Consider the following 57,018-nt stretch of genomic DNA (forward strand, 5'->3'; position numbering starts at 1 on the left):
GTCGTGGAGCTACATCACCAACTGGCCGCCCCGGCCGGACGGTTTGATCGAGCCGCGGACGGTCTTGGGGACAGGGAACAGCGCGGCGGCCCGGAGGTCGGCCACCGTGACCTGCGAACCCGAGCAGATCTCGCCGAGAAGGGCGTCCTGTGCGGGTTCGAGCCGTACGAGGAGCCCGAGGACGTGCAACAGGTCGAGAAGGTCGTTGTTGAACTCGGAAGTCCAGTGCTCTGCGTTGATCAGATCCAGCCGCGACGCGGCTTTCCGTCGCCTGGGGTGCCGTAGCCGGTATCCGACCCACTTCTTCACCACGCGCATGCCGCCGACGTTGTACGCCCATACGGACGCGGGGACCGGTGCGACCCGCCCTTCGTCCCCGACGAGCAGCGTCCAGGTTTGCTCGTCGTATCCGACGCCGTCCGGCATGCAGTCGGCCCGATAGGGGATGGCGCGTTCGATCCGGGGTCTTTCGGCATCCGGAAGACGGGGGGCTCGAAGGGGGCGCTCCTCTGTCTCGTCGGCGAAGCGGGTGCCGCGCGTGTGCAGCCAGACGACCGTCCGGCCCAACTCGACCGCGCGACCCCAGAGCGTGGCGTCGCGGGTGAGCGGGATGCGCAGCCCCGGGTTGACGAGCTGCTCGCTGAAGCGGCGCGTGTAGCCCGAGTGCGCCGCGACCGCGGCGATGTAGGCGAAAACGTCCTCGTCGGTGACTGTGATCTCGAAGATGTCGGACAGGTACAGCGACAGACCGGGCGTCACGTTGGCCGTCCGCTCGACGTCCCGATACAGGGGAAGCACGCGACCGCCGTGATGGCCTTGGAAGTGGTGCATGTCCGGCACAAGCGCGGTAAAGGTCAGCGCGACGCCTTCACTCAAGACATTGGTGTGCTGCTCGCTGGCGTAGACCTGCTCATCGCTGGAGACGCGCCACAGATCCGGGCTGGCGAAATCGACCACTCTCGGATCAAGGAGGAGGTATTGCCGGTCGAAACTACGGTAGGCGAAGGGCACGACGTTTGGACGCCGCGTGGTCTCTTGCCTGAGTGATACGCCCGGGTGCGGCTGGTTGGGAATTGGCGCCGGCATGGTGTCCAGATCGCGGTCCCTAGTCACCTTCATCAGGTCCGTTCGATCCTCCGGCCGGCTGTTAACGAGTGTGGTCCAGCGCCGCTCCAGCACTTCGGCGGAGGGAGCAATTACCCATGTCCGCTTTGTTCTGACACCGGGTGTCTGCCAGGGCAGCAGTTCGGCGAGCGATGGGGCAGTGTGCCAGCCGGTGGCGGAGGTGGGGCGGAACTCGGCCTTCCACTCGTCTGGGCACAGCTCCCAGCCCTCGGTGTCCGGTTCCAGGGATTCCAAAGCTGTGAGCTTCTGCTCTTGGATGCCGGTGACGTTGCGGTAGTGGATCCGGGCCGGGGTTCGCGGGTCGGCGTCGGCATACCTCACGAAAACGGCGATGGCCAGCGGCTGCTGGACCTTCGGGAACAGCCGGGTCGGTACGGGCGGTTGATGCCCTTCCGGGGAGACGTCGATGATCCAGCCCTCGTCCGCGACCTTGCGGAGGTGGCTTCGCATCCCCGCGAAGGCGGCACCGGACAGGTAGGAAGACGGGGTGATGAAGGCGATGAGACCGGCGGGGTCGTCCGGATGGGCCTCGAACGCCTTCCAGATGGCCCACCTCCAGTAGAAGACCCATGTCGCAGCCAGCTTGTAGTCGAGTTTGCCACGCTGCCGGAACTCGTCCAGGGACGGACGGGTGGTGAGGCTGTCGGGTCTTCCCGGGTCGCGCCTGTCCTCGACCCAAGGGGCGGGGTCGCGCGTGTGCGCCCGGTCGAGGTAGGGCGGATTGCCGACGATGGCCATCACGGGGAGGTCTCGCTTGACCTTGTTGGCGCCTTCGCGCTGTTTCTGCAGCTCGGCGTACATCTGCCCGAAGGCGATCTCCTGCTTGTCCGGGTCGTCGAACGTGTCGGCGAGGAAGCGCATCTCCTGCGGCGGGACGTCCGCGCCGTACTCGCGGAGCAGATCGTGGAGCCGGAGTTCGGCGACGGCATAAGGGGTGACCTGGCGCTCGAAGCCGATCAACCGTTTCTGGAAGAGGTCACGAAGGCGCTGCTCCGTCGCGTCGCCCTGCGCCTCCACAACCGTCCTGACCACCGCTCTGACGATCTCGACGAGAAACGTCCCCGTGCCCATCGCGGGGTCGACCACGATGACGTCGTCCGAGGCATACCCCTCAGGGCGCTCCAGCTTCTTCTTCAGGACGAGATCGGTGAAGCTGACCATCGCGGCGGCAAGACGGTCGGGCGTGTAGTAAGAGCCGCTGAGGCGTCGGAGTTTTGCGTCATATTCGCTCAAAAACACTTCGTACAGGAGTGCGTGAGCATTGATATCGGCGTGGTCGAATCGGCCCCAGTCGACAGCGCCGATGACTCTTCTGAGAGTCTCCACCACCATAAGGTTGTCGGCGGCCGCCGGATCGGAGAGGACACCGAGGGCTTTGCCGATCAGGGCGTGCCGCTTGCCCAGTTGCCGTCCGATGGACGGCAGATCGTTTCCCTCGAACGACACGCCGGCGGCGCGCGCCAGCAGTAGCGCGAAGGTGATCGTCTGGGCGTACGAGTCGGCGAAGTCGGCGGGCTCGGTCATTCGCGGGAACAGGATGCTCCGCCACTCTTCCGCCAGTGTGGTGAACGGTCTGTCGTTCTTCAGCCGTTCGTGTTCGAGTACCTCCAGCACCTCTTCGCGCAGGTAGCGGCACAAGCGGGCGGCGGTCCGGACCAGGGTGCGCAGGTCGTGCGGCGGATCGGGGGCCCAGGTCAGGAAGTCGTGCAGGACCCGCGCGAGTTCGGCGTCGGCGGGACGCAGCGCACGTCCCGCCCGATCGAGGGCCCCTTCCAGCCTGGCGACTGGGCCGACTCGGACGCCGTCGCGGTAGAGCGCGAAGCACTGCCCTGTGCTGAGAAGCACGTTCGGCAGGAGACTCAGTTTCTGCCATTGGAGGCGGTCGTGCGAACGTGCGGGCCAGTCCTTAGGACTGATGCTCTTCGAGGGTGCCTTCACCTCGATGTAGCCCACCCGTCCACCGGCCAGGTCGACGGCGAAGTCCGGACGGATCAACAGGTCGCTGAGGGAGACCTCTTTGTGCATGGTCACCGGCAACCCGAGAGCGTTTCCCGCTGCCCGGACGAGTTGCGCTACCGGGTCCTGGATCTGGTATTCCTCTCCGCCAAGTCCGGCTGCGAGAGGATGCTGCACCGCTGCGCCGAACGCGGAGACGGCGTTGGCCAGTGCGGCGGAAGAGTTCGGAGTCGGTGCGGCGGTGTCCACTGACAGGATACGGTTCGCGGCGGCATTGCCCATGCACCCTCCCGAGTACGCCTCCTTTCATAATCCACAGCAAGAGCGGGATGTCACCAGCCGTGACCACATTTCGCCGCAGAAAAGGCGGGCGTACGATCCCATGAATAACAACGTTCTCATTTGTTTCTCGGGTGACATTTGCGGGCTGCAGACGATCGTCGTGGACGGTCGGGTCGAGTTCGCCGTTCGCAGGCTGACCGAGGCCGCGGCGGCGCAGGCCGGGGCGCGCAGCGCGCCCGGGTGGGCTCCATCCAACGGACGGCATGCTCACGGCGATACGGCGTGGCGCCGTCTCGGTCACGGCGATCATGGCATTACGAGCACCGAGCACGTCATCGACGGCGGGTGGATCGCCGACTGACAACCGGCCCGAAGCATGGGCTCTTGCCATGCGTGTTCTCGTTGCACGATCCGCGTTCAGTGCCACCTGAGCAATCTCAGTGTGCTCCGGCCGATGAGTTTGCCGGTTGCTCGCAGTCTTCCCCTGTGGCAGACCCGCCTCTGCGGGGGAGCGGGAACCCATGCACTCCGATGTATTGGAGGAGATGAGGGCCAGGATGCGCAACCCGATTCGGCTGTACATGTCGATGTCGCTCGACGGCTTCATCGCGGGACCGGACGATCGGCCGGGCCAGGAGCTGGGACGCGACGGCGGACGTCTGTTCAACTGGCTCGACGATCGGGAATCCGACGGCCCGAACGGACAGGTTTACCGCGAAGCGCTGGCGACCGGCGCGGTGATCTCCGGCCGGCGGACGTTCGAACTCGCCGGGCGCTGGCAGGGCGACCACCACGGCGGCGTGCCGATCTTCGTCCTCACCCACCACGTGGACGACGGCGACGTGCCGCCCGGCCACGCGCGGTTCGTCACCGATGTCGAGAACTGCGCCCGCCGGGCCCGGGTGGCCGCCGGGGACCTCCCGGTCATGGTCCACGGGGCGGGCGCGGCCCAGGCCCTGCTGCGAGCGGGGCAGATCGACGAGATGGAGATCCATTTGGTTCAGGTGCTCCTCGGGGACGGCCGGCGGCTGTTCGACCATCTCGGTGGGGAGCACATCGAACTCGATCTCGTCCGCCGGCTGGAGGGGCGAGACGTCACGCACCTGCGCTACCGCGTGCTCCACTCCGGCCGGGAGGCCGCATGAAGACGCTCTTCCTCTCCTACCGTGTCACCGACCTGGACCACTCGCTGCGTTTCTACACCGCCCTGGGGTACCTCGAGATGGGCAGGGTCGAGGGCGGCGACGGCACCCGCCTCGCGATCCTCAAGTTCCCCGGCGAACCGGCGGCCTCGCTCGAACTGGTCCACCGCCCGAGCGGCGGACGCGTCGACGTGGGCAGCGGTTTCGACCACCTCGCGATCCAGGTGGACACGCTGACCACCACCTTGGAGATGCTGACCGGCCGCGGCCTGGAGCCGGAACCGGTCCAGTATCCGGGCGGCCCGGACGGGCCGAGAACCTCGTGGCTCACCGACCCGGACGGCTACCGGATCGAGTTGGTGCAGTGGCCGCCCGGGCACCCCGACGGCATCACCGAGGCGGACTTCTCCTGAAGCGATAGGTGCGGCATCACCACCAGTTCGAGGGGCTCGCCCGCGCCTATCGGGCAGGCGGCGGCCTGCTCTGCACCAACACGTAGTCCGTCGGACGCGCGCTACGGGACGTTCGGGGGTTCGGCTAGGGAGAGGGTGTTGCCGTCGGGGTCTTGGACGGTGGTGTGGCGGACGCCGTTGGCGTAGGTCTCGACGGGGGTGTGGGGGGTGCCGTGGGGTTCGAGGCGGGCGAGGATGGTGTCGAGGTCGGGGACGCCGAGGGTGACGACGGCCTGGCCGATTCGGTCGGGGCGGGGTTCGACGGCGATCCAGGCGTTCTCGCCGACCTGCCACAGGTGTTCGTCGCCGACGGTCTCGTCCGCGGGGCGGCCGAAGAGTGCGCCGAACCACTGCAATGCCCTCGGCAGGTCGCTCACCGGCATAACGCTGTACAAGTCCACCGAAGTAATCCTCTCGGTCGTTTCGGAAGTCGGACCGCTGCCGTGACCGGAACTCATCGGTGGTGTCGGAACGCAAATAGGGCGCGCACCGATTTACGGTGTGCGCCCTGGTGGTTGCGGGTGCGCCGTCAGGGACTTGAACCCCGAACCCGCGGATTAAGAGTCCGCTGCTCTGCCAATTGAGCTAACGGCGCCCGTCGTTCGGGGCTCCGGCCGTGGCCGGTGTCCCTGGCGACAGGAAGAACAGTATCAGCCCCTGCGGACCAGTGCGAATCGGTTTCAGTCCTTGGCCGGCATGACGCTCATCATGCCGCGCCAGAGGGCGATCGCGGTGGCGCGGGAGCTGACGCCGAGCTTGGCGTAGATGCGGTTGACGTGGTTCTTGATCGTCTTCTCGCTGAGGAAGAGCTGGCGGGCGATCTCGCCGTTGGAGCGGCCGGTGGCGATGAGGTCCATGACCTCGGCCTCGCGGGCGGAGAGGCCGAGGGAGACGCGGGAGGCGTCGCGGACGCCGCGGATCAGGTCCTGCGGGGTGAAGGCGCCGGGGACCAGGTGGCCGCAGGCGCCGTCCCGGACGGCGGACGCGGCGGCGTCGTCGCCGGGTGCGGCGAGGACGAACACGCGGGCGGTGCGGGCGAGGGCGGACGAGAGGCGGGCCGCGGCGGCGTCCACGAGGACGATGTCGGGGCGGAGGCGTTCGGCGAGGGCGAGGGCGGCGGACCCGGTGGCGGCGTCGGCGACGACGGAGAGTTCGTCGCTGGACTCCAGCAGGGCGATCACGTCGGCGCGCGCCCGGGCGTCGCCGTCCACCACGAGCACGCGCAGGGGGGCCGTTTCATCGACACTCATCCGTTGCCCTTGGGGTGTCGTTGACAGGTATAAGGACGGAGCATAACCGGCCGGTGATCCATAGTCGATGGACGCGGGCGGCGCCGCCGCCCGGGCCGGGCCGGAAACACCGCATGATTCTTGCGGCGGACGGTGAACCGAGTGGATCATTTACGGCGTCTGATCGGGGACGAGTCCGTCGACAGAGGAGCCGCACATGGTCGCTCATCACGAGGGGAACGTCTCCTTCGAGCAGCTCATCGCCGGTGATCTCGCCAGGACGATCACCGCCGTGCCGCAGTCGCTGGACAACCAGTGGCTGGACGACGAGTTGCTCGCCGCGGCGCTGCGGGCCGGGCGGGTCACCGAGGCGATCGGCGCCGAGCAGCAGCGCCGGGCGCGGCGCGAGTACCTGCGGGCGCTGCTGAACGCCGAGAAGGTCATCGTCAACCGGGCGTACCTGTACAACAGCCGGATCGTGTACCGGGACTTCGTCCGGGACGGCCTCGACCGGAAGGCGTTCCGCGCCCTCCTGGCCGACGGGACGATCATCCCGTACCTCATGGACGAGACGTCGCCCGTCCCGGGGACCGCCCCGGCGTTCGACGTGACGGACGGCTTCGAGGGGTGGCGGGCGATCGCGGAGACGACCCCCATGTCGTGCCTCCGCCTCGCCTGGGACGACGCGACGTACTCGGAGCTCGTCCTCCAGATGAGCGACGGCTTCGAGAACTTCCTCACCCGGCTCGGCAAGTTCCGCGCGCCCGCGCTGCGGCGCGACCTCGGGCTGGGCGAGGAGGAGGCCGACGCGGTGTGCGATCACCTCAAGAAGGTGGCCGCGTGGGCGTTCGAGCGCACGAACAGCGGGATCCCGGTGACCCGGCAGATGCTCTACGAGCGGTTCATCGTGGGGGAGGGCGGTAGCGTCACGGCCCGCGAGTACGACCGGAACCTGCCGCACGTCGCGCCGCTGAAGCAGCTGCTCGACCTGAAGTACAGCACGAACCTCGCCGACGCGATCGACGTCTACGCCATCACCCCCGGCGGGTCGCCGCGCCGCACGGCGCTGCAGGAAGGCCTCGCCGACCGGACGCGGGCCGGGCGGCGGGCACTCGCGGGGACCGACGCCGACCAGGTCGTCCGGATGCTCCGCAACCTGACGTTCGAGAACGTGCAGGGCCTGCTGGAGCGGGTGCCGAGCCTCGACCGGCTGACCCTGTCGGACATCCGGGAGGTGCGCGCGGAACGCGAGTGGCGCGTCTACCGCGACACGTTCGCCGGGCTGCTCGGCACGACGTCCGTGGAGGACCTCGCGGCCGAGGCGGGCGGCGCCGCCGCCGTCACCGGCGCGTACGTCGCGATGCTGGAGAAGGCCGAGGAGATCCACGCCGCGAACTGGCAGGACGGCGTCGGGCGGAGGTTCCGGGGGCTGGCGGAGCTGGCCATCGACATCGGCGCGGTGACGATCAACGTGGTGTACATGAACGATCACTCGATCGGGTACGAGGTCATCGGCGACGCCGCGGGGATGGCGCTCGGCCGGGCCGCGCGCGTCACCGTCCGGCTCGGGCTCGGGCGGCTGCTGGAGTCCCGGGCCCGCTACCGCATCGAGAACACCGCGCAGATCCTGGACATGCGAATGGACGACCCCGCCCGCGAGGCACAGAAGATCATCGACTATCTCGCGGCCCACGGCACCCGGCTTTCTCCGGCGCAGAACGGTGCCGACCAGTCGGGCGAGGCCGAATGAGCGACGATCCGGCGGCCGCGTACGAACGGCTCCGGCGGGAGCGGCCGGAGGCGTTCGCCGAACCGGACGGCGCGCCCGTGCGGCTGCTGCCGTCCGCGCCGTCCGGCGGCGGCCCGTACGGCGTCCGCTACCGGGACCCCTACATCACCGTCGTGCGCGACCCGGTGGAGTTCCCGGACGGCTCCGTCGGCGGCCACGTCCGCATCCTGCCGACGGCGGGCGGGGCGGGCGCCGCCGTCCTTCCCGTGTGCGGCGACCGGGTCGTCCTGATCCGGCACTTCCGCCACTCGACCCGGCGGTGGCACTGGGAGATTCCCCGGGGCTTCGCCGACCCGGGCGAGTCCGCGGCGGACACGGCGCTGCGCGAGCTCCGCGAGGAGATCGGCGTCACCGCGCGGGACCTGACGCCGCTGGGGCGGATTCACGCCGACACCGGGATCACGGGCGGCGCCGCCGACCTCTTCTGGGCCCGCGTCGACCCGCCCCGCCGCGTCGCCGCCGACGAGGGCATCGAGGGCGTCGCCCTCTTCGACACCCGCGACCTCGACGACCTGCAGGACGGCGGCGAACTGACCGACTCCTTCACCCTGGCCGCGCTGCTCGGCGCCCGGCGCCGGTCGCTGCCCCCGTTCGTCCGTCCGTGACGGTCATTCCCGGCGGCGGCGTTCGAGGGACTCGAGGCCGGCGATGAGCACGTCGAGGCCGAAGGCGTACTCGCCGTCGACGCCCTCGGGGTCGTCCGGGCGCGCGGGGGCGTCGGCGATGTAGCCCCCGGCGGCCATGACCTCGGCGAGGTGCGGGAATCGGTCGGGGGTGATGGCGCGGCGCAGCATCTCCACCCCTTCCGGCGTGGCGACGACCTCGCCCTCGGCCTCGAGGGACCGCTCCAGCTCCACCATCGAGGCGACGTGCTGGGAGATGAGGAGGATGGCGGCGATCTTCTCGCCGTCGGACAGGTCGAGGCCCGCCATCGCGGCCAGCCCGAGGTCGGCGGTGCGGACCGTCCGCGGCATGAGGACGGCCGCCTGCCCGCGCGGGAGTTCGAGCGCCCAGGGGTGGGCGCGGTAGGCGTCCCGGATCAGGTCCGCCCACGCCCGCAGGGCGTCGCGCCAGTCGTCCGGTAGCTCGACCTTCTCGGGGACGGTCACCGCGGCGTCCTGCATGAGGCGCAGGAGTTCGTCCTTGCTGGACACGTACCGGTAGAGCGACATGGTGGTGAAGTCGAGCGACTTCGCCACCGCCTGCATGGTCACGGCCCCGAGCCCGTCCGCGTCGGCGATCTCGATCGCGGCGGCCACGATCCGCTCGTGCGTCAGCCCCCGGCTCGGGCCGCGCTGCGGGACGTCCTGCACGCCCCAGGCGATCGCGAGGGCGCGCGGCAGGCCGGTCTCGGTCGTCTCTCCCATGGTCCCGATGCTCTCACTTCAGGCACTGTGTATGTCATAAACGGTGTACGTCATAAACGGTGTATGCCATACTCAGTGTATGCGATACACAGAACACCTCGTCGAGCTCGACGGGCTCACCAAGGGTTTCGGGAAGCACGAGGTCCTCCGGGGCCTCGACCTGCGGCTCCCGCCGGGCGTCCACGCGCTCCTCGGCCCCAACGGCGCGGGCAAGACCACGCTGGTCAACATCCTGTCCACGCTGACGCCCTTCGACTCCGGCGCCGCCCGCGTGCTCGGCCTGGACGTCCGCCGGGACAAGAAGGAACTCCAGCGCCTCATCTCGCTGACCGGCCAGTACGCCGCCGTGGACGCCCAGCTCAGCGGCATCGAGAACCTGCTCATGATGGGGCGGCTCTTCGGCCTCTCCCGCCGCGCCGCCGCCGCCCGCGCCGCCGACCTGCTCGACCGCTTCGACCTGGCGAAGGCGGCCGGCAGGCGCGTCGCCACCTACTCCGGCGGCATGCGCCGCAAGCTCGACATCGCGGTGAGCCTCATCGCCCACCCGAGACTGATCTTCCTCGACGAGCCCACCACCGGCCTGGACACCCGCAGCCGGCGGGCGCTGTGGGACGAGATCGCCGCCCTCGCCGCCGGCGGCACGTCGATCTTCCTCACCACCCAGTACCTCGAAGAGGCCGACGTCCTCGCCGAGCGGATCCTCGTCCTGAACGGCGGCCGCATCGTCGCCGACGGCACCGCGTCCCAGCTCAAGGAACGCGTCGGCGGCTCGACCATCCAGCTGCACGACGGCCACGGCCGCGTCATCGAGGAGATCCCCACCCGGGGCTCCGCCGCCGAGGTCTCCCGCCACCTCGCCGCCCTGGCCGCCGCACGTCCCGACGTCCAGGTCACCGTCCGCCGTCCCACGCTCGACGAGGTGTTCCTCCAGCTCACCGGAAAGAAGGCAGCATGACCGCCGCGCACGTCACCGCGCCGCCCGTCGCACCGGCCCGCGGCGCCGGCTTCCTCACCGGCCTGCACGTCTTCACCGTCCGCAGCCTCCGGCACTCCTTCCGGGACGGCGAGTCCCTGCTGATGGCCGTCATGCTGCCCGTCATGCTGATGCTCGTCTTCACCTACGTCCTCGGCGGCGCGATCGATGTCGGCGGGGGCGGCGGGCGCGAGGCCTACCTGGCGTTCGTCATGCCGGCGATCGCCCTGACCGCCGCGGGCTTCGGCGCGTCCTACACGTCCGTCGTGGTCAGCAACGACATGACCACCGGGTTCATGAACCGGCTGCGCACGATGCCGTTCCCGTCCGTGACCGTCCTGCTCGGCCACACGGCGTCCTCGATGGTGCGCAACATGCTGGCGACCACGGTGGTGATCCTCGTGGGCTTCGCCGTCGGCTTCCGCACCGACGCGAACGTCCCGCAGTTCCTCGGCGCCGTCGGCCTCATCGCCGTCTGGATCCTGATGATCACGTGCGTGTTCGCGATGCTCGGGATGGTGGCGGGCTCGGCCGAGGCCGCGAACGGCTACGGCTTCGGCCTGCTCTTCCTGCCCTACGTGTCGAGCGGCTTCGCGCGCGTCGAGACCATGCCGTCCTGGCTGCGTCCCATCGCCGAGCACCAGCCGATGACACCGATCATCGACGCCTCCCGCGCGCTGATGAACGGCCACGCCCCGGGCTCCGACGCCTGGATCGGCATCCTCTGGTGCACGATCCTGATGGCCCTCGCGATCTGGCTGACCGCCGTCGTCTTCCCCCGCAAGATCGCCCGCACCTGACCCGCCGCACACGCGAAAGCCCTGGCCACCGTCACGATGACCAGGGCTTCTGCCTGGGGTGAGTGAGGGGACTTGAACCCCCGACATCTTGGACCACAACCAAGTGCTCTGCCAGCTGAGCTACACCCACCGTGGCCGGAACGGGTCCGGCTCCCAGTAGTGTAGCGGGTCCGCGGGGGTGGGTCAGCCGGAGATCTCGGCGGCGAGGGCGCGGGCGGTGTCGGAGTCGGGGCCCGGCTGGGGGACGAAGACGGCGGCGCGGTAGTAGCGCAGCTCCTGGATGCTCTCGGTGATGTCGGCGAGGGCGCGGTGGCCGCCCTTCTTCTCCGGGCTGGCGAAGTAGGCGCGGGGGTACCAGCGCCGGGCCAGCTCCTTGATGGAGGAGACGTCGACCATGCGGTAGTGCAGGTGGGCGTCGAGGGCGGGCATGTCGCGGGCGAGGAACGACCGGTCGGTGGCGATCGAGTTGCCGCACAGGGGGGCCTTGTTGGCGTCCTTGACGTGGCCGCGGACGTAGTCGAGGACGGTTTTCTCCGCCTCGGCGAGCGTGACGCCGCCGGGGAGGACGTCGAGCAGGCCCGAGGTCGTGTGCATGTCGCGGACGATCTTGGTCATCTGGGTGACGGCCTCCGGCGGGGGCTTGATCACGATGTCGACGCCCTCGTCCAGGATGTTCAGATCGCTGTCGGTGACCAGCGCGGCTATCTCGATCAGGGCGTCCCGGCGCAGGTCGAGCCCCGTCATCTCACAGTCGATCCAGACAAGCCGCTCGTTCATGGCCTTCACCTTACGACCATGCGCGAGCACGCGGGGCATCGAGTGTCAGGACGCCGGACGGGACGTGATGTGCGGCGGGGGCTCGATGCCGGGGCGCAGCGTCGGGTCGGGGACCGGGGGCAGGAACGTCTGGCGGACGGGCACGACGCCGGCCCACGCGTCGAGGGCGAGGTCCTCGGGGTCGTCCCCCGGGGGCCCCTGCCGGATCTTGACGGACGCCTCGTCGAGGGGGAGGGCCAGGACGGTCGTGGCCGCGAGTTCCTTGCGGTTCGGGCGGCGGGCGGTGTCCCACTGGCCGGGGGCGAGGTGCTCGGTGATGGCGCGGAGGCCGGTGAGCTTGTCGTCGCCGGTGAGGACGGTCGGGGTGCCGTAGACGATCGCGCTGCGGTAGTTCAGCGAGTGGTGGAACAGGGAGCGGGCGACGACGATGCCGTCGAGGTGGGTGACGGTGACGCAGACGTCGCGGGACGGGCCGTGGCGGAGGCTCGCGGCGCCGGTGGAGCCGTGCAGGTAGAGGGTGTCGCCGAGGCGGCCGAAGCCGGTGGGGATGACGCGCGGGGAGCCGTCGATGACGACGCCGAGGTGGCAGATCAGCGCGGCGTCGAGGATCGCGTGGAGGTCGGCGCGGTCGGCGGACGAGCGTTCGGGCAGGCGGCCGAGGCGGGTGCGGGGCGTCGCGGAGAGCGGGTTCATGTGCGATTACGCTAGGTCGGCGGTGGCCTGGTCGGCAGGGCCACTTGAGGCCGATAAGGAGAGACCACTTTGCTGCCCCTCGTCGTCGACCGGGACGCGGACGAGTCCCTGCACGCGCAGCTCGCGGGACAGTTGCGGGGCGCGATGCGGGACGGGCGGCTGGCGGCGGGGGAGCGGCTGCCGGCGACGCGGGCGCTGGCGGCGCGGCTCGGGGTGAGCCGGACGGTGGTGACGGAGGCGTACGAGCAGCTGTACGCGGAGGGCTGGCTGGAGGGACGGCACGGGTCGGGCACCTACGTCGCGGAGGGGGTGACGGCCGATCCGGAGCCGGGCGCGGGGCGGGTGCCGGTCGCGGAGCCGGAGCCGGGGCGGGGGGTGATCGACCTGCGGCCGGGGCTGCCGTGGGTCGGCGCGCTGGACACGCCGGCGTGGCGGCGGGCGTGGCGGCTGGCGTCCGGGGTGACGCCGCGGCGGCGGCAGGACCCGCACGGGCTGCCGGGGCTGCGCGCGGCGCTGGCCGAGCACGTGCGCCGGAACCGCGGGGTGAGCTGCCAGGACGTCCTGGTCACGCGGGGCGCGACGAACGGGCTGGACCTGCTGGCGGCGACGGTGCTGCGGCCGGGCGACCGGGTGGGCGTGGAGGACCCCGGCTACCGGCGGGCGCGGGCGGTGCTGGCGGGGCGGGGCGCCGAGCCGGTGCCGTGCCCGGTGGACGAGCACGGGCTGGTCGTCGAGGCGCTGCCGGACGATCTGCGGCTGGTGTACACGACGCCGTCGCACCAGTTCCCGATGGGCGGGGTGCTGCCGGTGCCGCGGCGGCGGGCGCTGCTGGCGTGGGCGCGGCGGACGGGCGCGCTGATCGCCGAGGACGACTACGACGGCGAGTTCCGGTACGACGTCGCGCCGCTGCCCGCGCTGTACGGGCTCGACCCCGAGGTCGTGGTGTACCTGGGGACGACGTCGAAGATCCTCACGGTCGACATGGGGGTGGGGTGGCTCGTGGGGCGTCCCGACCTGGTCGCGGCGGTCGCGCGGCGGCGGGTGGAGCTGAACGACCGGACGGCCGTGGTGCCGCAGGAGGCGCTGCGGCTGCTGCTGGAGCGCGGGGACCTCGACCGGCACGTCCGCCGGATGAGCCGGGAGTACGCGCGGCGGCGGGCGGCGGTGGTGGGGGCGCTGGACGGGCTGCGGCTGCAGGGCGACACGGCGGGCCTGCACCTGGTGGTGGACGTCCCGGGGGATCCGGCGGACGTCGCGGCGCGGGCGGCGGCGCGGGGCGTGCTGGTGGACACGCTGGCGGAGCACTCCGCCGGGCCGCCGGCCGCGTCCGGGCTGGTGATCGGCTACGGGACGGCGGCGGGCCCGGCGGAGCTGCGGGCGGGCTGCGCGGTGATCCGCGGGCTCGCGGGTTAGGAGCGGGCGCCGACCGGGACGGGGTCACCGGCCGGCGGGCGTGCCGGGCCGGGCAGCGGCGCCGTGCGGGTCAGCAGGGACGGCTCGGGGATCGGCGCGCGCGGCCGGGGGATGGGCGCGACGGGCGTGTCCGGTCCGGTGATGCGGCGGATGTCGATGCCGCCCGGGTCGGGGCGTTCGGCGAGCGGGGTTTGCGAGGCGCCGAAGTGCCCGCCGCGGGCCCAGTCGCGGCGGCTGCGCTGCGAGTGGTACGACTGCGGGGACGGCAGCGGCGGGCCGGCGGGCCAGCGGCGGGCGATGTGCCAGGCGTCCAGCCAGCGCATGATGCCGTCGATGCCGGTGAGCAGCGAGCCGGTGAACGGGACGCGGGCCTGGCCGACGACCATGATCTGCAGGCAGGTGCGGCCCTCGCGGCACACGGGGGCGGCGAGCAGCCGGGCGGCGCGGGTGGCGGGGAGGAGCTGGACGACCTCGCCGGTGCCGGGATGCCAGACCAGGTGCGTCGGGCGGTCCTGTTTGGCGAGGTCGGCGGCCACGGAGCGGGCGGAGACGGAGCGGGGATCGTGGTCCCCGGTGAACCAGACGACCCGGGGCGCACCTCCCTGCATTCCTCCGCCGTCGTCTCGTACGGGCATGCGTGCGGCTCCCGGCAGCCATGCGTCTGCCACGGTGCGTCCCCCCAATCGGGCCGGGGTCGGCCCCGAATGGTCTAGTCCTATTCTCTTAGCCCAGCGAGACCGGAATGTCCAGCTTGCCGCCACGGGCCGGTGTCGGCGGCCGCGACGTCGCCCCGGGCGCCCACTTCGCCCAGGTCGTCGCCGCTCGCGCGGTCCCCCCGCGGTCCCGGAGCGCCCGGCGCGGTGCCGAACGGCCGGGCGAGATTCTCATGAACCGGTCCATGCGGGGGTGAATCCGGCGCAAGTCAACACTGGCACTTGACGCTCGGTAAATCAGTGTGACGCGACGGCCGGATGTGGCCGAATAATTACGGTGAGCAAGGACATCCGATCGCGGGCAAACCCCGCGGGGGTTTACCTTCCGAACCGAGTCGCGTTCTAATAGGGCGTCATGACCGTTGACGCAGACCTTCCGGCCGGGGTCCCCGGCATCGACGTCCCCCGCCTCGCGGCCTGGCTGGCCGGCGCGCTGCCCGGCGGCGGCCGGATCACCGCGATCGACCTCATCGCGGGCGGCCGCTCCAACCTCACCTACGGCATCACGCTGGACGGCGGCCCGGCCGGCGCCCGCCGCATCGTGCTGCGCCGCCCGCCGCTCGGGCACGTCCAGCCCACCGCGCACGACATGGCCCGCGAGTACCGGGTGCTGAGCGCGCTCGGCGGGAAGACGTCCGTCCCGGTGCCGAACACGCTGGCGTTCTGCGACGACGAGGACGTCATCGGCGCCCGCTTCTACCTCATGGACTTCGTCGACGGCCGGGTCCTGCGCACCCGCGAGGACGCCGCCGGGATGAGCCCCGAGCAGGCGCGCGGGCTCAGCGAGGCGCTCGTCCGGGCGCTCGCCGCGATCCACACCGTGGACGTCGACGCCGCGGGCCTCGCCGACTTCGGCCGTCCGAACGGCTACATGGCGCGGCAGCTCAAGCGGTGGGGCAAGCAGTGGGACGGCTCGCAGGAGGCGATCCGCGCCACCGGGGCCGTCCGCGACCTGCCCGAGTACGACCGGCTCGTCGCGCGGCTCGGCGAGCGGCTGCCCGCGGACGCCCCGGCCCGGCTCGTCCACGGCGACTTCCGGCTCGACAACGCGCTGGCCCGGCTGGAGCCCGAACCGGAGATCGCGGCGGTCGTCGACTGGGAGATGTCCACGCTCGGCGACCCGCTGTCGGACCTCGGCCTGACGCTCGTGTACTGGGCGGAGGCCGCCGACGCCGCGGACGAGCTGCTGCCCGTCGGCGCGACGATCACCGCGGCGCCCGGGTTCCTCACCCGCGCCGAGTTCGCCGCCCGGTACGCCGAGCTGACCGGGTTCGACGTCGCCGACCTCGACTACTACGTCGCGTTCGCGTGCTTCAAGCTCGCGGTCATCCTCGAGGGCATCCACGCCCGCTACCTGCAGAAGGCGACCGTCGGCGAGGGGTTCGACCGGATCGGGGACGCGGTGCCGGTGCTGCTGGCCCGCGCGCACCGGGTCCTCGACACCGGCGCGTTCTGACGTTCCGGCCGGGCGGGGCGGCGCCGGCGGGCGTCAGCAGTAGGACACCGAGGCGGATCCGCCGGAGGAGAAGGCGACCGATCCGGACTTCTGCCCCCAGCAGCCCCAGTCGTTGTCGGTTTGGCGAACGGTCACCGTGGCCTGCTCGCCTTCCGACAGCCGTCCGCTCCCGCCTGCGCTCAACCCCTCTGACGTGCCGGTGACGCGCCAGTTCACCGGGCCGCCCACGGCCGTGATCGTGACGGAGCAGGAGTCCTCGTCGCCCATCGCGCAGCCGTTGGCTTGAAGGCGACCGGGCTCGGGACGCTCCGGGCGGTCCGGCGTGGACGGCGGCGGGTCGTTGTCCGGACGCTCGGACGTCGGCGTTTGCGAGGGCGTCTCGGACGGCGACGGCGACTCCGACGGCGACGTCGACTCGGTCGGGGACGGCGACGAGCTCGTCGGCGACGGGTCGACCGGCTTCGACTCGGTCGGGATCGCCCCGCCGGACGCGTCGCTGATGCTCGGCTGGGCGCTGATCTCCGGCAGCGCCGACGAGCCGTCGTCCTCGCCGCCGAACGCGGTGAGCGCCCCGGCGAGCACCACGACCGCGGCGATCCCCGCGCCCGCCACCGCGTACACCGGCCCGCGCCTGCGCTGCGGCTTCTCCTTGGCGCGCGTGACCGTCGGCTCGTAGGGGAGCGGCCAGCCGTACTCGTCGAACGGCTCGGTCCACGCGGCGATCGCCCGCCGGTTCGCGGCCCGGTCCTCGGCGGTCGCGGCGGTCAGCACGTCCAGCCGCAGGTCGGGCGGGATCGCGGCGATCGGCAGCACCGCCAGCAGCCGGTCCGGCGGCGGCACCTGGAGCTCCCGCGACCCGCACGCCTGGCATTCCGCGACGTGCCGGACGAGCGCCGCCGCGGCCTGCGGCGGCAGCGGCCAGGCGTCGGCGAGCGCGGCGGCCGCCGGGCAGTCCCGGAGGTGGTGCTGCGCGATCAGCGCCGCCCGGACCCCGGCGCCGAGGTCCCGGCGCGTCTGCTCGACGAGCGGGTAGACGTCCTCCAGCGGCACGCCCAGGACGCCGCACAGGTCGACCTCGTCCAGCTCGTGCCGGACGTGCAGGTCGATCGTCTCGCGCTGCCGCCCGCTCAGCGACGCGAGCGCGCTGTGCGCGAGCTTGCGGCGCTCGTCGCGGCGCGCGATCTGCTCGGGGGACAGCCCGTCGTCGGCCTCCGGCGCCTCCTGCCCGGTGTGCCGGTTGGGGCTGTCGCGGCGGCGCATGCACTCCTTGCGGGCGATCGCGTACAGCCAGCCGCGCAGCCGCTCCGGCTCGGTCAGCCGGTCGGCGTGCTCGCGCGCGGCGATCACGCAGTTCCGCAGCGCCCCGGCCGCCTCCACGCGGTCGCGCAGGAGCCCGTGGCAGTAGTCGAAGAGGAACGGCGCGTAGGCGTCGTAGACCTCGGTCAGCGCGATGACGTCCCCGGCCCGCAGCGACTCCGTCAGCCGGACGGCGTCGTGCTGCCCGGACCTCGGCTCACCGGCCACGGATGTCCTCCTCGGTCGATTCCGGCGTGTGCGATCGTGCGCCCCCGGTGAGCGCCGACGTTCGTCGGGCCGCTCTGGTTGCCCGATCTTGCCACCAAATTTCGCGGATTTCTCCCCGATGACCGAATCTTTGTGACGGGCGAGGCACGCCCCGTGGCCGTTTCCGCGCCTTGATCAGGTACTACGCGCGCGAAAGTGATGTGGATCTCATGACCGGCCGGTCGCTAGTCGCCGTCCGCGCCGCCGCCCGGCCCGCCGCCGTCGCCGTCCCCGCCCGGGCACATCCAGGACACCTGGACCGACGCGCCGCCGGGGGAGAACGTTACCGCGCCCGTCCCCGATCCGGGCTCGGAGCAGGCCAGCGACACGCTCGCGGCGCCGGTGCCGCCGCTCGGCAGCGTGCCGCCGCCCGACGCGGACAGCGGGGACGACGCGCCGACCGACCAGCTCACGGCGCCGCCGACCGCGCGCACCGGGATCGAGCAGCCGTCCCCGGACCCGTGCAGGCTGCACGAACCGCCGTTCACCTGCAGCGACCCCGAGGCCGGCTCGCCGTCGTCCGGGGCGGACGGGCGGGACGGCCGGGACGTGCGCGTCGGCGTCCGGCGCGGCGTCGCGGACGGGCCGGGCGACGCGGACGAAGTCGACGGCGAGGCCGACGGCGACGGGGTGTCGCTCGGGGACGCCGACTCCGACGGGGCCGCCGAGTCCGCGGGCGACCGCGACGGGTCGCCGGGCGCGACCGCGGCGGTGCCGCTCGGGCCGGGACGGGCGCCGAGCGGGTTCTCGTCCGGCGAGTCCGGCATCATCACGAACGCCACGAGGACGACCAGGACCACGGCGGCCCCGGCGCCGAGGGCCGGCACGAGCCCGCGCCGCCCGTCGCGCCCGTCGCGTCCGTCCCCGGCGCCGCCGGACGTCCCGGCGGCGAACCCGGACGCGCCGTCGCCGGACGCGGGCCAGCCCCACTCGTCGAACGGCCCGGCCCGGTCCGCGACGGCGGCGAACTCGGCGGCCATCGCCGGGTCGGTGGCCGTGGTCATGACGCGGCCGCGCAGGTCGTGCGGCATCATCGCGACCGGCAGCAGCCCCAGCAGCCGTCCCGCGGACGGGGACCGGTCGACGCGCGGCGCGCACAGCGGGCACGACCCGACGTGCCGGACGAGGTCCCGGACGGCCGGCGCCGGGAGCGGCCACGCGCCGCCGTCCCCGGCGACGCCGGCGAGGTGCGGGCAGGCGTCCGGCGCGGTGCGCAGCAGGCGGGCCGCGGCGATCGCGTCGTCCAGCCGGGCCCGGGCGGCGCCGGTCAGCTCGGCGGCCTCCGGCGCGTCCATGTCGAGGACGCCGCCGATCTCCGCGTCGTCCAGGCCGTGCCGCAGCATCAGGTCCAGCGACTCGCGCTCGCGGCCGCGCAGCACCGACAGGGCGCCGCGCACGAGGCGGCGGGCCTCCAGGCGCCGCGCCAGCTCGTCCTCGTCGAGGAAGCCGTCCTCGACCTCGGGCGCCTCGTGCCGCTCCACCGGACGTCCGGGGTCGTTCAGCCGCCGCAGGCACTCGGCCCGGACGAGCGCGTACAGCCACGCCCGGAACAGGTGCGGCTCGCGGAGCCGCGAGATCTGCGCGTACGCGCCGACGAGCGCGTCGTGCAGCGCCCCGGCGGCGTCGTCGCGGTCGCGCAGCAGCGCGTGGCAGTAGTCGTAGAGACGGGCGGCGTAGCGGTCCATGACCTGGAGGAGCGCGGCGGGGTCGCCGCCCGCCAGGGCGAGGGCCGACCGTTCGTCGTCGGCGCGATCGAAGGTGGGCCAACCGGACACGAGGTCCTCCCGCGGGCTGAGAGCACGGCCGCCGTCCACGTCGTCAGGGACGGGCGGCCGGTGAGACAGGGGGAGCGTTCGACTCTCCCGGCCGCCGAGCTCGAGGGCGTCGGCGCTGGGCCGGAGAGGAGGAAGTAGGTCGGAGGCCCGACGGCCCCGCTCCCCGTCGGGCCTCCGTATGTTCGACGGGCGACCGCGCCGCCCGGTTGACAGATCTACGCGGAAAAAGTGGAAACTACTCGGCGTGTCGGAAGTGTCACCCCATGCGGCGGGAGAGCATCTGCAGGAAGATCTTCTGGATGTCCTCCGGCGTCTGCGCGACCGCCACGCCGCCGCCCGTCGCCCCGGCGATCTGCTCCAGCTCGTTGCGGTCGACGCCCGGACCGAACCCGATCATGTTGACCTGGATCGGCTTGTTCGGGTCGCGCATGGCCTTCAGCTGCTTGAGGGTCTCCGCCAGCGTCGGGCCCTCCGGGTCGTCGTTCTTCCCGTCGGTGAGCAGCAGGATCGAGTTGCCGAACTCCGGCTTGAACGTGTCGTTCATCTCCTTGTAGGCGTCCAGCATCGTCCGGTACAGGGCCGTGTCGCCGGTCGGGTTCGGGCGCATCTTGCTCAGCACCGACAGGATCCGGTTCCGCCGCGTGTTGGACCCGATCCGCTCACCGAGCGCCCCCATCGGCACCGTGACCTCGTAGGGCGCGCCGTCCTTCATGTTCGTGGAGAACAGCCACTGGCCCATCTCGGTGTCGTCCGACATCATGCCGAGGCCGCCCTGCGAGACGGCGCCGATCGCCTGCAGCCGGTTGGTGTTCTCGTCGACCATCTCCGCCATCGAGCCGGACACGTCGATGAGCGTCAGCATCCGCAGGCCCAGCGTCAGCTTCGCCCACGCCTGCATGACGTTGTTGACCTCTTCGGTCTTCGGCGCGGGAAGCTGCCGCGGCCGGGCCTGGCTGACGCCGCCCTGCTCGCCGAACCCCGCCGGGGCCTTGCCGTCGGAGGTGCGGAACCCGGCCGCCTGCAGGTCCTCCCGCGTCGCGGAGTCGCCGAGCGCCTCCTCCAGCAGCTTCGCGGCCTCGCGCTCGCCGGCGTCCTGCGTGGCGACGGTGTACGGGTAGTCCATCGACAACGTGCCCTCGATCGGGTACAGCGCCACCGCCGGGACCTTCGGCTTCTTCTGGTTGAACGACCACAGCGCCTGCTCCGACGACAGGGAGATCGGCTGCTTGCCGCCCTGCCCCTTGCCGAACTGCTCGAACTGGGCGTCCACCGTCGGGACCTGGCTCTCCCGCACCGTCCGGACGATCCCGGTGAAGATCGAGTCGCGGTTGGGGTCGTTCGCCAGCAGGGCGCTCGTCACCATCAGCGAGCCCATGCCCGCCGCGTTCTTCATCGGGTCCGGGACATAGAGCCGCACCGACCCGGCCGGGATCATCTGGTTCTTGGTGACGGCGCCGCCCGCGACGCCGCCCGCCGCCTTGAGCAGGTTGTCCCACGACGGCGTCGAGGTGACGCCGTTCTGCTTGAGCTGCTCCGCCAACGTCGCGGGCATCCCGATCACGATGGGGCTCTTCGCCACCGACGTCGAGGACGCGATCTCGGTCTTGCCGTCGTCGCGGGCCGCGCGGGAGATCCACAGCGACGAGTCCGGGATCCACACGTCCGGCCGGTCGTCGGAGTCGGACGCCACGCCCTGCCCGGACAGCAAAGTCGCCACCGTCGACGGCTCGGCCGACTTCACGTGCGCCTGGACGCACTTCCCGGACACCTCGTGCCCGGCGTCGTTGAACCGGCCCGCGGCCTTCACGATCACCGGCTGGATGTCGGGCGCCGCCGCGACCGACAGCGTCATCGCGTCGTCGCCCGAGCAGCCCCCGCCGCTCTGCGCGAACGCGTACACTCCGCCGCCCAGCAGCACCACCAGGCCGACCGCCCCGGCCAGCGGCCCCAGCAGCGCGCCCTTCCGGCTCCGCTTCTTCTTGCGCTTCCGGCCGTACTCGTAGCCGCCCGAGCCGCCGTACTCGCCCGAGCCGCCGTACTCGCCCGAGCCGCCGGCGCCGCCCGAACCGCCGCCGTACTCGCCCGAGCCCCCGCCGTATTCGCCGGACCCACCGCCCGCCCGTCCGCCGAAGAACCCGGACGGGGTCTCGTCGGAGCTGCGGATCGACTCGTACTCGCTGTAACCGGTGCCGGCGAGCGGCGAACTCTCCGGGGACCGCCCCGGCGGCGTCCCGTACGGGCCGGTCCCGCCGGAGCCCGCGGCCCCGCCGGGGGCCGCGTGGGCGCCCGAACCGGGACCGCCCTGGCGTCCGGGCTGCCCGTAGGCGCCCGAACCGGACGCGCCGGGCCGCTCGGCCTCGCCGTACCCGCCCTGCCCGTACCCACCGGACGAACCGGGACCCTCGGGACGCACGGCACCGTAACCCCCCGTGCCGTACCCCCCGGAACCGGACGGACCGCCGTACGAGGGCTGCTCCGACGACTGCCGCGGGCCGAGCCACTCGCCGGTCTCACCCGGCCGTCCCGTCCCGCCCTGCCCGGGCGGCGGCGTCTGCGGGTTCCGGGAGCCGAACCAGTCGGACGATCCGTCGTTCGCCGGACCGAAGACGGGCTTGGACGGGTCCCACCCGTCGTCCCCCTCGGGGAAGTCACTGCGATGACGTCCGCTCATGGCTGCCCTCGATTCACCCAAAAACCCGCCGATGTTCCCCGGCACTGTAGTAGTACGGCATAGAGGTTACAAAGAACTCAAAACCGTTAATGACGCAGGTCATGAGCGTATGCTTGGACGAACCTGGCATCCTGCACCACGGTAGCGGCGCGGGAACGCGGTGACGCCGCGTGGCCGTAACCGGCCTTGTGGGCCCGGCACAATGGGGGGATGGCCACCCTGGTCCCCGTCACAGACCCCGCCGACGCGCGCCTCGCCGACTACGTCCGGCTCCGCGACGTCAACCTCCGCAAGAGCCTCGAAGCCGAGCACGGACTGTTCGTCGCCGAGGGCGAGAAGGTCATCCGCCGCGCGGTCGCCGCCGGGCACCCCGTCCGGTCCCTGCTCATGGCGCGGCGCTGGGCGGACCCCCTCGCCGACCTCCTCGACGGCCTGGACGCCCCCGTCTACATCGCCGCCGACGACGTCCTCGAGGAGATCGCCGGGTTCCAGGTGCACCGCGGCGCGCTCGCGTCCATGGCCCGCCTGCCGCTGCCGCCCGTCGACGCCGTCGTCGCGGACGCCCGCCGCATCCTCGTCCTCGAAGACCTCGTCGACCACGCGAACGTCGGCTCCATCTACCGGTGCGCCGCCGCCCTCGGCATCGACGCCGTCGTCCTGTCCCCGCGCTGCGCCGACCCCCTCTACCGCCGCGCCGTCAAGGTCTCCATGGGCGCCGTCTTCGCCGTCCCCTACGCGCGCATGACGAACCGGCGGGACGACCTCGCGAAGCTGCGCGCGTCCGGGTTCAGGCTCCTCGCCCTCACCCCCGACCAGGCGGCCGTCCCGCTGGACGGCGCCCCGATGGGCGACCGCGTCGCCCTCATGCTCGGCTCCGAGGGCGACGGCCTGTCGTCCCACTGGCTCGACGAGGCCGACGAGCGGGTCTGCATCCCGATGAGCGCCACCGCCATGGCGAACGGCGTCGACTCCCTCAACGTGACGGCGGCCGCCGCCATCGCCTGCCACGCGCTGCTGCGCGCCTGACGTCCGTCCCGCCGCGCCGGGCTCAGCGGCCGAACATGCCGCGGCGCGTCCGCCGGTGCTGCCCGCGCGGCGCGCGTCCCCGCGCCATCGCGGCGCGCCGTCCCAGCCGCACCTGCGTCAGCAGCAGCCCGAACACCACCATCAGGGCCGCGAGCCACGCCACCTGCGTGCTCGCCATCCGCTCGAACGTGAGCTCCTGCGCGACCGGCGCCTTGTTCTCCCGCAGCCGGCTCTGCGGCGTCGCCGGGACGGGGTTCGGCGCGACCGACGGGCTCGGCGCCGCGATCGGCGGCAGCGCCACGCTCGGGCTCTGCGCGTCGAACGACGCGTTCGGCGAAGTGTCGGGATAGTCGGGCACGTCGATGTCGGTCGACCCGCCGGACCCCGACGCACCGGACGAGCCGCTCGACGAGCCGGAGGAGCCGCTGGAGCCGGACGAACCCTCGTCGTCGTCCTTGCCACCGGACGGGCGCGGGGACGGGGACTTCGTCGGCTTGTTCGTGGGCTTCTGCGTCGGCTTGTCGGTCGCGGGCGGCGGAGCCTCGAACGTCACGGACGCCTCGGCGGGCACGTCCTCCTCCACGCCGGCCGCTCCCACCGTGAGGACGAGCGTGACCTTGACGTCCTTCTTCGCCGTCTTCGGCACCGAAACCGTCGTGAAGACTTCCTTCTTGCCGCCCTTTTCGATCGTTCCGACGACGCACGCCGCCGACTCGAACGGCTCCACGCAGTCGCTGACCACGATGGGCTTCGGACCCGTCGACGTCGCCTTGACGCCCACGATCCGCACTTCCCTGAGCGTCCCGTCCTTCGCCGCGATGTGCGTCGTCAGCTTCGCCTTCTCACCGACCTCGAACTTCTCCGAGGGCACCGTGACCTGGACGGCGAGCGTCCCGGGCGGCGTCTCCGTCGGCGTGGGATCGGGGGTCTGCGAGGGAGACGTGGGAGGGGTCGGATCCGTCGCCGCGACGGCCGACGCACCCCCCGCGGCGAGCACGGCCGCGGCCGCGAACCCTACGAAGAGCGGTTTCATCGCCGGTCGGCAGACCACCGCCGCAGCACCTCCGTCGTCTCGTGAACGGCCGTGACGAAAAGGGGGATCGGCCCCGGACACATGCGAACACGGATCCCGGCCCGGATCAACCCCCGATCAGACGAACTCCTGGTGGACGTTCTCCACCTCCGCGCGCGGCGCCCACGCCTGCCACACCCCGTGGTCGATACGGTCGAGCCCGAGCCGCTCGGCGACCGGGGCCCGCCCGCCGGTGTACTCCACCCGCACCCACGACTCGTGCTCGCCCACGACGACGAACGGCTCGCCGCGCCACGTGCACGCCGTCCGCACGTACCGCAGCTCCTCCACCTCCGACGCCGGGACGATCCGCCGGTACCGGCCCGGCCGCAGCTCCTCGAACCCGTCCGTCGGATCCGGCGTGTACAGCCGGACCTCGCCGTCCGCACCGGGCGACGCCTCGAAATCCCGCCCGAGCCACCGTGCGACGTACCCGTCCCGGATCACTGCGCGGCCTCCGTCCGTCCGTCCCAGCCCTCGGCGCCCGCCTCGGGCCGCAGCCAGCCGAGCCGGTCCGGGTCGTACATCGCCACGAACCGCTCCGAACGGTCCGGCGTGAGGTAGTACATCTCCGCCCCGTACGGCAGCCGGATGCTGTCCACCTTGAACTCGCGGATCGAGCCCGCGCTGCCCGGCGCGAACCCCGTCCCGACGAACGGCGCCCGCTCGACGACCCACCCGGCCTCGCCCCACGCGGCCATCTCCGCCTCGGTCGCGCCGCCGAACGGAACCCGGTACACGTCCGGGCAGTACGCGGGCCACCGGATCACGTAGACGCCCTCGTCCCCGGGCGTGAACGGGGAGTCGTCGTAGAGCAGCCCCAGCGCCTCGTACAGCTGCACGGGCGTCTGCAGTTCGGCCACGTCGCTCGTCAGATGCACGAACCCGCCGACCCGGTCGTACCCCTGCTCCAGGTACCAGCCGACATGCCCGTGCGGCACGACCTTCTGCATGATCGCGAGCTGCGACACCCGGTCGTCCGGATCCGCGACCGGCCGCGGCAGCGCCGCCGGACGCGCCTCGGGCTCCGGCCGCGGCTCCGGCTGCGGCTCGCGGGGCGGCGGCGCCTCCGGCCGCGCCTGGATCAACCCCACGCGGATCGCCCACTCGCTGAGCGCCCGCACCTGCTCGCCCCGCAGCGACGCGCCGATCCGCGTCCCCGGGTTGAGCAGCATCGCCCAGTCCGCGTTCGGCCACGCGCCGATCAGCTCCCGGAAGTCCGCGTAGACGAACCGCGCCTCCGGCAGGATCTCGCGCAGCCGCACCAGCGACGTGAACACCCGAACCGCCGCGTCGTCCCGCAACGCGGCGTCCCACCGGAAGTCCCGCTGGATCGGCGTCACCTCGAGCGGCGCGTCCTCCGGGATCGGGACGAGCACGTTCGCGTTCAGCAGGATCCGCAGGAAGGCGTCCGAGTCCCCGGCGAGCGTGGCGTCGTACAGTTCCTGGTCGATGCGGTTGCCGGGCTCGAACCCCTGCTCGGCGTCCGGAACCGCCCGCAACCCGCGCCCGCCGACCCCCGCCCCGGCCTGCGTCTCGGGTGCCGCAGCCTGGCCGCCGGGCGCCGGCTGGCCGGGAAGCCCGTGCGGCTGTGCGTGCTCGGCGCCGCCGAACCCCTCGGGTGCCGAGGGCTGGTCGGTGCCGGTGGGTTGGCCGGGGAGTCCGTGCGGGCGTGCGTGTTCGGTGTCGCCGGTCGCGACCGGACCGGACTCGGTGCCATCGGTTGCCTGGGCAGCCGGGCTGAACCCTTCGGGCGCCGCGGTCTGGTCGCTGTCGGCGGCTTGGCTGGGGAGTCCGTGCGGCTGTGCGTGCTCGGTGGCGGTCGCCGTCGGGCCGGACGGGTTAAGCGTTTCGGGTGCCGCGGTCTGCTCAATGCCGGTGGCAGGCCCGGGGAGTCCCTGCGGGCGTGCGTGTTCGGTGTCGCCGGTCGCCGCCGGGGCGGGCTCGGTGCCGCCGGTGGCCTGGGCGAACCCTTCGGGCGCCGCAGTCTGGTCGGTGCCGGCGGCTTGGCCGGGAAGCTCGTGCGGCGGTGCGTGTTCGGTGCCGTCCGTAGCCGTGCCGGGTTCGCTGCCGGTTGCTGCCGGGTCGGACGGGTTGAGCGGTTCGGGTGCCGCGGTCTGCTCGGTGCCGGTGGCATACCCAGGAAGCCCGGTCGTGGCCGGGGTGGGCTCGGCGCCGCCTGTGGCCTGGGCAGCCGGGCCGAACCCTTCGGGTGCCGAGGGCTGGTCGGTGGCGGTGGCATCCCCGGGGAGCCCGTGCGGGCGTGCGTGTTCGGCGCCGTCCGCAGCCGTGCCGGGCTCGGTGCCGGTCGCCCCCAGGTCGGACGGGTTGAGCGTTTCGGGTGCCGCAGTCCGGTCGGTGCCGGTGGCATACCCAGGAAGCCCGTACGGGCGTGCGTGCTCGGCGTCGCCGGTCGCCTCGGGGGTTTCGCCGGGCGCTTCGGGCGCCGCAGGCTGGTCCGTGGCGACGGGGTGGCCGGGGAGCTCGTGTGGACGCGCGTGTTCGCTGCCTTCGGGCGTCGCACCCGGGCCGTCCTGGGGTTCGCCGCTCCCTTGCGGGGTGTTGCTCAGCGCATCGGACGTGGGTTGGCCCGGCATCTCGTGTGGTTGTGCGTGTTCGGTGCCGGTTGCCGTCGGGCTGGACGGGTTGAGCGGGTCGGGTGCCGCAGTCTGCTCGGTGCCGGTGGCATGCCCGGGGAGTCCGTGCGGGCGTGCGTGCTTGGGGCCGCCGGGCGTCTCGGTGGGTTGGCTGGGTGCTTCGGGTGCTACAGGCTGGTCCGTGGCGACGGGGTGGCCGGGGAGCTCGTGTGGACGCGCGTGTTCGCTGCCTTCGGGCGTCGCACCCGGGCCGTCCTGGGGTTCGCCGCTCCCTAGCGGGGGGTTGCCCAGCGCATCGGGCGCGGGTTGGCCCGGCATCTCCTGCGGCTGTGCGTGCTCGGTTCCGTCTGCGGTAGCGGCGGCGCCGGTCGCCGTCGGGCCGGACTGGCCGAGACCCTCGGGCGTCGAGGGCTGGTCGGTGCCGGTGGCTTGGCCGGGGAGTCCGTATGGGCGTGCGTGGTCGGCATCGCCGGTCGTCTCGGTGGGTTGGCTGGGTGCTTCGGGTGCTGCAGGCTGGTCCGTGGCGATGGGGTGGCCGGGGAGCTCGTGCGGACGTGCGTGTTCGCTGACCTCGGGCGTCGCACCCGGGCCGTCGTGGGGTTCGCTGCTCCCTAGCGGGGGGTTGCCCAGCGCTTCGGGCGTGGGTTGGGCTGGCAGTTCGTGCGGCTGTGCGGGTGCGGGGGCCTCGGTGGGCGCGGCCGGGGATGGTTCACCCTGCGCGCCGGTGGCCTGCCCGGGATAGGTGAAGTCGCGGTCGCCGACACTCCCGGTCTGGGCGTGCTCGGGACGGTCGACGTCGGTGGGGACACCGGGAATGCCGTGCGGCTGCGCGAACTCGGTGCCGTCCGCTCGGTCGGGCCGGCTGAGCGCTGCGGGTGCCGCAGGCTGGACGGCGGGGGCGGGTTGGCCCGAAATGTCGTACGGGTGCGCGTGGTCGGTGCCGCTCGTGGGTGTGCCCGTGCCGTGCTGGGGAGCCTGGCCCGGCAGTTCGTGCGGTTGTGCGGGTGCGGGGGGCTCGGTGGTCGGGGCCGGGGGCACCTCGTCCTGGGGGCCGGTGGCCTGACCGGTGAGTCCGTTCGTCTGTGCGGGCTCGGGGCCTTCGGGGGCCGGGGCCGGGGACGGCTCGTCCTGCGGGGCGGGGGCGGGGAGGCCGTGCGGCTGGGCGGGTTCGGGGCCGGTGGTCGCGGACGGCTCGTGCTGCGGCCAGCCGATCGGGTCGCCCGGGGGGTTCGCGGGGGCGCCCGTCGGCGCGGACGGGACGGGGGCCGCGGGGTCGTGCTGGGGCCACGCGGTGCCGGGGCCGTCGGGGACGGGCGGGGTGTGGGCGTGCAGGTGTGCGTCCGGTTCGGGTGCGACGCGGGTGCCCAGGGACTCGAGCGGGTCGGTCGCCGTCTGCGACGGGTCGCCGGACGGTTCGGGCGCGGCGGGGACGGGCGGGGCGACGGGGACGGCGGGGGCGTCCGGCGGCGGGGGCGTGGCGGCGGACGGGGGAGTCGCGGGCTCCTCGGGGACGGTGCGGCCCGCGAGGGCGCGGACCTGGTCGCCGGGCATGCTCGCGTCGATCGGGGTGCCGGGGTTGAGGACGAACGCCCACGCGGTGTCGGGCCACGCGGCGACCATGTCGCGCAGCGTCGGCATCACGAAGCGCGACGAGCTGAGGGCGTCGTTCATCCACTTCGGCGACGTGAACACCTGGATGGCCGTGCGGCCGTGGACGTTGACGGGCTGCCACGGGAACGCGGGGTCGTCCGGGGCGGTGCCCCACGGGGTGTCGGGGTCGGCGGGGACGAGGACCTGCGCGCCGAGCAGGATCTTGTAGAAGGCGTCGGTGTCGCGGCGGCGGGCGGCGTCGAAGAGGCGCTGCTCGATCTCGTTCTGCGGCTCGAAACCCTCGGTCATCCGCTGCGCGGCGCGCTGGTCGGCCCAGGTCGCGAGGCCGGGGAGTTGCTGCGCCTGGACGGTGCCGCCGGCGGGGGAGCCGGAGTTGATCGCGAGCTGCCAGTCGGGGTGCGGCCAGTAGCGGAGCGCGACGGTGAACGGCAGCCGGATGTACTCGGTGCCGGTCCCGGCGGCGCGCGCGGCCTCGATGAGCCGTTCCGGGGACGTGAAGACGGGGACGACGGTGGCGCCGTCGACGTCGCGGGTCTGCCACGGGAAGCCGGGGCGGCCGGGACGCAGCGAGTAGTCGGTGTCCTCGGGGACGGGCAGGAGGACCTCGGTGCCCGCGAGGGTTTGCAGGAAGAGGTCGTGGTCGTTGTTCGCGGCGGCCCGCAGCAGTTCGCGTTCGACGTCGTTGGCGGGCTGGAACTCGGGACGGCGGGCGTCGCGGGGCAGGTCGCGGTGCTGCCCGCGGAGCTCCTCCCACGGGCCCTCGGCGGGCGTGCCGGGACGGCCGACGCGGGGCGGGCGCCCGTCGCCCTCGGCGACCTGCCGGACGAACCAGGACGGGAGCCGCGCCTCGATCGGCAGCGCGGCGTCGACGCCGTGCCCGGGGACGTCCACGGCGAGCCACCAGGCGGCGTCCGGCCAGCTCTGCGCGATGTCGCCGAACCGCAGCGTCATGAAGTGCCGGTAGGAGGGGCCGAGGCAGGCGCGCATCGCCGCGGCGGACGTGTAGGTCAGGACGTGGACGCGGCCGTCCTCCTCCTGGGTGGGCCACGTCGGCTGCGCCGTGTTCGCGAGGACGTCGTCGACGACGTCCGGCGGGACGGGCAGCACCAGCTCGCTGTCCGCGAGGACGCGGAAGTAGCCTTCCTGGTCGCCGGCCCGTACGCTCTCGTGCAGTCGGCGCTCGAGTTCCGACGTGGGTCGCCACGCGTCGGCCACGGTCGCCACCCCCTGTTTCTTCCGTGCTCGTCCCCACGCGACTGCCTACGCTACATGGGCGAACAGGACCAAAGAGCCTATACGTCCGGCTCAGCGGGAGTCCCCGCAGGTCAGCGGGGTGGCCCGGTCCGCGAGGGTGATGCGGATCCGGTTGCGGGTCCCGGTCCACCGACAGCGTAGGCGCCGTCCCGCGCGCCTTCCACCGGTCCGGTGAACCCGGCGCGATACGGAAGTATGTGCGGGGGCGAACGTGCATCGAGCGGGAGGAATCAATGCCGATTCGGACACTTGCCGGGGCCGTGCTGCTGGCGGGCGCCGCGGGACTGCTGGGCGGGTGCGGTGTGCTCAGCGGCAACTCCGACGAGGTGTGCGCGTCCGTCACCGCGGAGTACCGGCGGTTCACGGACGAGATCGAGCGGGCGTCCGCGTCGGACCAGGGCACGTGGCGGCAGGCGACGCAGAGCTTCGCGGGGCGCGTGGACGCGCTCGCGAAGAAGGCGGACGATCCGCAGCTGAAGGACGTCCTCCAGAAGCAGACCGCCCGCCTTCGGGCCGCGTCGGGCCGGCTCGCGGAGGGCGACGTCGCCGAACTGGACGCCGCCCTGCGGGACGCGCCCGCGAAGATCGGCGCCGTCTGCGACGGGTGACCGGGGGCGGTCAGCCCGTCCCGCCGGGCGGGTCGCCCCCGCCGCCGCCGGGATCGCCGCCGCCTCCGCCGTCGCCACCGCCACCGCCGCCGTTGTCGCCTCCGCCGCCGGTGTCACCGCCACCGCCGTCGTCGCCACCGCCGCCGCCGTTGTCGCCTCCGCCGCCGCCCGGGTCGGGCGGGGCCGTGCCGCCGCCGTCGCCGGTCGGCGGGGGCGGGCCCTCCGGCTCCTCCGGTCCCTGGGACGGCGGGGCGTCGGACGGGCCGGTCGGCTCGGGGTCGCCGCGGTCCTCGGTCCCGCCGGTCTGCGGCGCCCCGCCGTAGCCGCCGCCCGGACGCGTCGACGGCTCGCCGAACGACTTCGGCTCGAGGTCGGCGATCCGGACGGCCTCGGACATGTACGAGCGCCAGATCTGCGCCGGGAGCGCCCCGCCGTACGCCCCGTATCCGGGGATGTTGAGCGGCTTGCGTTCGCTGTGGAACATCGCCACGCTCGTCGCCATCTGCGGGATGAACCCGTTGAACCAGATCGCCTTGCCCTCGTCCGTGGTGCCCGTCTTGCCCGCGACGTCGCGCCCGTCCGGGAGCTGCGCGCCCGTCCCCGTGCCGTACTGGACGACCCGCTGCATCGCGTACGTGGCGTCCCGGGCGTCCTGGGCGCCGAACGCCCGCTCGCCCTTCTCGGTGAACGTGCGCTTGTGGCCCTCGTTGTCGGTGACCGCCTTGACCGTGTACGGCTGCCGGAACACGCCCTCGGCCGCGAACGCCGAGTACACGCCCGCCTGCTGCACCGGGTGCAGCGACACGATGCCGAGCGGCAGCGTCGCGGCGCCCCGCTGGCCCTCGGTGATCTGCGACGACGGGATGCCCAGCTTCTCCGCCATCTCGAGGATGGTGTCGTTGCCGATGTCCCGGCCGAGGTTCACGTACGCGGTGTTGATCGAGTTCTGCGTGGCCTGCGCGAGGTTGACCGTCCCGAAGCTCCGGCCGCCGTCGTTCTTGATCGGGGTGCCGTTGATGTAGATCGGCGAGCTGCCGTCGTACGTCGTGGACAGCGACTTGCCCGCGTCGAGCGCGGCGATCAGCGCGATCGGCTTGAACCCGGACCCGGCCTGCGCCCAGTCGCCGAACGTGCTGGTCAGCGCCTCCTCGAGGTAGCCGCGTCCGCCGTAGAAGCCCACGACCTGCCCGGTGGCCGGGTCCACGGAGATGAGGCCGGCCCGGATCTTCTTGCTCGTCCCCTCCGGGACGTTCGACTCGACGGCCTCCTTCGCGGCGTCCATCAGCCGCTTGTCGAACGTCGTGGTGATCTTCAGGCCGCTGCGGTTGATCTCGTCCTCGGTGTACCCGCGCCGCTCGACGAGCTCCTTGCGGGCCACGTTGACCATGTAGCCCTTCTGGCCCTTGAGGATGTCCGTGACGTGCTGCTCCACGGGCTCGGGGAACCGCATCGAGGACGCCTGCGCCGACGTCAGCATGCCGTTCTCGGCCATGTTGCCGAGCACCGACCGCCACCGCGCCTGGACGCGCGCCTGGTTCTCCTCGGTCAGCTCGGAGAAGTTGCTCGGCTGCTGGATCGCCGCGGCGAGGTACGCGCCCTCCGCCGCCGTCAGCTCGCTGACGTCCTTGCCGTAGTACGCCTTCGCGGCGGCCTGCACGCCGTACGCGTTGCGCCCGAAGTAGATGGTGTTGAGGTACTGCTCGAGGATCCAGTCCTTCGACTTCGACTGGTCGACCTTCAGGGCGACCATGATCTCCTTGAGCTTCCGGGTGACCGTCTGCTCCCGGCCGATGCCGCCGTAGTAGTTCCGCACCATCTGCTGGGTGATCGTCGACCCGCCCTGGAGTTGCTTGCCGGTCACGGTCGACCACACGGCGCGCGTCGTCCCCTGGAGCGACACCCCGGGGTCGTCGTAGAAGGTCTGGTTCTCCGCCGCGATCACCGCGTTCCGGACGTGCTCGGGGATCCGGTCGAGCTCCACCGCCGTCCGGTTCACGCCGGTCTTGGCGATCTGGGTCTTGCCGTCGGCGTAGTAGAAGATCGGCCCCTGCGCGAGCGCCTTCTCCTGCGGCGACGGCACCGGGGTGAACAGGTACGCGACGGCGAACGCCACCGCGCAGAACCCGAGGAACCCCAGCACGGCGAACACGGTCCGCCGCATGATCCGCCGCTTCCGGCTGCGCGTCTTCTTCCCGGGGCCCTTCTTCCCGGGCCCGTCCGGTCCTTCCTCGGACACCACGCCCCCCGACGCAGTCCTCGCCTCGGACGCGCCCTCCGCGCGTCCCCGATCCTCGCCGCCCGCGGGCGTCCCGCCCGGATCGACGATCATCTCCCCGGCACCCGTTCCCACAGGTCGATCGCCGAAGCCTCCCGGCGCGCCGCCGCCGCCGTCGTCGATGCCGTCCGCACCGGTCGCGGGCGGGCCGGTCTCGTTCCGGCCGGTCTCGTCCGCGCCGCCGGGGTCGTTCTCGTCGGACGGGCGGACGTCCGCGTCCGCGTCGCCCGCCTCCGGTTCGGCGCCCGGCCCGCGCGCCTCTTCCGCGTCGCGTGTTCCCGCGTCGTCTGCGTCGTCGGTGCCCGCGTCGTCCGCGTCGACCGTCTCGCGGTTCGTCTCGTCGTCCGCCGGGTCGTCCGCCGGGTCGTCCGCCGGGTCGTCCGGGGCGGGGGATGGCGGGGGAGTCGCGGAGGGCGGGGAATCGGGGGCGGGGCGTTCCGATTCGGGGGGTGTCTGCGGGGATTCGTCGTCGTGAGGGATGGGGGCTCCTGGCGCCTTGTCGCCGTTCTGAGATATGTCCTTCTCGCGGCTTTTTTCGGATTCGGACGGGGGTGGAGTCGCGGATTCCGCCTGCTCGGACGTCGGTCCGGGCGTCTGCTCGGACGCCTGGTCGGGCGCGGTGCCGTCGCCGTCCCGGGCGCGCCCGGCGCCTTTTCTCCTGTTGCTCACAAGCCCCCCGTGATCAATGCGTTACCGACGATACCCGAGGGGGTCGGTGCGGCGAGCCGTCGATGAGAAGGACGGCCGACGTCCCCGCGCGGTTGTCGTCATCGGAGAACGCGTGAGCGGCGGAACCCGGTTCCGGGTCCCGCCGCTCGCGAAAGTGCGCTCGGTCTCAGAACATGTCGGTCTCAGAACTTGGCGAGGACGTCCACGATGAACACGAGGGTGTCGTCGCCCTTGATCCCGGCCTGCGGGTTGCCCTGCTCGCCGTAGCCCTCCTTCGGCGGGAGGACGAGCATGACGCGGCTGCCGACCTTGACGCCGGTCAGGCCCTTGTCGAAGCCGGGGATGGTGGCGCCCTCACCGATCGGGAACGCCTGCATCTGGCCGCTCTCCCAGCTGGAGTCGAAGACCTCGCCGTTCCGCCAGAGCCGCCCCTGGTAGTTCATGATGGCCTTGTCGCCCTTGGCCAGGGCGGGCCCGGTGCCCTCGATGAGGGTGACGGCCTTCAGCTCCTTGGGCGCGTCCTCGTCGGGGATCTTGACCTCGGGTGCCTTGCCGGCGCCCTTGTCCTCGACGGTGGGCAGGGAGTCGTCGTCGACCTTCTTCTCGGTGCCCTTCGGGACCGCGTTCTGCGCGACGGACGCGCGGATGTCGGCGACGAACAGCAGCGAGTCGGTCTTGGCGATGCCGAGCTGGGCGCCCTGGTCGCCGAAGCCCTTGCCCGGCGGGACCTCCACGACGATGCGGCTGCCGACGGCCTTGCCCACGAGGGCCTCGTCGAGGCCCTTCACCGGGCTCTCGCCGACCTTGATCGTCGTGACGCCGTCGCCCTGGTCGTAGGTGCTCTCGGACTTCTCGCTGGCGCTCTTGACCTTCGAGTCCTCCGGGTCGTCCTTCGGGGACCACTTGTAATACACGAACTGCAGGAACGCGGTGTCGCCCTTGGCGACCTTGGCCCCCTCGCCCACGATCGGGGTCGAGACCTGCAGCGTCTCGGGCGGCGCGACCTCGGTCGGGATCTCGACCTTGGGCGCCTTGCCGAAGGCGCCGGTGACGGACACCGCCGGGTCCGGGCGGGTCAGGTAGTAGGTCGTGCCGCCCGCGATGGCGACGACGGCGACGACGGCGCCCGCGATCGCCGCGATGCGGCGGCGCTTCGCCTGCTTGGCGGTGAGCGCGGAAGGCCGGTTCAGGCCGCTGCCGCGTCCGGCGCTGATGCCGTGCGGGGTGAACTCCGGGCTCCGGATGCTCTTGGCGTTGGGGATCTTCGCCTTGACCGCCGGTTCGCCCCGGGGCTTGTCATCCTCGGACATGTTTCCTCACTCGCTCCGGGTTCGACGACAACACGGATTGACCACCCTTCCAGGCCCGGGCTAAGCGCAGTGTGAAAACCGCGTGAAGGAGGCCGACCCGCAATCTACCGGTCATACCCCCATGAAGGGGCCGCTCGGCGGCTTGGAAGCGGCACCCAGCGTACTAACTCCGAGCCAGCACGCGACGCTTCCCGCCCTGCACGTCCCGCTGGTCGAGGACGCGGAAGCCGTCCGGGAGCAGGGACGCGGGCTCCCCGGGGCCCAGGCACCATTCGGCGGGCAGGTGCGGGCGGTCCCGGCGCGCCTCCGCCGTGAACGCCTCCCACGCCAGCACGCCGCCGGGCGCGACGGCGGCCACGGCGGCGGCGAAGGCGGCGCGGTCCCAGAACCCCGTGCACAGGACGGCCGCGAACGCCGCGGCCGGCGGCCGCCACGTCCCGAGGTCGGCCTGGACGAGCGTGATCCGTGCGGCGAGCCCGCGGCGGCGGGCCGCGGCGCCGAGCCGGGCGAGGGCGACGTCCGAGATGTCCACCGCGGTGACGGTGCGTCCGGCCTCGGCCGCGAGCAGCGCCGCGCCGGACGGCCCGCACGCGAGGTCGAGGACGGGCCCGTCCGGGGCCGCGCGGAGCGCCTCGGCCGCCAGGGGGTGCGCCGAGCGCACCGGCCCGTCCCGCCCGTCCGGCGCGTACTTGGCGTTCCACCGCAGGCGGTCGGGGTGGTCGGCCAGGTCGGGCGGCACGCTGTCGTCCATGCCCTGAGGCTAGCGGCGCCCCGAGGCTAGCGGCGCTCCGCGATCAGCAGCATGAACAGGGCCGTCGGGAAGCCCTTGCGCCACCACGGGTCGTCCCGCAGCTGCTCCGGCGTCGGGTGCGGCTCCCGCAGGTCGGCGATCACGAAACCGGCGTCTCGGAGCGTTCCAGAGTAGTACTCGAGGGGCCGCAGCCACGACGTGATCATCGCGGGGGACTCCAGGCCGTCCACGTTGAAGTGCTGGTCGACGCCGCGCGGCCGGAAGTAGCGGGACGCCGGGACGCTGTTCATCGCGCCCTGCTCGGAGTTCTCCACGTAGAAGCAGGGGTGCAGGGTCAGCACCACCAGCCGCCCGCCGCTGCGCAGCACCCGCGCGAACTCGCCGATCGCGGCCGTCGGGTCCTGCAGGTGGCTGAACAGGTGGTTGCAGACGACGAGGTCGAACTCGGCGTCCGCGGCCGGGACGTCGTCGACGCCCGCGCGGACGAACGAGAGCGAGCCCCCGCCGCCCGGCGGGGCGGCCGCGGCGGCCGCGTCGATCAGCCCCTGCGACACGTCCACGCCGAGGACGTCGGCGCCCTGCGCGGCGAGCGTCCGGGCGACGTACCCCTCGCCGCATCCGGCGTCCAGGACGCGCAGGCCCGCGGTGTCGCCGATCGCGTCGAGGACGGCCGCGTCGGTCAGCTCGGTCCGGTACCGGTCGCGGCGCTCCCGGATCACCCGGACCCAGTACTCGGCGTTGTCCTCCCATCGCTGCCGCGTCAGCTTCGCGATCGCTTCCGCCGTGTCCTCCACCGGCTCCCCATTCTTCCCGTCATCACGCCCGCTTCCGGGCCGTCGATTCAGATGTGGCCCTTGAGCCGACGCACCAGCGTGTCGCAGGTCGCACGGACCCTGCGGTCCGTGCAGTCGGCCATCCGCAGCTGCAGCGCCCGGACCAGCTCCGGGAGCTTCCCGCCGAACGCGGGGTCGCGCTTCAGCGCGAGCGGAACGTACGTGGACGCCAGGTAGTACACGCAGGCGTCGTTGTAGGCGGTGATCTCCCGCAGGACCTCGTTCGCGGTGTTGCGCAGCGACAGCGAGCTGGGGAGCGTGAAGTCGGAGCTGATCCGCCCGTCCCGCATGTACGTGGGGAACGACCACTCCTCCAGCGCCGCGTAGACGGGCGTGGCGTCCAGTTCCCTGCGGTAGCGCTCGGCGAGGTCGAGATCACCGGTCTTGATCAGCTGGCCCATGACGACGCCGCGCATCATGAACGCGTCCTGCCGTCCGGGCACCTCGAATCCGAGGTCGGTCTCCAGTTCGGCGCCGACCTTGCTGACCTGGTGCGTCAGGATGTTCAGCGCCAGGATCGAGTGGAACGAGTACGACTTGCGGTTCAGCCGCGGCGCCAGGTCGACCGACGACTCGAAGAGCCGCTGCGGGTTGCGCAGCAGGCCCTGGCCGGGCTCGGCCGAGTAGAGCGACTCCAGCGCGCTGTCCTGCTCGCGGCCCCAGAACCGGGCGATGAACGACGACGTCTTCTGCGTCGCCTGCCCGCGGACGATGTGCAGCCCCGCCTCCAGGGCGTTCAGCAGGTGCTGCTGCGGGAGCGTCGACCGCTCCAGGACGTCCACGTTCACTTCAAGGCCCGCGTCGTGCAGGTCGGCGACCAGCGCGTCGCGGCGCTTGCGGACGGCGTGCGCCATCGCGTACTCGGCGATCCCCGGGATCGACGACATCAGGGCCTGCAGCGACCGCCCGGTCACCCGGTCGAGCCACTCCGCGTTGTCCCACAACCGGAACACGGTGCTCTCGTCCAGCCCCGAGAACGCCGCCACGTCGGACATGTTCAGGCCCATGTCCTTGGTGATCTCGGAGAGTGACTTCGGCTCGCCGTCCGCGGTCATCGCCCGTCCCGGGAGTGGCAGGTATGAACGGTCCGATCGTAGCGAAACGGGGCCCTTCGGGCGCTCCGGAACGGCGGACGCGCGGAGACACGGCATGCGGCGCCCCCGGGTCAGTCCGGCCTGCGGCCGATGCAGCCGACGAGCGGCGCCGGACCGGACCGGCGGCCCGGACCGGCGAGCGGCAGGGCGGCCGGGTACGGGCCGGTCATTTCGAGCGCCCCGCAGATCCGCTCGATCTCCGCCCGGCTCCGCGGCGTGAACGGCAGCCCCGTCTCGTGGCCGCGCGCGCCCAGTTCGTCCAGTTCGGGCGTCCGCTCGATGTGCGTGAGCGCGACGCGGCTGCCCGGCGGGAGGCCGTCGACCAGCGCCCGGACGACGCCGGGCGGGTCGTCCGCGTCGGTGAGGAACTCCAGCACCCCGCACAGCAGCACCCCGACCGGCCGGTCGAGGTCGAGCGGGCCGCGCAGCCGGGCGAGCAGCCCCGCCGGGTCGCGCAGGTCGCCCTCGACGGCCGCCGTGCCGGGTTCCGCGGCGAGCAACGCGCGCGCGTGGACCAGCACCATCGGGTCGTTGTCGACGTAGGCGACGCGGCAGGACGGGTCGGCGCGCCGGACGACGTCGGCGACGTTGACGGGCGCGGGCAGTCCGCAGCCGATGTCCGCGAACTGCCGCACCCCCTCCGTCTCGGCGAGGATCCGTGCGGCGTGTTCCAGGAAGCCCCTGTTCGCCTGGACGAGCCGCGTGATCACCGGCGCCCGCCGAAGCGCCCGCTCGGCCGATTCCCGGTCGAGCGCGTAGTTGTCCTTTCCGCCGAGGTAGTAGTCGCACATCCGCGCGATGTTCGGGAGGTCCCCGCCGAGGCGCCCGCCGCCGTCCCCGTCCCCGTCCCGGGACGGACCGGGCCGGCGGCCCGCGCTCAACGCGACCCCCCGCGTCACGGCAGCCGCCACCCCTCGTCGACCGCGATCCCGAACCAGGACACGGCCGTCCCGTGCGGGCCCCGGTGGACGCCGAAGTCGGCGGCGAGCGCCTGCATCAGCGCCAGCGCCCGGCCGTCCGCCGGGCCCGGTTCGTCCGGCCCGCCGGGACGTCCCGGCGGCGGCCCCCCGTCGGTGATCTCCACGCGGACGAACCGGTCGATGTGCAGGACCGCCAGCATCACGGTGCCGTCCGGCCGCGGCCGGCCGTGCAGCACCGCGTTCGTCATGGCCTCGCTCGTCAGCAGCTCCAGGTCGCCGAGCCGGGACCGGTCGGCGCCGAAGTGCTGCCCGACGAGTTCGCGGACGTAGGACCGGGCGAGCCGCACGGCGGGCGGCGTGGCGGCGAGGTCGATCTCCCCGATCAGCCGGCCGGACGAGCCGTTGGTGCGGGCGGCTGGGGCGGAGAGTTCCAGTGCGGGTGCGGAGACCGGGACGAGCACCGGCGTCCCGGACCACGTGTCGGTGGAGTTCATGGCAGCGACGGATTCACGTCTCCGTGTCGGGCTGTAAGCGAACATCATGTTCCATGACCTGGTGGGAGTCTCGGCATGGGCGTGGAACACTGCGGGCGACCTGGCGTTCCGCTCGCACGACACACACTCTGACGCAGCGCACGGGCCCCGGTCACGGTCGCTTGCGCGCGCGCAAGCACCTAGCGCCCGCCTGCACCGCGTCACGCACCGTCCAAGATCCACCGCATACCGATCCGGTAACGAACCGGCCGCTCACCCCCGACGGCGACGGAGCGGACGACCCGGACCCGTCCCGTCGAGCCATCGCGGAACGAGGAACGCCGCGTACGGCTCCGCGGCCCCGCCCCCGGGCCGGGGGCGGGGCCGCATGACGCGCGGTCACCGGACGAGCAGTGCCGCGACCGCCTCGGGTGCCTCGGGGTGCCGCGCCACCAGGGCCGCGGCCTCGCCGGCGGCGGCGGCCGGGGCCGAGTGCCACTCCACCGGGTGGCCCAGCAGCGCGGCGACGGCCTCGGGGGCCGCCGGGTGCCCCGCCAGCAGGTCCGTCACCGGACCGGACGCGGCGGACGGTGCGGCGATCGCCGCCGGGGCCGCCGCCGGGCCCGACCACGGGGGCGTCCACGCGTCCAGGGCCGGGAGGGAACCCGGGAACGTGCGGGACGCCTCGTGGACGAGCACGGGCACCATCTCCCGCGCGTGGTCCTTCAACGTCGTGATCAGCTTCGGCAGCCAGGGCAGCAGCACCCGGTCCGGGAGCCGCCCGAACGCCTTCGACAGGACCTCGACGACGAGCGGCGCCAGCGCGGGCGCGGGATCGAGCGCCTGCACGAAACCGCTCAGGTAGTGCGGGAACGACGGGATCGACAGGGGCGACGCGAGCAGTTCGTCGCACCGGGCCCGGACGTCCGCCAGCGGCATCAGGCCGAGCTGCGACTTCGCCGCCCACAGCAGCGCGACCTTCGCGGGCGCCTCCGGATGCGACTGCCGCACCGCCAGTTCGAGCTGCGCCCGGTCGCAGCCGAGCGACAGCGCGAGGCTCTCCATCCCGAGCAGGAACCCGAGCATCGCCGCGACCTGCCGGACGCCCGAGTGCTCGTCCACGAACGCGGTCGGCAGCAGCGTGCAGTAGTGCGTGTACCCGGCGGTGACGAACTCGCGGCACCACTGCGGCAGCTCCGGCTCGGTCGCGCGGTAGTGCGCGAGGAGCCGCCGGATCCGGCGCAGCACCTCGGGCGCGTCGTCCACGGTCCGCTCGGCGGCGAGCAGCTCGACGGCCCGCGCGCCCAGTTCGTCCGCGAACCGGTGCGCGCCCAGGTAGACGACGGCGTCCTCGACCGCGCGCAGCGCCGCGGCCGCCGTCGCCTTCGGGTCGTACACGGCGCGCCGCAGGCGGCGTTCGAGGACCTGCTCGGCGGTGACGCCCTCGTAGCCGAGCTCGACGAGCGACCGCTGGTTGCGGCCGATCGCCAGGTCCCAGCTCTCCTGGATGGACCGTTCGCCCAGCTCCCGCGCGCCCATGATCGGGCGGACGGCGTCGTCGGGCAGCAGCCGCCGCAGCACCCACAGCAGGTCGGAGCACGGGCGCAGGTCCGGGTCGGCGTCGAGGTTCAGCAGCGCCCGCTGCACCGTCCGCTTGCCGAGGTCGAGGCCCAGCGGCTCCAGCCGGTCGAGGACGTCGCGGGCCAGCGGCGGCAGCGACTCGTACCCGACCTGCCCGACCCGGTCGCCGCCGAGCAGGATCTCGCACAGCCGCGCCACGTCCCGGCGCCCCGGCACCCGGTCCTTCTCGATGCAGGTGACGGCGGCGTCCTGGAAGTCGTACGGGGTCGGGCGGGTCCGGCCCCGCATCCCCGCGAGCAGGACGGACGTCTCGAACACGGCGATCGCGTCGGCGGTGGACGCCAGGTACCCGTTGCGGCGCGCGAGCCCGACGATGTCGACGCACCAGCCGAGCAGCTCCGACTCGTCCAGCGGGTCGAGGGCGGGCGGCCGGGCCAGGAACCCCGACAGCCGGTCGGCGACCTCCGCGCCCGCCGGGGCGGCGGGCGCCGGGGCCTTCTTCCGCCCGGCGGCGGCGCTCCGCTGCCCCTTCAGCCGGAACGGGGTCACCCCGCCGCGCTTGACGGCCTTCGCGAACGTCGCCGCCGCGATCGACACCGACCCCGACGCCAGCCCGAACTGCGCCTCGATCGCCGAATGGCTCGACGGGATCAGCCCGTACCGCCACTTCGTGCCGGTGCGCGGCGGGATCTCGAACGGCTCCGCCGCCTCCGGGCGCAGCCCGAACTGGTCGACCCGGCTGACGGCGTGCGCCGCGCCGCACACGTACAGGCAGTCGGCCGGGTCGGCGCCCGTCGCGGCGATGTGCTCGCGCATCCGCGTCCACATGAACCGCTCACGGCGCTCGTTCCGCTCCCGGTCGCGGGCGTTCGGGTCCAGCCGCCGGAACAGGCTGCCGATCAGCGTCATGACCTGCCGGTACGTCGCGTAGTCGGCGCCCACGAGCGGCTGCTCGACGTACTGGTCCCACCATTCCGACCAGTGCCGCACCTTCCCGTGGTGCAGCAGATGCTCCTCCAGTTCGGCGAACCCGGGCCGCAAGCCGCCGATCTCGACGCCGACGGCGTCGCCGTGCAGCGCGTCCTCGTCGCCGGAACCGTCCGGGACGCCCGGTTCGGCGGGGCCGTCGGGCTCGGGCGGGTCCCACTGGTAGACGTGGTCGGTGGACCGGTCGACCAGCACCAGCTCGACCCCGGCGGTCTCCTGCGCGTACGCGATCGCCTGGTACTCGGCGGACGCCTCGGTGATCGGCGCGATCACGCTCAGCGGCGCCCACTTCTTCGGGAACCCGTCCAGCTCGTTCGCGAACGACTGCAGCGCCACCGGCAGCCGGCAGTTCTTCAGCTCCGCCAGCAGCGGCGCGAAGTCCTCGCACAGCTCCAGGTAGACGACCTTCGGCCGCTTCTCCCGCAGCCGCCGCGCCATCGCCAGCGCCGACGCGGGCGAGTGGTGGCACACCGGGAAGATCTCCAGTTCCTCCCGGAGCGCCCGGTCCACGTCGTCGACCATCGCCGCGAGCAGCCTTGCGACCCCGTCCTCGCCGGAGTCGCCGCCGAACGCGCGGGCCGCGTCGAGGAGCTGCTCGCGGAGCGGATCGAACACCCCCGTGGCCGTGGCCTTCGTGGCGGTCCCGCTCATGAGAGCGTCGCGATCGTGTCGCGGCCGCCCTCCAGGAAGCCCCGCCACGTGCCGTCGTCCTTGCCGCGCGGCTCGACGACCCCGTGCCAGAACTTGTTGAGGATCGCCAGGTCCTCCGGGGCGCGGCGGGCCAGCGACCCGACGAGCGAGCTGCCGAGCGTCTCCGCCTTCAGCGTCCGGTCGCCGAAGAACTGGCTGTGCAGGATCGCGTCCTCCAGGACGCCGATCTGCTCGGCCGTCGACAGCGCCGACTCCAGCTTCTCGTCGTCGCTGGTCGCCGACTCGGCGGCGGCCCGCAGGTCCGAGAAGCTCTGCAGCAGGACGTCCAGCAGCGTCGGCGGCACCTCCAGGTCGATCTCGTGGCGGCGCAGCAGCTCCGCCGTCCGGAACCGGACGATCTCCGCCTCGCTCTTCTTGTTCGTCACCACCGGGATCCGGACGAAGTTGAACCGCCGCTTCAGCGCGGACGACAGGTCGTTCACGCCCCGGTCCCGGCTGTTCGCCGTCGCGATGATCGAGAACCCGGGCTGCGCGAACACGATGTTGTCGTCGTCCAGCTCGGGGATCGACACGTACTTCTCCGACAGGATCGAGATCAGCGCGTCCTGCACGTCGCTCGTCGAGCGGGTCAGCTCCTCGAACCGGCCGATCACGCCCGACTCCATCGCCGTCATGATCGGCGACGGGATCATCGACTCCCGCGACTGCCCCTTCGCGATCACCATGGACACGTTCCACGAGTACTTGATGTGGTCCTCGGTGGTGCCGGCCGTGCCCTGCACGACCAGCGTCGAGTTCCGGCAGATCGCCGCCGACAGCAGCTCCGCGAGCCAGCTCTTGCCGGTGCCCGGGTCGCCGATCAGCAGCAGCCCCCGGTCCGACGCCAGCGTCACGATGCTCCGCTCCACGAAGCTGCGGTCGCCGAACCACTTCTGCGGGATCTCCCGGTCGAGGCCGTCCGCCCGCTCCGACCCGAGCACGAACAGCCGCACCATCCGGGGCGACAGCCGCCACGCGAACGGCTTCGGGCCGTCGTCGACCGACTCCAGGTAGTCGAGCTCCTCGGCGTACTTGACCTCGGCGGGGGCGCGCAGCATCTCGGACATCGCTCTCCTCATCGTCTGTGCCCTGGCCTCAGGCCAGGAAGTTCTTCAGTTCGGCCACGAGCTTCTGGACGCGGCCCGAGATCACCGGTGTCCCGAGCCCCTTGAACCGCTCCCGGAACCAGGGGTTCACCACCGCGCTCCCCGAGCTGTTCACCGACCCGACCGGGATGAACTTCGCCCCCGACCGGTGCACCGCCTCGAACTGGGCGAAGATCGCCTCGCCCGCCCACTCGTAGAAGTCGGAGATCCACACCACGACCGTGTTGCGCGGATCGGTGATCTTGGGGCGCGCCAGCTCCAGCGCGACGCGCCCGTCGGTGCCGCCGCCCAGCCGCGTGCGCAGCAGCACCTCGAACGGGTCGTGCACCCACGGCGTCAGATCCAGCGCCCGCGTGTCGTAGGCCACCAGGTGCACGTCCACCTTCGGCAGCCCCGCGAAGATCGACGCCAGGATCGTGCAGTTCACCATCGAGTCGACCATCGACCCCGACTGGTCCACCACCACGATCATCTTCGCGGGCGTCGTCCGCTTCGCGGTGCGCCGGTAGAACAGCTTGTCGACGTAGAGCCGCTCGTCCTCGGGGTTCCAGTTCGGCAGGTTCTTCCAGATCGTCCGGTCGAGGTCGAGGTTGCGGAACACCCGCTTCGGCGGCACCGACCGGTCGATCACGCCCGCGCTCGTCTGCTGCACCTGCGTCCGCAGCACCTCGGCGACCTCGTCGACGAACCGGCGGATCAGCGCCTTCGCGTTGGCCAGCGCGACCCCCGACAGGTTCGCCTTGTCCCGCAGCAACTGCTCGATCAGCGACATGCTCGGCGACAGCCGCCCCGCCAGCCGCGAATCCGCCAGCACCTCCCGCAGCGCCATCCGCCGGACGAGGTCGCCCTCCAGCTCCGACAGCGTCCCCGAGATCTCCCGGCCGCCCTCCTCACCGAGCGCGCACTTCAGCCACCCGGCGTCCTTCTGCCAGTCGGCGAGGTGCGTCGCCGACACCGCACCGGACCCGGTCGCGAACGCGTTGAGCAGCAGCTTCGACATCAGCGCCGCGCGGCGCACCGAGCCCGCCCCGTTGGCGTCGGCGGCGTCGAGCGCGTCCTCCGCGCCTGGGTCTGTGTGGCCGACGGGCCCATCCGTGCCGGACGGCGCCGGGGTGCGCGGCTCGGCGTCGCCGGTCGCGTCGCGCGGTGTCTCCGGGGCCGCGTCGCGCGGCGTCTCCGGGGCCGTGCCGCCGGGCGTCCCGCCGGTCGGGTGGGGCGCGGGCGGGGCGTCGGCGAGGTCGGCGAGGCCCTCGAACTCGGGGCCGAGGTCCGGGAACCGCTGGACCAGGGTGTCGACCGAGATGCCCGGGTCGAGCAGGGCGGGCGGGAGACCGAGGTCGTCCACGATCGCGACGCTCGACGCCTCCAGCGCGGGCCGCTCCTCCGGGTCGAACAGGCGGGCCAGCAGCCGCCAGTACAGGACCTGCCGCCGCTTCTCCTCGATGTCGCTCATTTCCGCAGCAACCGTCCCGCCCGCTCGCGCAGCACCCCGACGGCGTCGCCGGTCCGGGTGGACGCCTTGAGCACCTTGGGGTCCGTCGGGCCGAGCGCCCAGTCGCCCGTGCACGCCTCGACCGGCTTCTTCTTCACCGTCGCCCGGACGGCCAGCGGTTGCAGGCGCCACGTGCCGGCGTCCCAGCGGACGAGCCCGATGCAGGACGACGACGCCCGCACGAGTTCGGGGGTGACGGGGCCGCACGCGGGCAGCCGTTCGAGGTCGAGCTCGATCGTGCGTCCGTCCAGTTCCAGGGCCGTGCCGTTCACCGCGTACCCCTCAAGGAACACCGGCTCGGCGATGCGCACCGGGTGCCGGTCCAGCGGCGGCACCCCCGGCGCGACCGCCTCCGCAAGTTGCACGCGTGCCACCGCAAAGGGATCCGCCTCCTTGCCCGCGCGCGCTTGGGCGTCGTCCCAGATGAGGTCGCCGCTCGGGCGGAGCGCCATGTCCTTGACGTTGAGGCACCGGCGTTCCGCGAGCGCCTTGAGCAGGGTCGGGTGGGCGTCGAGGAGGCGCCACATCTGCGGCCCCGTGATGGTGTCGACCTTCGACGCGGCGACGGCCGTCCGGACCAGCCGCGCGTCGCCGCCGGCCTCCAGCACCCCGTGCACCTGCACCTGGACGGACGTGCCGTGCTCGTGCACGTCCACCCCGAGCACCAGCAGGCGTCCCGACACCGGTTCGGCCGTCGCCGCCGCGGCGCCCGCGCGGGTCAGCAGCATCCCGCGCGCCCACAGGTCGGCCCATCGGCGTTCGGGGACCGTCTCCATCGTCGCGACCGGCGACGACGCCCGCAGTTCGGCCGCGAGCCCGTCCAACAGGACGGCCGCGCCGCGCAGCCGCGGCTCCTTCAGCAGTCCCTCGACGAACTGGTCGGCCGCCGACACCAGGTCGTGGTCGACGCCGCGCCAGCCCGCGATCGCGAGTTCGGCCAGCCAGGACCGGCAGCCGGCGAGGAGGTTCGCGGCGATGTCGTCGCCCGCGGCGGCCGGGACGTCCGCGCGGGTCCGGCCCACGGCGCCGTCCAGCCGCGCGAGCAGCGCGTCGTGCACCGAGCCGAACAGCGCCGTCCGCGCCCCGGCCAGCGTCAGCAGGTGCGCCTCCGCGACGGCCCCGGCGGCGATCTTCTCGACCGCCTCGGCCGCCGGACCGCCCAGCGGCGACCCGGCGAGCGCCCCGGCCAGCGCGGTCAGCGCCGCCGCCTGCTCGGCGCCGAGCCGGCCGAACCCGCCCGCCAGCGCCGCGTCGAACCCGTCGACCAGGTCGAGCGCGTCGTCGACCCCGGCGGGCGTCCCGCCGGTCAGCTCCTCGAGCCCCACCGCCCGCATCAGTGCGTCCCTCCCGGGAACCAGTGCATCTCGGGCAGCGGCTCCGGCGACGCGGGCGCCTCCAGGTACGCCAGGTGCCGCAGGAACCGGTTGAACACCACGGCCGCGGGCGCCGGGTCCTTCGTCCCGTTCAGCGCGCCGACCAGATCATCGTCGTCGCCCGCGTCGACCTTCAGGTACCGCTCGACCCGCTCCCGCCCGTACTGCAGGACGGCCTCGGCGACGAGCGACTGCAGGTGCTTGCAGGGGTACGACCCGCGCAGCCCGCCGCACGGGCGGTTGTTGTTGGTGCTGCAGCTCAGCCCGTGCGTGCCCGCCGTGATCGACGACACGTACACGCGCGCGACGTCCGACCCGCTCGACACGACGCCCTGCAGGCGCCCGTCCGCGAGTTCGACGAAGGGCACCTTCGCCAGCTTGCGCGGCCGGACGGGCGGGACCACCCGCACCGAACTCGACCGTTCAGACACGCCCAAACCACGACCTCCCGCCGGTGGAACACGAACCGTTCAGCCGTGATCCACACTCCCAGCGGGGTCCGACAAACCGCCCCGGCCGGGCGTGCCGTCAGGCGTCGCGCATCCAGTGGCCGCCTGCCGACCAGCCGAGCAGGCGCCGGACGTTCGGCGGGGCCGAACCGTCGTCGAGGCTCCCGCCGACCAGGACGTGCCGCAGCCCGGCGAGCACCGGGCCGAGCCGCCGCACGACGCCCGGGGGCTGCCGGTCGAGTTCGTCCTGCATCCACGCGACCACCGCGACCTGCTCCTTCAGCCCGCACAGCGACAGGAAGAAGACCGCCTGCCGCCACGCGTACGCGGCGTCCTTGATCGCGCCGAACGGGTGCGGGTCGCCGTGGACCTTCCGGACGAGCCGGCACGCGGTGCCGAACGCGCGGCGCGCGAGCCCGTCCCAGCCGTCCAGCGGGTCGGCCCCGACCGGGTGCACGAGGGACGCGAGGTTGTGCGTGGTCAGGATCTGCGCCTGCTCGATGACCATCCCGTTCCCGGCGACCGACCAGCGGCCGGTCGCGCCGGAGCGGGCCTTGCACAGGTCGCCGAACCGCTGCGCGTCCAGGGCGCGGTGGTCGATGCCGTAGTAGCGGGCGTAGAGGGTGCCGTCGAGGAGTTCCCCCGCCTGCGCGGCGGCCTTCGCGAACTTGCCGGAGAAGCGGCCCATGAAGATGTCCGCGGCGAGTTCCTCCACGAACGGGACGTCCAGGCCCGAGCGTTCGGCGAGGGTGCGGAGCTCCGCGATCAGCGGGTTCGGCAGGATCGTGCCCGGGAAGCCCTGCAGCGCGAGTTCGGCGAGCCGGGTCAGGACGCCGCGCACCCGCGGCGTCGTGGCGCCCGCGTCGCGGTGCCGTTCGGCGGCCCGCGCCCACGGCAGTTCGTGCAGTCGGACCTGGCTCTCCAGGTCCGTCAGCAGCAGCGACCGCCGGTTCCGGAACGCCCGGTACGTCGCCGCCATCACCCGCTGCAGCGCCGGGTCCGCGTACGCCTCCGAGGTCGCCGCCGCGGTCAGCTGCGGCACGAGCGCCGCCAGCACCTCCGCCGACGGGACGATCCCGCGCTCCACCAGCGTCGTCACCGGGGCCTCGAGCGCGGTCTCGACCGTGTCCCGCAGCCAGTCCGGGATCCGCGTGCCCTCCGGCACGCCCGTGCGGCGCGCCTCGTCCGCGGTCACCGGACCGACGAACGGCTCGACCGCCGGGATGCCCGCGGCGTCCGGTTCGTCCGCCAGCCGGGCGAGGACGACCTGCGCGATCGCGTGGTACGAGGGCCGCGCGGCGTGCGCCGCCTGCCGCGAGCGCAGCGCCGCGTGCCCCGCCGATCCGGGCGTCCCGCGCCGCGCGACCATCGACGCGATCGCGTGCCGCAGCAGCCGCGACGGCTCGCGGCCCACGAGCACGTCCGCCAGCGACGTCCGCAGGATCGCCGCGTTCTCCTTGGGCCGGCGATGCTTCGTGCAGCGGGTGTGCTCGGCCGCCAGCCGCTCGTACCGGGCGAGCAGCGCGGCGCCGCGCCCGCGCCAGCCGTCCGGCTCGACCGCGAGCGGGCGCCCGTCCCGGACCGTCTCCAGCCAGTGCTCCAGCAGCGCGTCGGCGAACGGGTTCCACACCGCGAGCGCCTCGTTCATCGTCTCGATCGCCGCGTTCGGGCGGCGCCCGGCGAGCCGGTTCCGGATCTCCCCGACCGGCTCGCGGTGCACGAGCGAGGCGTCCGCGGGCTGCGCACCGGGCCGCGGGACGAACCGCAGCCGGTCGGCGAACGGGCCGATCTCCTCCAGGACCTCCAGCGCGCCCGCCCGGTCGCCCGCCCGCAGCAGCCACGCGACGACGAGCAGCGCCGACTCCTCCGGCAGGACGACCTCGTACCGGCCGTCGTCGAGGCGCGCCCGCAGCTCGCGGACGCCGTCCTCGGTGAGCATGTGCCGGAACAGCTCCGCGCGCCGCGCGGGCACCCCGGCCCGGCGCGCCGCGTCCGCCTCGAAGTCGAGCAGGTCGCCGCCCGCCGCGGCCGCGCCCGTCGCGAACCCGCCGCGCGCCACCTCGAGCGTCACCCAGGCGGGGAGCCCTTCGACGGGCGTCCGCGACCCCACGTTGAGGGAGCCGTCGCCCATCCCGTCGAGGACGCGCCGCCAGCGCGCCAGCCGCTCCTCCGCGCGGCGGCGCACGTCGGCGTCCTCGTGCGTCATCGCCGTCGTGAACGCCTTGGCCATCTGCCCGGCGGCGTAACCCGGGTTCGCCTGCACCTCGTTCATAGCCAGCGTGGCGGGTTCCGCCCCCGCGCCCTCCGGGACCCGAGCCCGGTGCTCTCCTGGCTGAGCTACACGCTGATCATGGTGAACCGTACGGTCGCCGCCGTTTCGGCGGCAACCGGATTACGTCGCCGACGTGGCAGGCTCCGCCCCTGCACCCTCCGGGTGTTCAGCCCGGTGCTCTGCTGGTCGAGCTACACGCCGCTGCGCGCACGTTACGGCGAACGGTCATTCCGCCGCAAAAGGTGCCGCGGGGCGGGACGCCGCCACTCATCTGGGTTCGCGGACGACGGGGCCCGATTGCGCGGCGAACGCATACCCGTCCGGGCCGCCGGAGGGCAATCTTCGCCTCCCAGACCCAGGGAGGAAGCATGATTCGACGCGTACTCGGCCTCGCGGCCGCCTGCGCCGTCGCCGCGGCGGTCCTCGCGGCGCCGGCGACGCAGGCCGCGGCGGGCGGCGGACCCGTCGTCGCCACCGACAAGGGGAAGGTCGAGGGAGTCGCCACCGACCTCGGCCGGGTGTTCCGCGGCATCCCCTTCGCCGCCCCGCCCGTCGGGCCGCTGCGCTGGAAACCGCCGCAGGCCGCCGCCGCGTGGGACGGCGTCCGCCCCGCCACCGAGCACGGCGGGCCCTGCGCGCAGAACGCGTCACCGTTCATGGGACGCGACCAGGTCACCAACGAGGACTGCCTCTACCTGGACGTCTACACGCCCGCGCAGGCGTCCGGGAACCTCCCGGTCGTCGTGTGGATCCACGGCGGCGCGTTCGCGTACGGGTCGGGCACCACCTACGACGCGCAGCGGCTCGCCGCCGCCGGGAACGTCGTCGTGTCGATCAACTACCGGCTGGGCGTCTTCGGGTTCCTCGCGCATCCCGAACTGCCCGCCGCCGAGGGGTCCGGGAACTTCGGGATCCAGGACCAGCAGGCCGCGCTGCGCTGGGTGAAGGCGAACGCCGCCGCGTTCGGCGGGAACCCCGGCAACGTGACGATCGCGGGCCAGTCGGCCGGCAGCGGAAGCGTCTGCTCGCACGTCCTGTCGCCGTCGTCGCGCGGCCTGTTCCACCGCGCGGTCATGCAGAGCGGCCCCTGCCAGCTCGTGGCGCGCACCCTCCCGGACGCCGAGACCGCGGGCACCGAACTCGCGCAGGAGGTCGGCTGCACCACCGCCGAGTGCCTGCGCGGCAAGTCCGCCGCCGAACTGCTCGACGCGACCGTCCCCGCCGAGGGCGAGTCGTCGCTCTCCCTGAGCCTCGCGCCGACCACCGGCACCCCCGTCCTGCCGAAGGCCGCCGCGGACGCGTTCCCGGCGGGCGAGTACGCGAAGGTCCCGATGATGATCGGGACGACCCTGCACGAGGCGAGCACCCTCCTGGCGTCGTCCGACGTCGAGGGCGGGCCCGACTCGGCGATCGTCCGGGCGCTGACGAACGCCGCGTTCGCCTGCCCCGCCCGCCGCGACGCGAAGGTCCTGGAGGACGGCGTCCCGGTGCACATGTACGAGTTCACCGAGCCGAACGTCCCGAGCGTCTACGCGACCCCGCCCGAGCTCGAACTCGGCGCCTACCACGGGGCCGAACTGCCGCTGCTGTTCGACTTCCCGCTCCGCCCGATCGACCTGAACCCGGCGCAGGAGCGGCTCGCCGCGACCATGATCGGCTACTGGAGCCGTTTCGCCGCCACCGGCGACCCGAACGGCGCGGGACTGCCCGAGTGGCCCGCGTACCGTCCGGTCATCGGCAAGGTGCAGAACCTTCACGCGGACGGCGTGACGAACGTGCGCGACGCCCGCTACTACACCGACCACACCTGCGCGATCTGGGACAACACGGAAGGACTCCCGGAAATCCCGGGGACCGAGTGACCCGCCCCTGACGTGCGAGCGGCTCCCACCCGCTCGCACCGGGGTCCGGGCGGGCCGACTCCATGGCGTCCCGCCCGGACCCTTCTCCATGTTCCGGCCCTCCCGTGCATCGCGGCCGTCCCGCGTGTTCCGGCGGTCCTCCGTGTCGCAGCCGCTGCGTTCTCCGGCCCCGGCCCGGGTCTCCAGCCCGGGCTTCGGACGGACAGGCGACGCGGGCGGGGGAGGGGTCAGGAGACTCGGTCGAGGCGGTCGCCGGCCGGGACGGTGAACGGGCGCCGGCCTGCGGGGACGCCTTCGTGCGCGGCACCGCCGGACTCGTAGCCGAACGTGAACGGGAGCCCGGCGGCCATCCCCGGTCGCCGCCGGTCCATCAGGTGGAAGTGCAGGTGCGGCTCGGACGAGTTCCCCGAGTTGCCGCAGTCGCCGAGCGGCTGCCCGGCCGTCACGCGGTCGCCCTTGCGGACCCGCACCGATCCCCGCTTCAGGTGCGCGAACACCCCGTACACGCCGTCCCCGAGGTCGAGGACGACGTGGTTGCCTAGCACGAACCGTCCGCTGGAGAGCGTCACCATCGACAGGAGGCCCCGCGCGACCCCCTCGACGAGGAGGTACGGGAACGCGATCCAGGAGTTGCGGCTCCAGTGGTCGCGCTGCCAGCGGCCCACCGAGACGACGACGCCGTCCGCCGGGGCCAGCACGGGTTCCCCGAACGCCGGGAAGGCGGACGGGCGGCGCATCGGCGGCCACATGTGCAGGGCCTCCCAGGACGCCTTCTCGTCGGGCTGGTGCACGAGGTCGATGGCGTAGGCCTGGCCCAGTTCGTGCGTCCCGTGGCTCGGGACCTTGTCGGCGGGGCTGTTCACCGCCACCCAGCGGCCCCGGACGGGCGCCCGCAGCGGCACGGGAGCGCCCGGCGGCTCCGCCGGCTTGACCAGCAGTCCCGCGACGAAGACGAGCAGCCCGGCGCCGATCAGCACCGCGCCCGTCACGCCGAGCCACGTCGCGCCGTGCAGCGACTCGGTGAAGACCAGGACCAGGCCCGCCACGATCAGCGGCAGCTGGTACCTGCTCAGCTGGAGCACGACATTGCCGTTCAACGGATTCCTCCCTTACCTGTGCACGGCGGCGAGGACGGCCAGCAGCGGGACGACGCGCTCGCCCGGGACGGAGTACCGCCCGCGCGTTCCGGCGCGCAGCCATCCGGCGGTGACGAGAGCCCGCAGGTGGTGGTAGAGCTGCCCGGTGGTGCCGAGCCGCTCGTGCGCCGCCAGTTCCGCCGCCGTCCGCGCGCCGCGCAGGATCTCCTGCAGCAGCAGGAGCCGCACGGGATGGCTCAGCGCCGCCAGGGCGGGCGCCAGCTCGCCCCAGTCGGTGTCGAGCAGCTCGTCGGCCGTCCGGCCCTCCTGCCACTCGTAGTGCTCGCCGGTGGGCAGGTCGACGGTGCCGGTGAACATCACCGCGCCCGGTTCGGCGACCCGCACCTTGAGTTCGTTCAGGGCCCAGAAGACGTCGCCGCCGAGCGGCTCGGACGCCGTCGGCGCCGGCTCGTCGCGCCCCTCCAGGCGTTCGACGCGCCGCTCCAGCCGCGCGAGCCGCTCCTCCAGTCCGTCCTTCATGACTCCAGAATAACGTAATTCCGTAGAAGTGAGGAACGAAAGAGGTTCACCGAGGTGATTCCTACGTGATTCCGTAGGAAGGGCGGCGGTGGCGTGCCGGTTCGCCCGTGCGGGGGAGGCGGCCCGCCCGCACGGGCGAGGCGCCTCACCTGGGGTCTCCAGCAATCTCGATGTAGATCAACCGACTCCGGAGGGAACCATGCCGAACCTGCGCAACGTCGCCGCCCTGACCGTGGCCGCCGCCACCGCCCTCACCGTCACGGCGGCCGTCGCCCCCAGCGCGTCCGCCCGTCCCGAGAAGAAGGAACCGAAGGTCGCGAGCATCACCGGATGGGGCGAGATGCGCCGGACGTACCACCAGGACCAGGACGTCCGCGCGTTCGCCTTCGACGCCCGCGCGACCCCCTACGCCACCGCCGAGGGCGACTTCCCCGGCTCCCCCAACGACGCGACGGGCACGGTCCGCATCTCGCACTACTCGCCCGACCTGGACAAGACGGTCACGGCGTCCGGGCACGTCGACTCCCTGGCGACCGCCCCCGGCTACGCCGCCCTGACCGCCGTGATCGACGAGGTGAGCGAGGGCGGCCCGGACTGGATCGGCCGCCGCCTCGGGTTCAGCGTCTACGACGGCGGCAAGGACAAGCCCGGCCGCACCCGCGACCGCGTCGGCTACGGCTGGGAGTTCATGAACCTCACGCAGGACGAGAACGGCAAGTGGATCGAGAATCCCCGGACGGGCAAGGGCATGGCGCCCGCCCCGTTCGGCCCGGTCACCCGCGGCGGCTTCACGGTCGTCCACAAGGATCTGCCGCTCTTCACGGGGAACTGAGCGGGCGCCCCGTTCACGCCACGTCGGCGACACCTGCGCTGGGGCCGGGCGGGTCTGGCTCCAGCCGGGGCCGGACCCGCCCGGCCGTCGATGTCCACCGGGGTGCCGCGAGGCCCGGCTCTACCTGGTGGCGTTCAGCACTCGCGGAGCGAGTAGGGGTTCAGGCCGCCGCCCCACAGCCACGCGTGGCCCTCCCAGCCGTACCGGATCTTGACCCAGTCCGACCTGGTGCGGCCCCAGGCGGTCATCTGCGCGCCGTCGGGGATCTGGCACAGGGCGCTCGCCTCCGCGGGCGGCATGATCGAGCCGATGATCCTGCCGGGCGGGACGCCCGGAGCCCCCGGATCGGCCCGGATGTGCAGGGGCCTGGCCCAGTCGCCGACGGTGACCCGGTCCGCGCGGGCGCGGGCCGCAGAGTCGGCGATCGCGGCCGAGGGCGGCACCACGGCCAGCAGCGCCAGCGCCGCGACCGTCCCGGCCCCGATTCGATAGAGATTCATCGGCCCTCCTCACGGGCTTGGCAGTCGTCCGGGCCGGCCGTGCCGTCCGCGGCGCTTCGGTCGCACCCGCCGCACGGGGGAGGGGCGGCGTGGGGGTTGAGCCCGCCGTCCCACACCCAGGCGGTGGGCGGCGAGCCCAGCCGGATCTTGATCCAGGTCGAGCCGGTTCTGCCGTAGGCGGTCATGTCCGCGCCCTTGGTCCAGCAGATGGCCGAGGCGGCGGCCCCGGGCCGCATCGTGCCGATCACGTTGCCCGGCTGCCCGCCCGGCCAGCCCGGACTGTCCCGGACACGCAGAAAGGGCTGCGCCCACTGCGCGACCTGGACGCGGACGTCCCGGCGAGCCGAGGGCGACACGGCGGACGGGCCGCTCCCGGCCGCCGCTTCCGCCGAGGCCGCCGCGTGCGCGGCGGGCGTGGTCTCCGCGGCCCCGGCGGGCGCGGAAAGGGCGATGGACAGGCCGCCGGCCGTGGCCAGGAGGCCGACCCCCAGAAGTTTCGGGGTGGTCATGCTCGTCCTTCCTTTCGCTGATCGAAGTGGACGCGGGCGGTGCTACCGCACCGTCATGTCGCCCTGCACCCGCACGTCGACGCGCTCGTTGGTGTTGGCGATGAGCTGGACGTTGTGCGTGGCCCCGGTCCTGTTGTGCCAGACGCGGGCGCTCTCGCCGGGGCGCAGCGCGTACGGGACGCAGCCGTGGTCCCAGCCTCCGCCCGCCGGCTCGACGCAGAACCCGACTGGTTTGCCGCCCGAGGCCACCACGCGGATGTGCACCTCCTGGCCGTTCGTGACCTGGAAGGGATTGCTGCACACCGTGTAGACCACCGACAGACCCGGGACCACGCAGTTCACGCGTGTCACCGACTCCGGCGCGCGGACTTCCCGCCCCGCCGCCGTTCCCGCACCGATTCCCTGCGCCGCCACAACGGCGGCCATGACGGTCGCGACGGTGAACGCCGCCCGATTTCCGGCCATGGCCCTGTTCTTCGTCTTCATGCACTGGCCTCCCTCGGCCTCATGGACACTGCCGACCGAATTACGGCCGACGAGTCCGGTTGTCGTGGCCATCCGGACGTCTGGGGCTCGTGTTCGCCTCAGACGCGGCCCATGCTTTCCCGGCGTGCTGACACCCCGGTCACTCCCCGGTCACAGGACCCGGCCCGCCATGGCGACCGCATGTACCGAGCAGGGCTCGACAACTTGCCGCCATTCGCCGCCCGAACGGATCCGACCGGAACCGGCACGTGGAAGCGGGTGCCCCCGGGCTCACCCGGGGGCACCCGCCCGCGCCGCCGCCGGTGCCGCCGACTGGCCCTCGGCCGTCCGCAAATGCCTCAGAGCGCGGCGGCGCGCGGTTCGTTGCGGCGGGGTGGCGCGGGCAGCGGGGTGCGGTCGAACAGGCCGAGCCTGCCCGCGACGACGATGGGAGCCATCGCGGCCAGCTCCAGGAGCGCTCCGCCGAGAAGGAACCAGTCGGCGTCGCCGGCCACCGCCCACCAGATGTAGAACGCGTCGGCGGCGAGCATGAGGACGATCGCCGCGAGCGCCGCTCCGACGACCGTCTCCACGAGGAACGGGACCTCCCGGTGGCGCAGCTTCAGGACGACGGTGCCGGCGAGCGCGATCGTCCCGGACAGGACGGTGAGGACCTCCCAGGGGGAGAACCAGCGGAAGCATGCCAGCGTCACGGCCGCCGCCAGCCACGGAAGGGCGCACGCGGCTCCGGCGAGGGCGGCGGCCGGGGTCTCGTTGAGGATCCGGTAGAGGATCTTCGACTCTTCCTCGGTCAGCTCCGCGGGCCGGTCGGCCATGTATCGGGTGAGCCGCTGGCGGGCGACGTACCGCGCGTCGCCGGCCTTGATCGTGTTCGCGAACCGGATGGCGGAACCGATGTCGCGCAGCTCCAGGAACGCTTCGACGAACTCCCCGAGGGCCCGGTCACGCAGCGCGGGGTACGCGAGGGCTTCGGCGTTGCGGGCTCCCTCGTCGAGCAGGTCCGTCGCCGCCGCGGCGTCCAGGTCGCCGAGGAGGACGGCGATCTCGCGCATGTGCGCCGGCAGCACGTCCCAGGTGGACTTCAGAGCGGCCGCGCCGGTGGTGTACGCGGCGAGGTAGCGGCAGAAGTCCGCGGCCTCGCGGAGCGTGTGCTCGGCGTGGCCGGAGTCGCGCGGCGCGGCGGCGCGGGCGTGCTCGATCAGTGCCGTGAGCTTGAGGAAGGGGTCCTTGACCGACATCGCGAGCCGCTCCCCTTCGTCGAGATCGCGTTCGGCCACGACGCGCGCCACGTCCGCGAGCGCGGCGTCGCGGTCCCTGAGGGTGCGGGCGAGGCGTTCGGCGGCGGCCGCGTCGTGCGCGGCGATGACCGGCACCATCCGCCGGAACACGGGATGTTCCCAGTGCGGGTCCCGGTCGTCGGGCTTGATGGTGCGGGCGAGGCGTTCGGCTTCGGCGGGGGAGTGCTCGGCGAGGATGAGCGCCACGGCGGCCCGGAGCGCGCCGCGCCGCAGGTCGTCCTCGGCGAGCCGCTCCAGCTCGGCGAGGAGCTGCTGGGCGCGCCGCGGGCTCTGCCGGATCAGCACCAGCGCGATCTCCGCGCGGACGAGCAGGTAGGCGTCGGGATCCCGAAGGGATTCCGCGAACTCCTCGGCCACCGCGGGAGCGCACTCGGCCAGCGCCCTCGTGACCTCGGCGAGGTCGCCTCCGCTCGCGTTGAGCCCGATTCCCGAGTATCTCCACGCGCCCGGCTCGACCGGCATGAAGTCCGAGAGCAGCCGGAGAGCCCGGCGCGGATCGCGCCGGGCCAGCCTCGGCGCGAGCTCCACCACCGCGGCCAGGCGGGCCCGGGAACCGTCGAGGCTCCGGACGCGATGCTCCGCGATGGCCAGGAGCGGATCCGGATCGGCGGACCCGTCGCTCAGCGCACTGAGCCGGTCCTCCACCACCGTCGCGTTGGGGGGCCGCTCGTCCGGTTGCTTGGCCAGAAGGGACTGCAGGAACAGTTCGACATCGGAGGGGACGTCCGGACGGAACCGGCGGACGCCGGGCGGCGGGGCCGTGAGGTGCTGAACGGCCACCGCTTCCGCGTTGCCGGTGAAGAGGGGACGCCCGGTGAGCAGGTGGAAGAGGGTGGCGCCCAGCGCGTACAGGTCGGAGCGCGCGTCGACCTCACCGCCCTGGAGCTGCTCCGGCGGCATGTAGGCGACGGTGCCGATGACGCCGCGGGTCAGGCCGGTCGAGGCGTCCGCCACGCGGGCGATGCCGAAGTCGCAGATCTTCACGACGCCGTCGTCCACCAGCATCAGGTTCGCGGGCTTGATGTCGCGGTGGACGATCCCCGCCGCGTGCGCCACGGCCAGGCCCGCCGCCACCTGCGCCCCGTACGCCAGCACCTCCCCGACGGGGAGACCGTGCGGAAAGCCGCCGAGGACGCTCCGGAGATCGCGGCCGTGAAGCAGTTCCAGGACCAGGAACGGCATCCCGCCGTGTTCCCCCAGGTGATGGACCGCGACGATGTGCGGGTGCGTGAGCTGACGGGTGGCTGCGGCCTCCCGGTAGAAGCGCCGCAGGACATCGCCCCGGTCGCCGTCCGC

Annotated in this window: 45 protein-coding genes and 4 tRNA genes (1 of these 49 cut by a window edge); 13 read left to right on the plus strand and 36 right to left on the minus strand. The window is 73.0% G+C overall.

Annotated features, from left to right (window positions below):
* Positions 1-9 precede the first annotated feature (9 nt).
* Positions 10-3,363, minus strand: a complete 3,354-nt coding sequence (locus AB0L25_RS04060; protein WP_500168407.1) for a type ISP restriction/modification enzyme — start codon at positions 3,361-3,363, stop codon at positions 10-12.
* Here AB0L25_RS04060 and AB0L25_RS04065 point away from each other — a divergent pair.
* The 3 genes from AB0L25_RS04065 (at position 3,362) to AB0L25_RS04075 (ending at position 4,918) form a co-directional block, all read left to right on the plus strand.
* Positions 3,362-3,724, plus strand: a complete 363-nt coding sequence (locus tag AB0L25_RS04065; protein ID WP_500168409.1) for a hypothetical protein — start codon at positions 3,362-3,364, stop codon at positions 3,722-3,724. The genes AB0L25_RS04060 and AB0L25_RS04065 overlap by 2 nt on opposite strands.
* A 196-nt stretch (positions 3,725-3,920) precedes the next feature.
* The gene (locus AB0L25_RS04070; protein ID WP_500168411.1) at positions 3,921-4,508 is read left to right on the plus strand and encodes a dihydrofolate reductase family protein; all 588 of its coding nucleotides are present in this window, start codon (positions 3,921-3,923) and stop codon (positions 4,506-4,508) included.
* Positions 4,505-4,918, plus strand: a complete 414-nt coding sequence (locus tag AB0L25_RS04075) for a VOC family protein (RefSeq protein ID WP_500168413.1) — start codon at positions 4,505-4,507, stop codon at positions 4,916-4,918. The genes AB0L25_RS04070 and AB0L25_RS04075 overlap by 4 nt, the downstream gene beginning before the upstream one ends.
* Positions 4,919-5,019: 101 nt before the next feature.
* On the opposite strand, the gene AB0L25_RS04080 is transcribed toward AB0L25_RS04075, so the two are convergent.
* The 3 genes from AB0L25_RS04080 to AB0L25_RS04090 form a co-directional block, all read right to left on the minus strand.
* Positions 5,020-5,334 carry a VOC family protein gene (locus tag AB0L25_RS04080; protein ID WP_500168415.1) on the minus strand — a complete coding sequence of 105 codons (315 nt, stop codon included), beginning with the start codon at positions 5,332-5,334 and terminating at the stop codon, positions 5,020-5,022.
* Positions 5,335-5,479: 145 nt separating this feature from the next.
* Positions 5,480-5,552 (minus strand) — tRNA-Lys (locus AB0L25_RS04085).
* Positions 5,553-5,637: 85 nt separating this feature from the next.
* Complete coding sequence (locus tag AB0L25_RS04090) at positions 5,638-6,207, minus strand: response regulator transcription factor (protein ID WP_500168417.1); 570 nt, start codon at positions 6,205-6,207, stop codon at positions 5,638-5,640.
* Positions 6,208-6,403: 196 nt separating this feature from the next.
* On the opposite strand from AB0L25_RS04090, the gene AB0L25_RS04095 reads away from it, so the two are divergent.
* Positions 6,404-7,936: a hypothetical protein gene (locus tag AB0L25_RS04095; RefSeq protein ID WP_500168419.1), complete on the plus strand. Its 1,533-nt coding sequence runs from the start codon at positions 6,404-6,406 to the stop codon at positions 7,934-7,936.
* Positions 7,933-8,580 (plus strand): NUDIX hydrolase, encoded by a 648-nt coding sequence (locus AB0L25_RS04100; RefSeq protein WP_500168421.1) that lies wholly within the window; start codon positions 7,933-7,935, stop codon positions 8,578-8,580. Before AB0L25_RS04095 ends, AB0L25_RS04100 begins: the two co-directional genes overlap by 4 nt.
* 3 nt (positions 8,581-8,583) lie before the next feature.
* Here the strand turns inward: AB0L25_RS04100 and AB0L25_RS04105 are convergent, their stop codons facing one another.
* Positions 8,584-9,342, minus strand: a complete 759-nt coding sequence (locus tag AB0L25_RS04105) for a TetR/AcrR family transcriptional regulator (protein ID WP_500168423.1) — start codon at positions 9,340-9,342, stop codon at positions 8,584-8,586.
* A 79-nt stretch (positions 9,343-9,421) separates the two neighbouring features.
* Between AB0L25_RS04105 and AB0L25_RS04110 the strand changes: the two genes are divergently transcribed.
* Complete coding sequence (locus AB0L25_RS04110) at positions 9,422-10,297, plus strand: ATP-binding cassette domain-containing protein (RefSeq protein WP_500168424.1); 876 nt, start codon at positions 9,422-9,424, stop codon at positions 10,295-10,297.
* Positions 10,294-11,115 carry an ABC transporter permease gene (locus AB0L25_RS04115; RefSeq protein ID WP_500168426.1) on the plus strand — a complete coding sequence of 274 codons (822 nt, stop codon included), beginning with the start codon at positions 10,294-10,296 and terminating at the stop codon, positions 11,113-11,115. The genes AB0L25_RS04110 and AB0L25_RS04115 overlap by 4 nt, the downstream gene beginning before the upstream one ends.
* A gap of 54 nt (positions 11,116-11,169) precedes the next feature.
* Here the strand turns inward: AB0L25_RS04115 and AB0L25_RS04120 are convergent.
* The 3 genes from AB0L25_RS04120 to AB0L25_RS04130 form a co-directional block, all read right to left on the minus strand.
* A tRNA-His gene (locus AB0L25_RS04120) sits at positions 11,170-11,245 on the minus strand.
* A gap of 53 nt (positions 11,246-11,298) precedes the next feature.
* The gene (gene orn, locus AB0L25_RS04125) at positions 11,299-11,892 is read right to left on the minus strand and encodes an oligoribonuclease (RefSeq protein WP_500168428.1); all 594 of its coding nucleotides are present in this window, start codon (positions 11,890-11,892) and stop codon (positions 11,299-11,301) included.
* A gap of 45 nt (positions 11,893-11,937) precedes the next feature.
* Positions 11,938-12,585: a pyridoxamine 5'-phosphate oxidase family protein gene (locus tag AB0L25_RS04130; RefSeq protein ID WP_500168429.1), complete on the minus strand. Its 648-nt coding sequence runs from the start codon at positions 12,583-12,585 to the stop codon at positions 11,938-11,940.
* A gap of 69 nt (positions 12,586-12,654) precedes the next feature.
* Here AB0L25_RS04130 and pdxR point away from each other — a divergent pair, with 69 nt between their 5' ends.
* Positions 12,655-13,998, plus strand: coding sequence for a MocR-like pyridoxine biosynthesis transcription factor PdxR (pdxR, locus tag AB0L25_RS04135; protein ID WP_500168431.1), 1,344 nt, complete (start codon positions 12,655-12,657; stop codon positions 13,996-13,998).
* Here pdxR and AB0L25_RS04140 read toward each other — a convergent pair.
* Positions 13,995-14,633 (minus strand): hypothetical protein, encoded by a 639-nt coding sequence (locus AB0L25_RS04140; RefSeq protein WP_500168433.1) that lies wholly within the window; start codon positions 14,631-14,633, stop codon positions 13,995-13,997. The two genes, pdxR and AB0L25_RS04140, sit on opposite strands and share 4 nt — an antisense overlap.
* Before the next feature lie 433 nt (positions 14,634-15,066).
* Between AB0L25_RS04140 and AB0L25_RS04145 the strand changes: the two genes are divergently transcribed.
* Positions 15,067-16,167 (plus strand): phosphotransferase family protein, encoded by a 1,101-nt coding sequence (locus tag AB0L25_RS04145; RefSeq protein ID WP_500168435.1) that lies wholly within the window; start codon positions 15,067-15,069, stop codon positions 16,165-16,167.
* Between the two features lie 33 nt (positions 16,168-16,200).
* Here the strand turns inward: AB0L25_RS04145 and AB0L25_RS04150 are convergent, their stop codons facing one another.
* From AB0L25_RS04150 to AB0L25_RS04160, 3 genes are all read right to left on the minus strand, one after another.
* Entirely contained in the window at positions 16,201-17,691 is a 1,491-nt protein-coding gene (locus tag AB0L25_RS04150) for an RNA polymerase sigma factor (protein ID WP_500168437.1), read from the minus strand.
* A 224-nt stretch (positions 17,692-17,915) separates the two neighbouring features.
* Positions 17,916-19,505: an RNA polymerase sigma factor gene (locus tag AB0L25_RS04155; RefSeq protein ID WP_500168439.1), complete on the minus strand. Its 1,590-nt coding sequence runs from the start codon at positions 19,503-19,505 to the stop codon at positions 17,916-17,918.
* A 256-nt stretch (positions 19,506-19,761) separates the two neighbouring features.
* Entirely contained in the window at positions 19,762-22,176 is a 2,415-nt protein-coding gene (locus AB0L25_RS04160) for a substrate-binding and VWA domain-containing protein (protein WP_500168441.1), read from the minus strand.
* Positions 22,177-22,386: 210 nt separating this feature from the next.
* Between AB0L25_RS04160 and AB0L25_RS04165 the strand changes: the two genes are divergently transcribed.
* Positions 22,387-23,202 (plus strand): TrmH family RNA methyltransferase, encoded by an 816-nt coding sequence (locus AB0L25_RS04165; protein WP_500168443.1) that lies wholly within the window; start codon positions 22,387-22,389, stop codon positions 23,200-23,202.
* A gap of 22 nt (positions 23,203-23,224) precedes the next feature.
* Here AB0L25_RS04165 and AB0L25_RS04170 read toward each other — a convergent pair whose 3' ends face one another.
* The 3 genes from AB0L25_RS04170 to AB0L25_RS04180 form a co-directional block, all read right to left on the minus strand.
* Complete coding sequence (locus tag AB0L25_RS04170; RefSeq protein ID WP_500168445.1) at positions 23,225-24,235, minus strand: hypothetical protein; 1,011 nt, start codon at positions 24,233-24,235, stop codon at positions 23,225-23,227.
* A gap of 117 nt (positions 24,236-24,352) precedes the next feature.
* Positions 24,353-24,721 (minus strand): UCP033725 family protein, encoded by a 369-nt coding sequence (locus tag AB0L25_RS04175; RefSeq protein WP_500168446.1) that lies wholly within the window; start codon positions 24,719-24,721, stop codon positions 24,353-24,355.
* Positions 24,718-29,706: an SseB family protein gene (locus tag AB0L25_RS04180; protein ID WP_500168448.1), complete on the minus strand. Its 4,989-nt coding sequence runs from the start codon at positions 29,704-29,706 to the stop codon at positions 24,718-24,720. Before AB0L25_RS04180 ends, AB0L25_RS04175 begins: the two co-directional genes overlap by 4 nt.
* Before the next feature lie 263 nt (positions 29,707-29,969).
* Between AB0L25_RS04180 and AB0L25_RS04185 the strand changes: the two genes are divergently transcribed.
* Entirely contained in the window at positions 29,970-30,344 is a 375-nt protein-coding gene (locus AB0L25_RS04185) for a hypothetical protein (protein WP_500168450.1), read from the plus strand.
* Between the two features lie 10 nt (positions 30,345-30,354).
* Here the strand turns inward: AB0L25_RS04185 and AB0L25_RS04190 are convergent, their stop codons facing one another.
* From AB0L25_RS04190 to AB0L25_RS04260, 15 genes are all read right to left on the minus strand, one after another.
* Positions 30,355-33,288, minus strand: coding sequence for a transglycosylase domain-containing protein (locus AB0L25_RS04190; RefSeq protein WP_500168452.1), 2,934 nt, complete (start codon positions 33,286-33,288; stop codon positions 30,355-30,357).
* Between the two features lie 182 nt (positions 33,289-33,470).
* A complete protein-coding gene (locus AB0L25_RS04195) occupies positions 33,471-34,598 on the minus strand; it encodes an FKBP-type peptidyl-prolyl cis-trans isomerase (RefSeq protein WP_500168454.1) in 1,128 nt (375 codons plus the stop codon).
* A 163-nt stretch (positions 34,599-34,761) separates the two neighbouring features.
* Positions 34,762-35,349: a methyltransferase domain-containing protein gene (locus AB0L25_RS04200; RefSeq protein WP_500168455.1), complete on the minus strand. Its 588-nt coding sequence runs from the start codon at positions 35,347-35,349 to the stop codon at positions 34,762-34,764.
* 26 nt (positions 35,350-35,375) lie between these two features.
* Positions 35,376-36,143 carry a class I SAM-dependent methyltransferase gene (locus AB0L25_RS04205; RefSeq protein WP_500168457.1) on the minus strand — a complete coding sequence of 256 codons (768 nt, stop codon included), beginning with the start codon at positions 36,141-36,143 and terminating at the stop codon, positions 35,376-35,378.
* Positions 36,144-36,190: 47 nt separating this feature from the next.
* On the minus strand, positions 36,191-37,237 hold the full coding sequence (locus AB0L25_RS04210; protein WP_500168459.1) for a hypothetical protein: 1,047 nt from the start codon (positions 37,235-37,237) through the stop codon (positions 36,191-36,193).
* 110 nt (positions 37,238-37,347) lie between these two features.
* Complete coding sequence (locus tag AB0L25_RS04215) at positions 37,348-38,175, minus strand: SAM-dependent methyltransferase (RefSeq protein WP_500168460.1); 828 nt, start codon at positions 38,173-38,175, stop codon at positions 37,348-37,350.
* Entirely contained in the window at positions 38,172-38,690 is a 519-nt protein-coding gene (locus AB0L25_RS04220) for an ATP-binding protein (RefSeq protein ID WP_500168462.1), read from the minus strand. Before AB0L25_RS04220 ends, AB0L25_RS04215 begins: the two co-directional genes overlap by 4 nt.
* A 378-nt stretch (positions 38,691-39,068) precedes the next feature.
* Complete coding sequence (locus AB0L25_RS04225) at positions 39,069-41,888, minus strand: DUF5682 family protein (protein WP_500168464.1); 2,820 nt, start codon at positions 41,886-41,888, stop codon at positions 39,069-39,071.
* Complete coding sequence (locus AB0L25_RS04230) at positions 41,885-42,994, minus strand: ATP-binding protein (protein ID WP_500168466.1); 1,110 nt, start codon at positions 42,992-42,994, stop codon at positions 41,885-41,887. Before AB0L25_RS04230 ends, AB0L25_RS04225 begins: the two co-directional genes overlap by 4 nt.
* Before the next feature lie 28 nt (positions 42,995-43,022).
* Positions 43,023-44,486, minus strand: a complete 1,464-nt coding sequence (locus AB0L25_RS04235) for a vWA domain-containing protein (protein WP_500168467.1) — start codon at positions 44,484-44,486, stop codon at positions 43,023-43,025.
* Positions 44,483-45,859, minus strand: coding sequence for a hypothetical protein (locus AB0L25_RS04240; RefSeq protein ID WP_500168469.1), 1,377 nt, complete (start codon positions 45,857-45,859; stop codon positions 44,483-44,485). Before AB0L25_RS04240 ends, AB0L25_RS04235 begins: the two co-directional genes overlap by 4 nt.
* A complete protein-coding gene (locus AB0L25_RS04245; RefSeq protein ID WP_500168470.1) occupies positions 45,859-46,329 on the minus strand; it encodes a hypothetical protein in 471 nt (156 codons plus the stop codon). The genes AB0L25_RS04240 and AB0L25_RS04245 overlap by 1 nt, the downstream gene beginning before the upstream one ends.
* Before the next feature lie 97 nt (positions 46,330-46,426).
* On the minus strand, positions 46,427-48,619 hold the full coding sequence (locus AB0L25_RS04250; protein ID WP_500168472.1) for a transcriptional regulator: 2,193 nt from the start codon (positions 48,617-48,619) through the stop codon (positions 46,427-46,429).
* Between the two features lie 2 nt (positions 48,620-48,621).
* Positions 48,622-48,694: transfer RNA gene (locus AB0L25_RS04255), tRNA-Pro, on the minus strand.
* Positions 48,695-48,747: 53 nt separating this feature from the next.
* Positions 48,748-48,820, minus strand: a tRNA-Phe gene (locus AB0L25_RS04260).
* A 167-nt stretch (positions 48,821-48,987) separates the two neighbouring features.
* Between AB0L25_RS04260 and AB0L25_RS04265 the strand changes: the two genes are divergently transcribed.
* Entirely contained in the window at positions 48,988-50,481 is a 1,494-nt protein-coding gene (locus AB0L25_RS04265; protein ID WP_500168474.1) for a carboxylesterase/lipase family protein, read from the plus strand.
* A 227-nt stretch (positions 50,482-50,708) separates the two neighbouring features.
* Here AB0L25_RS04265 and AB0L25_RS04270 read toward each other — a convergent pair whose 3' ends face one another.
* The gene (locus AB0L25_RS04270; RefSeq protein ID WP_500168476.1) at positions 50,709-51,578 is read right to left on the minus strand and encodes a M23 family metallopeptidase; all 870 of its coding nucleotides are present in this window, start codon (positions 51,576-51,578) and stop codon (positions 50,709-50,711) included.
* A 12-nt stretch (positions 51,579-51,590) separates the two neighbouring features.
* Positions 51,591-52,097, minus strand: coding sequence for an ArsR/SmtB family transcription factor (locus tag AB0L25_RS04275; RefSeq protein WP_500168478.1), 507 nt, complete (start codon positions 52,095-52,097; stop codon positions 51,591-51,593).
* A 199-nt stretch (positions 52,098-52,296) separates the two neighbouring features.
* Here AB0L25_RS04275 and AB0L25_RS04280 point away from each other — a divergent pair, with 199 nt between their 5' ends.
* Positions 52,297-52,929 carry a hypothetical protein gene (locus AB0L25_RS04280; RefSeq protein ID WP_500168480.1) on the plus strand — a complete coding sequence of 211 codons (633 nt, stop codon included), beginning with the start codon at positions 52,297-52,299 and terminating at the stop codon, positions 52,927-52,929.
* A 134-nt stretch (positions 52,930-53,063) separates the two neighbouring features.
* Here the strand turns inward: AB0L25_RS04280 and AB0L25_RS04285 are convergent, their stop codons facing one another.
* The 4 genes from AB0L25_RS04285 to AB0L25_RS04300 form a co-directional block, all read right to left on the minus strand.
* Positions 53,064-53,429, minus strand: a complete 366-nt coding sequence (locus AB0L25_RS04285) for a hypothetical protein (RefSeq protein ID WP_500168482.1) — start codon at positions 53,427-53,429, stop codon at positions 53,064-53,066.
* Positions 53,426-53,938, minus strand: a complete 513-nt coding sequence (locus AB0L25_RS04290) for an SH3 domain-containing protein (RefSeq protein WP_500168483.1) — start codon at positions 53,936-53,938, stop codon at positions 53,426-53,428. Before AB0L25_RS04290 ends, AB0L25_RS04285 begins: the two co-directional genes overlap by 4 nt.
* 42 nt (positions 53,939-53,980) lie before the next feature.
* Positions 53,981-54,424, minus strand: a complete 444-nt coding sequence (locus tag AB0L25_RS04295) for a hypothetical protein (protein WP_500168484.1) — start codon at positions 54,422-54,424, stop codon at positions 53,981-53,983.
* A 338-nt stretch (positions 54,425-54,762) separates the two neighbouring features.
* Positions 54,763-57,018: the 3' portion of a protein kinase domain-containing protein gene (locus AB0L25_RS04300; protein ID WP_500168486.1), read on the minus strand. 156 nt of this gene lie beyond the right edge of the window; 2,256 of the gene's 2,412 nt are visible here — the last part of the coding sequence; its start codon lies beyond the right edge, outside the window — the gene reads right to left on this strand; it ends in the stop codon at positions 54,763-54,765.

Origin of the sequence: Spirillospora sp. NPDC052242, from assembly GCF_040679555.1 — a bacterium.
GTDB lineage: Bacteria > Actinomycetota > Actinomycetes > Streptosporangiales > Streptosporangiaceae > Spirillospora.

What these genes read in the sequence shown, in the direction of transcription:
- AB0L25_RS04170 (WP_500168445.1), bottom strand. Translation starts at nt 24,235, where the DNA reads ATGAAACCGCTCTTCGTAGGGTTCGCGGCCGCGGCCGTGCTCGCCGCG.
- AB0L25_RS04185 (WP_500168450.1), top strand. Translation starts at nt 29,970, where the DNA reads ATGCCGATTCGGACACTTGCCGGGGCCGTGCTGCTGGCGGGCGCCGCG.
- AB0L25_RS04105 (WP_500168423.1), bottom strand. Translation starts at nt 9,342, where the DNA reads ATGGGAGAGACGACCGAGACCGGCCTGCCGCGCGCCCTCGCGATCGCC.
- AB0L25_RS04065 (WP_500168409.1), top strand. Translation starts at nt 3,362, where the DNA reads ATGCACCCTCCCGAGTACGCCTCCTTTCATAATCCACAGCAAGAGCGG.
- AB0L25_RS04210 (WP_500168459.1), bottom strand. Translation starts at nt 37,237, where the DNA reads ATGACCGCGGACGGCGAGCCGAAGTCACTCTCCGAGATCACCAAGGAC.
- AB0L25_RS04265 (WP_500168474.1), top strand. Translation starts at nt 48,988, where the DNA reads ATGATTCGACGCGTACTCGGCCTCGCGGCCGCCTGCGCCGTCGCCGCG.
- AB0L25_RS04295 (WP_500168484.1), bottom strand. Translation starts at nt 54,424, where the DNA reads ATGAAGACGAAGAACAGGGCCATGGCCGGAAATCGGGCGGCGTTCACC.
- AB0L25_RS04070 (WP_500168411.1), top strand. Translation starts at nt 3,921, where the DNA reads ATGCGCAACCCGATTCGGCTGTACATGTCGATGTCGCTCGACGGCTTC.
- AB0L25_RS04200 (WP_500168455.1), bottom strand. Translation starts at nt 35,349, where the DNA reads ATGGACGACAGCGTGCCGCCCGACCTGGCCGACCACCCCGACCGCCTG.
- AB0L25_RS04285 (WP_500168482.1), bottom strand. Translation starts at nt 53,429, where the DNA reads ATGAATCTCTATCGAATCGGGGCCGGGACGGTCGCGGCGCTGGCGCTG.
- AB0L25_RS04275 (WP_500168478.1), bottom strand. Translation starts at nt 52,097, where the DNA reads ATGAAGGACGGACTGGAGGAGCGGCTCGCGCGGCTGGAGCGGCGCGTC.
- AB0L25_RS04250 (WP_500168472.1), bottom strand. Translation starts at nt 48,619, where the DNA reads ATGAACGAGGTGCAGGCGAACCCGGGTTACGCCGCCGGGCAGATGGCC.
- AB0L25_RS04230 (WP_500168466.1), bottom strand. Translation starts at nt 42,994, where the DNA reads ATGTCCGAGATGCTGCGCGCCCCCGCCGAGGTCAAGTACGCCGAGGAG.
- AB0L25_RS04160 (WP_500168441.1), bottom strand. Translation starts at nt 22,176, where the DNA reads ATGAGCGGACGTCATCGCAGTGACTTCCCCGAGGGGGACGACGGGTGG.
- AB0L25_RS04225 (WP_500168464.1), bottom strand. Translation starts at nt 41,888, where the DNA reads ATGAGCGGGACCGCCACGAAGGCCACGGCCACGGGGGTGTTCGATCCG.
- AB0L25_RS04290 (WP_500168483.1), bottom strand. Translation starts at nt 53,938, where the DNA reads ATGACCACCCCGAAACTTCTGGGGGTCGGCCTCCTGGCCACGGCCGGC.
- AB0L25_RS04235 (WP_500168467.1), bottom strand. Translation starts at nt 44,486, where the DNA reads ATGAGCGACATCGAGGAGAAGCGGCGGCAGGTCCTGTACTGGCGGCTG.
- AB0L25_RS04110 (WP_500168424.1), top strand. Translation starts at nt 9,422, where the DNA reads ATGCGATACACAGAACACCTCGTCGAGCTCGACGGGCTCACCAAGGGT.
- AB0L25_RS04145 (WP_500168435.1), top strand. Translation starts at nt 15,067, where the DNA reads ATGACCGTTGACGCAGACCTTCCGGCCGGGGTCCCCGGCATCGACGTC.
- AB0L25_RS04165 (WP_500168443.1), top strand. Translation starts at nt 22,387, where the DNA reads ATGGCCACCCTGGTCCCCGTCACAGACCCCGCCGACGCGCGCCTCGCC.
- AB0L25_RS04195 (WP_500168454.1), bottom strand. Translation starts at nt 34,598, where the DNA reads ATGTCCGAGGATGACAAGCCCCGGGGCGAACCGGCGGTCAAGGCGAAG.
- AB0L25_RS04240 (WP_500168469.1), bottom strand. Translation starts at nt 45,859, where the DNA reads ATGCGGGCGGTGGGGCTCGAGGAGCTGACCGGCGGGACGCCCGCCGGG.
- AB0L25_RS04100 (WP_500168421.1), top strand. Translation starts at nt 7,933, where the DNA reads ATGAGCGACGATCCGGCGGCCGCGTACGAACGGCTCCGGCGGGAGCGG.
- AB0L25_RS04095 (WP_500168419.1), top strand. Translation starts at nt 6,404, where the DNA reads ATGGTCGCTCATCACGAGGGGAACGTCTCCTTCGAGCAGCTCATCGCC.
- AB0L25_RS04060 (WP_500168407.1), bottom strand. Translation starts at nt 3,363, where the DNA reads ATGGGCAATGCCGCCGCGAACCGTATCCTGTCAGTGGACACCGCCGCA.
- AB0L25_RS04220 (WP_500168462.1), bottom strand. Translation starts at nt 38,690, where the DNA reads ATGAACTCCACCGACACGTGGTCCGGGACGCCGGTGCTCGTCCCGGTC.
- AB0L25_RS04115 (WP_500168426.1), top strand. Translation starts at nt 10,294, where the DNA reads ATGACCGCCGCGCACGTCACCGCGCCGCCCGTCGCACCGGCCCGCGGC.
- orn (WP_500168428.1), bottom strand. Translation starts at nt 11,892, where the DNA reads ATGAACGAGCGGCTTGTCTGGATCGACTGTGAGATGACGGGGCTCGAC.
- AB0L25_RS04280 (WP_500168480.1), top strand. Translation starts at nt 52,297, where the DNA reads ATGCCGAACCTGCGCAACGTCGCCGCCCTGACCGTGGCCGCCGCCACC.
- AB0L25_RS04140 (WP_500168433.1), bottom strand. Translation starts at nt 14,633, where the DNA reads ATGCCCGTACGAGACGACGGCGGAGGAATGCAGGGAGGTGCGCCCCGG.
- AB0L25_RS04090 (WP_500168417.1), bottom strand. Translation starts at nt 6,207, where the DNA reads ATGAGTGTCGATGAAACGGCCCCCCTGCGCGTGCTCGTGGTGGACGGC.
- AB0L25_RS04075 (WP_500168413.1), top strand. Translation starts at nt 4,505, where the DNA reads ATGAAGACGCTCTTCCTCTCCTACCGTGTCACCGACCTGGACCACTCG.
- AB0L25_RS04130 (WP_500168429.1), bottom strand. Translation starts at nt 12,585, where the DNA reads ATGAACCCGCTCTCCGCGACGCCCCGCACCCGCCTCGGCCGCCTGCCC.